This window comes from Nocardioides sp. YIM B13467 (assembly GCF_042788075.1).
Lineage (GTDB): Bacteria > Actinomycetota > Actinomycetes > Propionibacteriales > Nocardioidaceae > Nocardioides.
Window position 1 is genome coordinate 1 of record NZ_JBHZPJ010000014.1, and the last position, 42,559, is coordinate 42,559.

40 protein-coding genes are annotated in these 42,559 nt (G+C 69.3%); 16 read left to right on the forward strand and 24 right to left on the reverse strand.

Translation table 11 applies throughout. From position 1 onward, the window contains the following. Positions 1–46 precede the first annotated feature (46 nt). Genes ACFX43_RS03805 through ACFX43_RS03815 form a run of 3 tightly spaced genes read right to left on the reverse strand, consistent with a single transcriptional unit; the run spans position 47 to position 1,845 of the window. Positions 47–688: a hypothetical protein gene (locus ACFX43_RS03805; RefSeq protein WP_378817218.1), complete on the reverse strand. Its 642-nt coding sequence runs from the start codon at positions 686–688 to the stop codon at positions 47–49. A gap of 39 nt (positions 689–727) precedes the next feature. After that, positions 728–1,348, reverse strand: a complete 621-nt coding sequence (locus ACFX43_RS03810; protein ID WP_378817221.1) for a hypothetical protein — start codon at positions 1,346–1,348, stop codon at positions 728–730. Beyond that, the gene (locus tag ACFX43_RS03815; RefSeq protein WP_355230913.1) at positions 1,345–1,845 is read right to left on the reverse strand and encodes a SigE family RNA polymerase sigma factor; all 501 of its coding nucleotides are present in this window, start codon (positions 1,843–1,845) and stop codon (positions 1,345–1,347) included. Before ACFX43_RS03815 ends, ACFX43_RS03810 begins: the two co-directional genes overlap by 4 nt. Positions 1,846–1,939: 94 nt before the next feature. Here ACFX43_RS03815 and ACFX43_RS03820 point away from each other — a divergent pair, with 94 nt between their 5' ends. The 4 genes from ACFX43_RS03820 to zwf all read left to right on the forward strand — a co-directional run bounded on the left by ACFX43_RS03820 (position 1,940) and on the right by zwf (position 7,260). Then, positions 1,940–3,880 carry an anthranilate synthase family protein gene (locus ACFX43_RS03820; RefSeq protein ID WP_378817224.1) on the forward strand — a complete coding sequence of 647 codons (1,941 nt, stop codon included), beginning with the start codon at positions 1,940–1,942 and terminating at the stop codon, positions 3,878–3,880. After that, positions 3,877–4,449, forward strand: coding sequence for an anthranilate synthase component II (locus ACFX43_RS03825; RefSeq protein WP_378817227.1), 573 nt, complete (start codon positions 3,877–3,879; stop codon positions 4,447–4,449). Before ACFX43_RS03820 ends, ACFX43_RS03825 begins: the two co-directional genes overlap by 4 nt. Then, positions 4,446–5,714 (forward strand): anthranilate synthase component I family protein, encoded by a 1,269-nt coding sequence (locus ACFX43_RS03830; protein ID WP_378817230.1) that lies wholly within the window; start codon positions 4,446–4,448, stop codon positions 5,712–5,714. Before ACFX43_RS03825 ends, ACFX43_RS03830 begins: the two co-directional genes overlap by 4 nt. An 88-nt stretch (positions 5,715–5,802) precedes the next feature. Next, the gene (gene zwf / locus ACFX43_RS03835; protein ID WP_160025843.1) at positions 5,803–7,260 is read left to right on the forward strand and encodes a glucose-6-phosphate dehydrogenase; all 1,458 of its coding nucleotides are present in this window, start codon (positions 5,803–5,805) and stop codon (positions 7,258–7,260) included. A gap of 91 nt (positions 7,261–7,351) precedes the next feature. On the opposite strand, the gene ACFX43_RS03840 is transcribed toward zwf, so the two are convergent. The 8 genes from ACFX43_RS03840 to ACFX43_RS03875 all read right to left on the reverse strand — a co-directional run bounded on the left by ACFX43_RS03840 (position 7,352) and on the right by ACFX43_RS03875 (position 13,983). After that, the gene (locus ACFX43_RS03840) at positions 7,352–7,846 is read right to left on the reverse strand and encodes a hypothetical protein (protein ID WP_378817233.1); all 495 of its coding nucleotides are present in this window, start codon (positions 7,844–7,846) and stop codon (positions 7,352–7,354) included. An 11-nt stretch (positions 7,847–7,857) separates the two neighbouring features. Beyond that, the gene (locus ACFX43_RS03845) at positions 7,858–9,279 is read right to left on the reverse strand and encodes an ATP-binding protein (protein ID WP_378817235.1); all 1,422 of its coding nucleotides are present in this window, start codon (positions 9,277–9,279) and stop codon (positions 7,858–7,860) included. Beyond that, positions 9,276–9,950, reverse strand: coding sequence for a response regulator transcription factor (locus ACFX43_RS03850; protein ID WP_378817308.1), 675 nt, complete (start codon positions 9,948–9,950; stop codon positions 9,276–9,278). Before ACFX43_RS03850 ends, ACFX43_RS03845 begins: the two co-directional genes overlap by 4 nt. Before the next feature lie 202 nt (positions 9,951–10,152). Further along, complete coding sequence (locus tag ACFX43_RS03855) at positions 10,153–10,935, reverse strand: ABC transporter permease (RefSeq protein WP_378817238.1); 783 nt, start codon at positions 10,933–10,935, stop codon at positions 10,153–10,155. After that, positions 10,935–11,945, reverse strand: a complete 1,011-nt coding sequence (locus ACFX43_RS03860; RefSeq protein ID WP_378817240.1) for an ATP-binding cassette domain-containing protein — start codon at positions 11,943–11,945, stop codon at positions 10,935–10,937. Before ACFX43_RS03860 ends, ACFX43_RS03855 begins: the two co-directional genes overlap by 1 nt. Positions 11,946–12,097: 152 nt before the next feature. Beyond that, on the reverse strand, positions 12,098–12,739 hold the full coding sequence (locus tag ACFX43_RS03865) for a PadR family transcriptional regulator (RefSeq protein WP_378817243.1): 642 nt from the start codon (positions 12,737–12,739) through the stop codon (positions 12,098–12,100). Between the two features lie 31 nt (positions 12,740–12,770). After that, entirely contained in the window at positions 12,771–13,181 is a 411-nt protein-coding gene (locus ACFX43_RS03870; protein ID WP_378817246.1) for a VOC family protein, read from the reverse strand. A gap of 10 nt (positions 13,182–13,191) precedes the next feature. Continuing rightward, complete coding sequence (locus ACFX43_RS03875) at positions 13,192–13,983, reverse strand: DUF899 family protein (protein WP_378817249.1); 792 nt, start codon at positions 13,981–13,983, stop codon at positions 13,192–13,194. Positions 13,984–14,036: 53 nt separating this feature from the next. On the opposite strand from ACFX43_RS03875, the gene ACFX43_RS03880 reads away from it, so the two are divergent. Both ACFX43_RS03880 and ACFX43_RS03885 read left to right on the forward strand, forming a co-directional pair. Then, complete coding sequence (locus ACFX43_RS03880) at positions 14,037–14,714, forward strand: winged helix-turn-helix transcriptional regulator (protein ID WP_378817252.1); 678 nt, start codon at positions 14,037–14,039, stop codon at positions 14,712–14,714. Positions 14,715–14,829: 115 nt separating this feature from the next. Next, complete coding sequence (locus ACFX43_RS03885; RefSeq protein WP_378817253.1) at positions 14,830–15,531, forward strand: winged helix-turn-helix transcriptional regulator; 702 nt, start codon at positions 14,830–14,832, stop codon at positions 15,529–15,531. A 25-nt stretch (positions 15,532–15,556) separates the two neighbouring features. Here the strand turns inward: ACFX43_RS03885 and ACFX43_RS03890 are convergent, their stop codons facing one another. Further along, positions 15,557–15,898 (reverse strand): hypothetical protein, encoded by a 342-nt coding sequence (locus ACFX43_RS03890; RefSeq protein ID WP_378817255.1) that lies wholly within the window; start codon positions 15,896–15,898, stop codon positions 15,557–15,559. 103 nt (positions 15,899–16,001) lie between these two features. On the opposite strand from ACFX43_RS03890, the gene ACFX43_RS03895 reads away from it, so the two are divergent. Together ACFX43_RS03895 and ACFX43_RS03900 are read left to right on the forward strand one after the other, a co-directional pair. Beyond that, complete coding sequence (locus ACFX43_RS03895; RefSeq protein ID WP_378817257.1) at positions 16,002–16,880, forward strand: AAA family ATPase; 879 nt, start codon at positions 16,002–16,004, stop codon at positions 16,878–16,880. Next, a complete protein-coding gene (locus ACFX43_RS03900) occupies positions 16,877–18,238 on the forward strand; it encodes a VWA domain-containing protein (RefSeq protein WP_378817261.1) in 1,362 nt (453 codons plus the stop codon). Before ACFX43_RS03895 ends, ACFX43_RS03900 begins: the two co-directional genes overlap by 4 nt. A 24-nt stretch (positions 18,239–18,262) precedes the next feature. On the opposite strand, the gene ACFX43_RS03905 is transcribed toward ACFX43_RS03900, so the two are convergent. From ACFX43_RS03905 to ACFX43_RS03915, 3 genes are all read right to left on the reverse strand, one after another. Then, positions 18,263–19,039 (reverse strand): GntR family transcriptional regulator, encoded by a 777-nt coding sequence (locus ACFX43_RS03905; protein WP_378817263.1) that lies wholly within the window; start codon positions 19,037–19,039, stop codon positions 18,263–18,265. 462 nt (positions 19,040–19,501) lie between these two features. After that, positions 19,502–21,010 (reverse strand): spermidine synthase, encoded by a 1,509-nt coding sequence (locus ACFX43_RS03910; protein ID WP_378817266.1) that lies wholly within the window; start codon positions 21,008–21,010, stop codon positions 19,502–19,504. Between the two features lie 10 nt (positions 21,011–21,020). Next, a complete protein-coding gene (locus tag ACFX43_RS03915; RefSeq protein ID WP_378817269.1) occupies positions 21,021–21,932 on the reverse strand; it encodes a DMT family transporter in 912 nt (303 codons plus the stop codon). A gap of 41 nt (positions 21,933–21,973) precedes the next feature. Between ACFX43_RS03915 and ACFX43_RS03920 the strand changes: the two genes are divergently transcribed. Together ACFX43_RS03920 and ACFX43_RS03925 are read left to right on the forward strand one after the other, a co-directional pair. Continuing rightward, positions 21,974–22,462: a MarR family winged helix-turn-helix transcriptional regulator gene (locus tag ACFX43_RS03920; protein ID WP_378817272.1), complete on the forward strand. Its 489-nt coding sequence runs from the start codon at positions 21,974–21,976 to the stop codon at positions 22,460–22,462. 65 nt (positions 22,463–22,527) lie between these two features. Then, the gene (locus tag ACFX43_RS03925) at positions 22,528–23,547 is read left to right on the forward strand and encodes a MerR family transcriptional regulator (RefSeq protein WP_378817275.1); all 1,020 of its coding nucleotides are present in this window, start codon (positions 22,528–22,530) and stop codon (positions 23,545–23,547) included. Positions 23,548–23,644: 97 nt separating this feature from the next. On the opposite strand, the gene ACFX43_RS03930 is transcribed toward ACFX43_RS03925, so the two are convergent. The 5 genes from ACFX43_RS03930 to ACFX43_RS03950 form a co-directional block, all read right to left on the reverse strand. Further along, positions 23,645–24,733 carry a hypothetical protein gene (locus ACFX43_RS03930; RefSeq protein ID WP_378817277.1) on the reverse strand — a complete coding sequence of 363 codons (1,089 nt, stop codon included), beginning with the start codon at positions 24,731–24,733 and terminating at the stop codon, positions 23,645–23,647. Between the two features lie 135 nt (positions 24,734–24,868). Further along, positions 24,869–26,197, reverse strand: a complete 1,329-nt coding sequence (locus tag ACFX43_RS03935; RefSeq protein ID WP_378817280.1) for a hypothetical protein — start codon at positions 26,195–26,197, stop codon at positions 24,869–24,871. After that, complete coding sequence (locus ACFX43_RS03940; protein WP_378817281.1) at positions 26,194–27,075, reverse strand: hypothetical protein; 882 nt, start codon at positions 27,073–27,075, stop codon at positions 26,194–26,196. The genes ACFX43_RS03935 and ACFX43_RS03940 overlap by 4 nt, the downstream gene beginning before the upstream one ends. Beyond that, positions 27,072–27,434 carry a hypothetical protein gene (locus tag ACFX43_RS03945; RefSeq protein WP_378817284.1) on the reverse strand — a complete coding sequence of 121 codons (363 nt, stop codon included), beginning with the start codon at positions 27,432–27,434 and terminating at the stop codon, positions 27,072–27,074. The genes ACFX43_RS03940 and ACFX43_RS03945 overlap by 4 nt, the downstream gene beginning before the upstream one ends. 95 nt (positions 27,435–27,529) lie before the next feature. Next, positions 27,530–28,705 (reverse strand): pyridoxal phosphate-dependent aminotransferase, encoded by a 1,176-nt coding sequence (locus ACFX43_RS03950; protein ID WP_378817286.1) that lies wholly within the window; start codon positions 28,703–28,705, stop codon positions 27,530–27,532. A gap of 52 nt (positions 28,706–28,757) precedes the next feature. Here ACFX43_RS03950 and ACFX43_RS03955 point away from each other — a divergent pair, with 52 nt between their 5' ends. Continuing rightward, positions 28,758–30,248, forward strand: a complete 1,491-nt coding sequence (locus ACFX43_RS03955; RefSeq protein WP_378817289.1) for a potassium/proton antiporter — start codon at positions 28,758–28,760, stop codon at positions 30,246–30,248. A 124-nt stretch (positions 30,249–30,372) separates the two neighbouring features. Here the strand turns inward: ACFX43_RS03955 and ACFX43_RS03960 are convergent, their stop codons facing one another. Both ACFX43_RS03960 and ACFX43_RS03965 read right to left on the reverse strand, forming a co-directional pair. Next, entirely contained in the window at positions 30,373–30,888 is a 516-nt protein-coding gene (locus ACFX43_RS03960) for a LytR C-terminal domain-containing protein (RefSeq protein ID WP_378817292.1), read from the reverse strand. 28 nt (positions 30,889–30,916) lie between these two features. Then, positions 30,917–31,210, reverse strand: a complete 294-nt coding sequence (locus tag ACFX43_RS03965) for a type II toxin-antitoxin system VapB family antitoxin (protein WP_045551249.1) — start codon at positions 31,208–31,210, stop codon at positions 30,917–30,919. A gap of 50 nt (positions 31,211–31,260) precedes the next feature. Here ACFX43_RS03965 and ACFX43_RS03970 point away from each other — a divergent pair, with 50 nt between their 5' ends. After that, positions 31,261–32,811, forward strand: coding sequence for a helicase HerA-like domain-containing protein (locus ACFX43_RS03970; RefSeq protein ID WP_378817295.1), 1,551 nt, complete (start codon positions 31,261–31,263; stop codon positions 32,809–32,811). Positions 32,812–32,865: 54 nt separating this feature from the next. Next, positions 32,866–34,371, forward strand: a complete 1,506-nt coding sequence (locus ACFX43_RS03975) for an amidohydrolase (RefSeq protein ID WP_378817298.1) — start codon at positions 32,866–32,868, stop codon at positions 34,369–34,371. A gap of 88 nt (positions 34,372–34,459) precedes the next feature. Here ACFX43_RS03975 and ACFX43_RS03980 read toward each other — a convergent pair whose 3' ends face one another. Beyond that, positions 34,460–34,630 carry a hypothetical protein gene (locus tag ACFX43_RS03980; RefSeq protein WP_168381080.1) on the reverse strand — a complete coding sequence of 57 codons (171 nt, stop codon included), beginning with the start codon at positions 34,628–34,630 and terminating at the stop codon, positions 34,460–34,462. A 193-nt stretch (positions 34,631–34,823) separates the two neighbouring features. Beyond that, positions 34,824–35,711 carry a spermidine synthase gene (locus ACFX43_RS03985; protein ID WP_378817301.1) on the reverse strand — a complete coding sequence of 296 codons (888 nt, stop codon included), beginning with the start codon at positions 35,709–35,711 and terminating at the stop codon, positions 34,824–34,826. Positions 35,712–35,825: 114 nt separating this feature from the next. Between ACFX43_RS03985 and ACFX43_RS03990 the strand changes: the two genes are divergently transcribed. The 3 genes from ACFX43_RS03990 to ACFX43_RS04000 all read left to right on the forward strand — a co-directional run bounded on the left by ACFX43_RS03990 (position 35,826) and on the right by ACFX43_RS04000 (position 42,155). After that, positions 35,826–37,169, forward strand: a complete 1,344-nt coding sequence (locus ACFX43_RS03990) for an RDD family protein (protein ID WP_378817303.1) — start codon at positions 35,826–35,828, stop codon at positions 37,167–37,169. Positions 37,170–37,236: 67 nt separating this feature from the next. Further along, complete coding sequence (locus ACFX43_RS03995) at positions 37,237–41,742, forward strand: FtsK/SpoIIIE domain-containing protein (RefSeq protein ID WP_378817305.1); 4,506 nt, start codon at positions 37,237–37,239, stop codon at positions 41,740–41,742. Positions 41,743–41,867: 125 nt separating this feature from the next. Beyond that, positions 41,868–42,155, forward strand: coding sequence for a WXG100 family type VII secretion target (locus ACFX43_RS04000; protein WP_008356184.1), 288 nt, complete (start codon positions 41,868–41,870; stop codon positions 42,153–42,155). The last annotated feature ends 404 nt before the right edge of the window (positions 42,156–42,559 follow it).

Below are 42,559 nucleotides of genomic sequence, written 5' to 3' on the forward strand. Positions count from 1 at the left end.
GAGTCGGCGCGTCAGAACGCGCCGACTCGGCGATGGCGGGGGATGGCTAGAGGACTGTGATCCAGGGGTGGTCGGGCAAGGTCTGCTCGAGCGCGCGCCGCAGCCAGTGACGCCGACGGTCGTCGAGCAGCGGCACGGTGTTGTCGAAGTCGAGCTGGTCCTTCGAGCGGAGCCCTGGGGACTTGTAGAGGAGCTGGATCTCGGGCTGGAGATAGCGGATCCCATCGCGCTCCCAGACCGCCTCGGACATCGGCATCCGGATCGACTCCTCACGCCGATAGACCCACTCACCGGCGGTGCCGGGGTTGAGCAGCAGGTCGTACTCCCACGGGTCCTGAGCGCTCCGCCGCGTCCAGACCTGACCCTCGGTCTCCCAGAGGACATCGTCGGCGCCGTCGGGATCGTCGTCCGGGAGTAGCGGACGCAGCGCCGTGGTGCCTGCGGCCCATACGTCGAAGCGCCCTGCCAGATGCTTGCGCAGCACGGCGAGATCGCTGCGGAGCACACAGGTGTCGGTGTCCTCGTGCTCCCGACGTACGCCGGTGAACGCTTCGATCGCCCAACCGCCCGCGACCCACCAGGTGCCGGGATAGCCCTCGAAGAGGGCGGCCACGTCGGCCGGTGTGCGCGTCGCCCAAGGCCCGTAGAGCCGCTCGAACTCGTCGTTGCTCAGATCGTTGACGCCCACCCGCGAAGCCTAGCTGCGCGGATGGGCGTCGGGAGTGGGTCAGCCGACGGACGGCTTGGCGTCGGCGGTGACCTCGACGCCCTCGGCGAACTCGACGAGCTGCTCGTCGGTGAGGTGGATGGTGTTCCACATCTGGATGACGACGGTGAAGTCGCCGTGGGTGTACTTGAGCACCGTCGCGCCGTCGGGGGTGGTGACGAGCGACGCGGGCCGGCCGGAGACGGAGGTGTTGGTCGAGTCCGTGGGCGCGGCCGAGCTCGACTCGAGCATCACCACGATCTTGTCCTGGAAGTCGCTGACCGAGGACTTGTCCTCGGGCCGGGCGACGGCGAGGACGTACGGATCGGATCCCTGCAACACGAACCCTTCGGGCACCTTCGCGACCGTGAAACCGGGCACCTGGGTGCCGTCGTAGTCGACCAGCCGTACGTTGTCGGCGGCCTGGACGGTAGGCGCTCCCTCGTTGCCGGAGGTCAGCGCGATGCCGCCGAAGGCACCGCCGACCGCGAGGGTCAGCGCGGCGCCGCCGAGCGCGGCGCGCTTGATCCGGCGCCGGGAGAGCGCCCGGTGGCCGCGGCGAAGGTCGGCGGCGGCGTCCTCGGTCATCGAGGCGGACGGGGACGGGGTCAGGCGGGCGAGGCGGTCGATCACGTCGTTCATCGGGAGTCTCCTGTCAGTTGGGTGGGGGTGAGCAGCGCCCGGAGCTTGTCCAGGCCGCGTGCGGTCTGGGACTTCACGGTTCCGGTCGAGCAGCTGAGCGCGTCGGCGACCTCCTCGACCGAGAGGTCGTGGACATGGCGGAGCACGACGGCCGCGCGTTGCCGGGGCGGGAGCTCGGCCAGGGCGGCGACCAGCTCCGGATCGACCATCGCCGGGTCCTCGACCGGTGCCTCGGGCAGCGTGACCGCGCCCTGCTCGCGCCGGAAGAAGGGGCGCCTGCGGTGGTCGGTCAGGCAGTTGACCAGGGTGCGGCGAGCGTACGCAGCGGGGTGCTGGGACGCTCGCCCCCAGGCCAGATAGACCTTGACCAGGGTCGACTGGACCAGATCCTCGGCCAGGTGGGCGTCGCCGGCGGTCAGCAGCCGGGCAGTGCCGACGAGCGGCGCTCGGTGGCGGCGTACGAAGGCCTCGAATTCGGCGTCTTGGGAACGTCTCACGCACTGTCAACGGATGCGGGGCACCGCGGGGTTGCACCGGCCCACCATCCGAATCGAATGGGTCACGCGTCAGCGCGCGGATTAGGCTCATCCCATGACGACCAACAGCCCTGCCAAGACCGCGATCGAGGAGATCACGGGGCACGAGGCGTGGGCGATCATCCGGCGCTCCTCGCGGGCGGGTGACCGGGACACGGTCGGCATGCTGGCGGGCACCCGGTCCGTGGTCGAGTCGCTGCTCGACGTACCTCTCGAGGAGGGCACCCCGGAGCCGGGGAAGGTCGCCGACCGACTGCTCGCGGTGCCGTTCCGGCAGGTGAGCGAGCGTGGCTTCGAGGCCCACGACGACGGCACTCCGCTGGTGGTCGTCGACGTGGAGCGCGAGTGGGAGTTCTCGGTCGCCGAGGTGATCGAGGCGCTTCCCGACGTCCCCGTGGAGTTCGTGGATCGTGGCGGGTTCGACGTGGACGACGACACCTACGCCGACCTGGTCAAGACCGTCATCGAGGACGAGATCGGCCAGGGCGAGGGCGCCAACTTCGTGATCGGCCGTCACTACCGGGCCCAGCTCGACGACTGGAACCACGACCGCGCGCTCACCGTGCTGCGTCGCCTTCTGGAGCGCGAGCGCGGGGCCTACTGGACCTACTGCTTCTTCACCGGCGACCGCTACCTCATCGGCGCCTCGCCGGAGCGGCACGTGAGCGTCCACGGCGGCGACGTCCGGATGAACCCGATCTCCGGCACGTTCCGGCTGCCGCGCGACCTCGAGGGCAGCCCGGAGAAGATCGCCCACGATCTCAAGGGGCAGCTGACCGACTTCCTTACGGATCAGAAGGAGGTCTACGAGCTCTTCATGGTGGTCGACGAGGAGCTCAAGATGATGTGCGACATCTGCGACCAGGGCGGCCAGGTGCTCGGGCCGTTCCTGAAGCCGATGTCGCGGCTGATCCACACCGAGTATCTGCTGGCCGGTCGCTCGGCGCGCGACCCGCGCGAGATCCTGCGCGACACGATGTACGCCGCCACCGTCACCGGCTCGCCGGTGGAGAACGCGTGCCGGCTGATCAAGAAGTACGAGCCGGAGGGCCGTGGCTACTACGGCGCCGCCCTCGCGCTGCTCGGCCGTGACGAGTCCGGTGCTCCGACGGTCGATTCGCCGATCGTGATCCGGACGGCGGACGTGTCTGTCGACGGCCGGCTGAAGGTGAGCGCCGGCGCGACGTTGGTGCGCGACTCCGACCCGACGTACGAGGTCGCCGAGACGCACGCCAAGGCCGGCGGGATCCTGTCGGCCTTCGGACTCGTGCCGGCCGCGCCCGCGCTCGCCCAGGACGTCTCCGAGCTGGTCAACGACGAGGACCTGCTGCTGACCCTGGCCGCGCGCAACCGCCGGCTGTCGTCGTTCTGGCTCACCGACCAGGGCGACGAGGAGCCCTCGGCCCACCTCGCCGGGAAGCACGCGGTGATCCTCGATGGCGAGGACGATTTCGTACGCATGCTGCGCCACGTCCTCCGGGTGCTCGGCATGACCTCCTCGGTCGTCCGGCACGAGGACTACGAGGACGGTGCCTTCGCGGGTGCTGATCTCGTCATCGTCGGGCCCGGCCCGGGTGACCCGCGCGACGGAACCGATCCGAAGATGGCCAAGCTGCGTGCCGCCGTGGCGTCGCTGCTCGAGACCGAGCAGCCGTTCCTGGCGGTCTGCCTCGGCCACCAGGCGCTGTGCCACCAGCTCGGGATCGGGCTGCACTACAAGGACATCGTCTTCCAGGGCACCCAGACCCGTGTGGGTCTCGGGTTCGGCGGGCGGCCGCGTCGTGAGCGGGTCGGCTTCTACAACACCTTCGTCGGACGGGTGGGGTCCACGGAGCTGCCCGCGGGGGTGTCGGTCGATGCCGACCCCGAGACGGGCGACATCCACGCCATCTCCGGGCCTCACTACGCCGGCATCCAGTTCCACGCGGAGTCGGTCCTCACCGAGCGCGGCTACGACCTCATCCACGACGTCGTCAGCGATCTGCTCGCCCAATGAGCGACGTCGTCGTGGTCGACCACCACGACTCCTACGTGTGGAGCCTCGTCCACATGATCGCGCAGGTCACCGGGGCCCTTCCGGATGTCGTGGAGCACGACGAGGTGAAGCTCGGGGACCTCTCCGGCTACAGCCATGTGGTCCTCTCGCCCGGGCCCGGCCATCCGGCCGATCCGGCGGATTTCGCGGTCGGGCGGGACGTACTCCTGGACGCGGGGCGGCCCGTCCTCGGGGTCTGTCTGGGGATGCAGGGGCTGGTGACCGCCTACGGCGGTGTCGTCGACCGGATCGAGCCCGCCCACGGTGAGGTGGCCCGGGTGACGCATGACGGGCGCGGGGTCTTCGCAGGCATCCCGTCGCCGCTCGAGGCGGTCCGCTACCACTCCCTGGCGGCCGTCTCGATCCCCGATGTCCTGGAGGTGACGGCCCGCTCCGAGGACGGGGTCGTGATGGGCGTACGTCATCGGCTGCTGCCGCTGGAGGGCGTCCAGTTCCACCCCGAGTCGGTGCTCTCCCAGCACGGTGCGGCGATGGTCGCGAACTTCTTGGACCGACCGGGGACGCGATGAGCGTCGAGGACCTATTCGCCGAGGTCGCCGCCGCCCACCCGCGCTGCGTGTGGCTCGACGGCGGCGGCGCGCGCGAGTGGTCGGGCACGCGGTCCCTGATCGGCTGGCTCGAGGACGACGACGTCTCGCTGACCTACTCCGCCGCTCCCCGTGAGGTGCTGCGCCACGCCGGCGGCCGGTCCGAGGTCGTCGGCGACGACATCTGGCAGGTCCTGGAGCGTGAGGTGCGCCCGGGGGAGCAGTGGTTCGGCTACCTCGGCTACGCCTGCCGACCCGATCTCCCCGCCGCCCCGTCGGACGACGTTCCGGATGCCGTCTGGATGAGACCGTCGCATCTTCGGCTCTTCGAGCACGAACTTCTCCGGCAATCCCTGCACTTCTCGGGTGTTGCAACGCCAGAGAAGTGCAGGAATACCCGGTTAACCGGGTATTCCTCCCCGCCGTCCCCCGCCTACCGCGCCGCCTTCGACCAGGTCCAGGAGGCCCTCCGAGCCGGCGACACCTACGAGGCGAACCTGACCTACCGGACCACGGTCCAAGCCGAGGCCGACCCGGTGGAGACCTACCTGCGGCTGAGGAGCATCAACCCGGCCCCGTACGCAGGGTTCCTACAGCACGACGTCGCCGGCCACGCGGCGTGGTTGCTGAGCTCGAGCCCCGAGCGGTACGCCCTGATCGACGCGGACCGCGTGATCGAGACGAGGCCGATCAAGGGCACGACCCCGAGGGGCGCGAGCGACGCGGAGGATGCGGCCAACGCGGACCTGCTGCGTACCGATCCCAAGCTCCGCAGCGAGAACCTGATGATCACGGACCTGCTCCGCAACGACCTGGCGATGGTCTGCGAGCCGGGGACCGTGGAGGTGCCCGGCCTGATGCGGGTCGAGTCCTACCCGAGCGTGCACCAGCTGGTCAGCACCGTCAGAGGCCACCTGCGGGACGAGATCACCACGATCGAAGCACTGCGCAGGCTCTTCCCGGCCGGGTCGATGACCGGTGCGCCCAAGCTGCGCACGATGGAGGTCATCGAGCGTGCCGAGCGGGAGCTGGGTGGGCCGAGGGCGGCGTACGCCGGTGCTTTCGGCTGGATCTCCGGCGACGGGCCGGCCGATCTGGGCGTCATCATCCGCACGCTGACGACCCACGACACCCACACCTGGAAGATCGGCACGGGCGGCGGGATCACGGTCAGATCCGACGTCGCAGAGGAGGCCGCCGAGGCGCGGTTGAAGGCCGATCGGGTGCGCGCCTCCCTCGGCAGATGATCAAACAGGTGAAAAGACGGCGACACGTTGAGACGGCGGCCGTTGTCTATTGGATCGTTCATAAAACGGGGACTACCGTGGACTCATCATGGCGACCATCGACGACAAAGCCCTGCCACATGTGATCGTGCTCTTCGGTGCGACCGGTGATTTGGCGCGCCGCAAACTCCTGCCTGGCCTGCTCAGACTCAACGAGGCCGGGCTGATGACGGATGCTCAGATCGTCGGCACGTCATTGGAGGATCTGTCCGACGAGCAGTTCATCGAGTTCGCTCGCGAGGCGTGCGAGGAGTTCGGCAAGGGCGACATCACCGACGAGCGCTGGGCGGCGTTCGGGGGGATGCTCTCCTACGTCTCGACCAAGGAAGGCCCGCACGCACTCGCCGACGCGGTGAAGCTCGCCGAGAAGAAGCTCCAGGGGCTCGGCAGCGACGTGCGCCGCCTCCACTACCTCAGCGTCCCGCCCAAGGCCGCTCAGGACGTGATCCGTCAGCTCGAGGAGGCCGACCTCGTCGAGCGGGCCCGGATCATCATGGAGAAGCCTTTCGGCACCGACCTCGAGTCGGCCAAGGAGCTCAACGCGAAGATCCACGAGGTCTTCAGCGAGGAGCAGATCTTCCGGATCGACCACTTCCTCGGCAAGGAGGCCGCGCAGAACATCCTGGCCTTCCGTTTCGCCAACGGTCTCTTCGAGCCGATCTGGAACCGCAACTTCATCGACCACGTCCAGATCGACATCCCCGAGACCCTGGGCCTGGAGGGACGCACCGCGTTCTACGAGAGCACCGGCGCCTACCGCGACATGGTCGTGACCCACCTGATGCAGGTGCTGGCATTCATGGCGATGGAGCCGCCGACCTCGCTTGCTCCCGACCCGATCGGCGAGGAGAAGAACAAGGTCTTCCGCTCGATCCGGCCGTTGGACCCGCGCAACGTGGTGCGTGGTCAATACTCCGGATACCGCGGCAAGAACGAGGTCGCCGACGACTCCGACACCGAGACCTTCATCGCGATGAAGGTGATCATCGACAACTGGCGCTGGGCGGGCGTTCCGTTCTTCCTGCGCACCGGCAAGAAGCTGGCCGAGGGCGCGCGGATCATCTCGATCGCGTTCAAGGAGCCGCCGCTGACGATGTTCCCGGCCAACTCCGGCGCCGGCACCCAAGGTCCCGACCACCTCACCTTCGACCTCGCCGACCAGTCGAAGATGTCGCTGTCGTTCTACGGCAAGCGCCCCGGGCCCGGCATGAAGCTGGAGAAGCTCTCCATGCAGTTCGCCACCCAGGAGACGAGCTCCTCGACCGGCGTCCTCGAGGCGTACGAACGCCTCATCCACGACGCCATGCGTGGCGACCACACCCTCTTCACCACCGCCGAGGGCATCGAGACGCTCTGGGAGATCTCCCAGCCGCTCCTCGACAACCCTCCGCCCGTGCGCCTCTACGCTCCCGGCTCCTGGGGACCCAACTCGATCCACCAGCTGATCGCCCCCCACGCCTGGCGCCTCCCCTTCGAGCGCTCCTGGCGCGAGACGAAGAAGCACTAGCCGAAACGGCGCGTACGTCGGCCGAGAAGTCACTCCGGTCGGCCGAGTCGGCACGAGCGTGACGTGTCGGTCGACGCGGGTGACGTCTCGGCTATGGGGCGTTCGCGCTCAGCTGCTCGAGGAGGGCTTGGGCGGCACGGTCCATGGCATCGCCGTCGTAGGGCTCCAGGTCGACGGAGTTGAAGCTCTGGATGAGGGTGCCGTTCTGGACGAAGCCGGTGACGGCGTACGAGTTGACGCCCTGCTGCTTGACCAGCCGGGCGTCCTCAGCCCCCTCGATGTCGGGCTCGCTGACGTCCCCGGACTTCACGTCCATGGTCTTCCACGCCTCCGCGAGGGTGCCCTTGAAGGGCAGGTAGTTCAGTTCGTACGCAGTCCCGCCCGACTCCTCGGGAAGCAACGCGCAGCGGGGTGCCGCCGAGGTGCCCTTCTCGACGCGGAGCTGGGCGCCGAGGGCCTTCTCCACGGGGGAGATGTCGAGCCCGTCGCACGGGTTGAACGTCTCCTTGGAGGCATGCTCCTCGGCTCCGCAGGCAGCGAGGGAGAGCAGCGCCACCAGGCTGGGCGCCAGAACGGCGTATCTCAATGCTTCAACCCTCAATTGTTCAACACCGCCGTGGGCGGTTCGGTCGGCCGGGGTGACGTCGAGCCGGGCAGGCGCATGGTCATCCGCGCGCCACCGTGCGGGGAGCGAGCCGCGGAGACCGATCCGCCGGTGCGCTCGGCGACCTGCCGGACGATAGCGAGGCCGAGCCCCGACCCGGGCATCGAGCGAGCCTCCGTGGAGCGGTAGAACCGGTCGAAGACGTAGGGGATGTCGTCCTCGGAGATGCCCGGCCCCTCGTCGTCGACGTTGAGCACGCCATCGCGGAGCGCGACGTGCACCGTGCCCGACTCCGGAGACCACTTGGCGGCGTTGTCGAGCAGGTTGGTGACCGCCCGCTCCAACGAGCTGGCGTCGCCCATGACCCACCACGGCGTCATCTCCTCGGTGAAGGTCACCGACGGTGCGCGCAGACGCACCCGGGAGAGCGCCCGATCGACCACCTCGGAGAGGTCCACCGTCTCCAGCGTCGGCTCGGCCGGCGCGTCGCGGGCCAGCTCGACGAGATCGCCGATCAGGTTGGTGAGCTCCTCGATCTGGGCGCGGATGTCGCCGAGCAGCTCGGCCCGCTGCGCGCCCGAGATCGAGGCATCGGCCTGGGTGAGGAGCTCGACGTTGGTGCGGAGCGAGGTCAGCGGCGTACGCAGCTCGTGCGAGGCGTCCGCCACCAACTGTCGCTGCCGGTCTCGGGAGGCGGAGACGGCGGACAGCATCCGGTTGAACGACGTGGCCAGCCGGGCGATCTCGTCGTCCCCCTCGACCGGGAGCGGGGTGAGATCCTCGGTCGTCGCGATCCGGTCGACCGACGCGGTCAGCCGCCTCACCGGCCGCAGCCCGCCTGCTGCCACCACCCAACCGGCGAACGCCGCGGCGACGACGCCGGCCGCGCCGAAGAGGAGCACGACGAGCCCGAGCCGCTTGTACATCTCCTGCTGTGGCCCCAGCGACTGCGCCAGCATCAGCGCGGAGTTGCTGTCGGGGATCGGGACGGTGACGACGCGGAAGACGCCTACCTTGGTGGAGACCGTACGGACCGACTGCTTGGCCTCGCGCTTGGCCACCGCCTCCTCCGGTACGCCGGGACGCGGGAACGTGCCGAGCGTCGGCGACCAGTAGTTGTGCGAGTCGTCGACTTCGGCGACCTGGATGTCGCCGGCGTTGAGCACCCAGGTCGGGAAGGCCGCGCCTGTTCGTGCGTCCTGGATCGACGCGGTGTTGGCCGCGGCCGAGGTCGCCCGCTTGAGCAGCGACTCATCCATGTTGGCCTGCAGCTGGATGCGCACGACGAAGTAGAGCCCGATCGCGATCAGCGCGATCGAGCCGGCGACCGCAAGGGTCGTCAGCAGGGTGACCCGGCCCGCCAGAGAGCCGCGATAGCGCGAGCTGGTTGCCGGCGTGGTCACGGCGCTGCTCACGGCTCCTTCAGGACGTAGCCGATGCCGCGTACGGTGTGGATCAGCCGGGTCTCACCCTCGGCCTCGGTCTTGCGGCGCAGATAGCCGACGTAGACCTCAAGCGAGTTGGCGGTCGTCGGGAAGTCGTAGCCCCACACCTCTTCGAGGATGAAGGACCGATCGAGTACGCGGCGGGGCCGGCGCAGGAACATCTCCAGGAGCGTGAACTCGGTGCGGGTGAGCTCGATGGATCGCTCGCCGCGGGTCACCTCGCGGGTGGTGGTGTTCATGGACAGGTCGGCGAAGTGCAACGTCTCCTCGTCGTCCTCGCCGACGGGGGCCGCGCGGCGCAGCAGCGCACGCAGCCGGGCCAGCAGCTCCTCGAGCGCGAACGGCTTGGTGAGGTAGTCGTCGGCCCCGGCGTCCAGGCCGTCGACCCGGTCGCCGACGGCGTCGCGGGCGGTCAGCACCAGGATCGGTACGTCGTTGCCGGCGGCGCGCAGCGCCTTGGTGGCTTCGATGCCGTCGAGGCGGGGCATCATCACGTCCATCACGACCACGTCGGGGTCGTGGTTGGCGATGCCGGCAAGCGCCTCGGCGCCGTCGCCGGCCAGGGCGACCACGTAGCCGTTGAACTCCAACGACCGGCGCAGCGACTCACGCACGGCCTTGTCGTCGTCGACGACCAGCACGTGCGGCTTGTCGCCGGTGCTGTCGCTCGGGGTGGCAGGGCTGTTCACACTCCTACCTTGCCACCCCTCGCTGAGTCACCGCTGAGAGGACGCCGGTGTTTCCGCTGAGATCTGCCGGGGTGCAGGAATACCCGGTTAACCGGGTATTCCTGCACTTCTCTGGCAATGCAACACCCGAGAAGTGCAGGAAACACCGGAGAAGTCAGGCGTTCTCCTTGCGGAACGTGGAGATGCCCCACCAGACCGCGAAACCGAACAGGGCGACGGTCCAGCCGACGCCCCAGCCGATGTCGGCCACCCCGAGGTCACCGAAGAACGAGGCTCGGACCGCGTCGACGATGTGCTTGGTCGGGATGACGTCGGCGAGCGTCTCGAGCCACTGGGCGCCGAAGCTCATCGGCAGGAAGATGCCCGACAGCAGCAGGATCGGCATCAGCAGCATGTTGGTCACCGGCGCCATCACGTCCTCGCTCTTCACGAGCAGCGCGAACGCGTTGGAGGCGGCGGCTCCGGCGCCACCGATCATCACGGTGATCGCGATCCCGACGAGGATCCCCACCGGCTTGAAGTCCATCCCCATCAGCAGGCCGAGGGCGACCAGGATGATCGCCTGCACCAGGATCTGCAGCAGGTCGCGGTAGAGACGGCCGAACAGCAGCGCGCCGCGCGAGGCCGGGGTGACCCGCTCCGCCTCGATGACGCCCTCGCGCCACTCGCCGATCAGCGAGAAGCCGGCGAACATGGCACCGAAGATGCCGAGCTGGACGAGCATGCCGGGGACGAACCAGTTGTACGCGTTGCCACCGAGCTCCTCGATGAGCGGCTCGAGCAGTGGGCCGAAGAGCACGAGGTAGAGGATCGGCTGCATCACGCCGATCAGCACCCAGGCCGGGTTGCGGAGGTTCATCCGCAGCTGGCGGTTGAAGACGACCATCGACTCCCGGAAGAAGCCGGACTTGAGGACGGGCTGCTGGAACTCGGTCATCAGCGGGCCTCCTGATTCTGCTTGGTGGCCTCTTCGGCCTCGGGCGCGCCTGCGTCGGCATCGCGCAGGGATCGTCCGGTCAGCGTCAGGAAGACGTCGTCCAGGGTGGGGCGGGCGACCTCGATCGACTCCAGCGAGACGCCGTTCGACTCCAGATCGCGCAGCAGGCCGGGGACGGCCTTCCCGGCCCGCGGCACCCGGCCGCTGACCAGTCGCTCGTCCACCTCGATGGTCTCCGAGATCGAGCTGAGCTTGTCGCGCGCGATCGCCACCTGCTCGTCGGTGGCGACCTCCAGGGAGACCAGGTCGCCGGAGACGGCTGCCTTGAGGTTCTCCGGGGTGTCGTTGGCGACGATGCGGCCCTGGTCGATGACCATGACCCGGTCGGCGAGGGTGTCGGCCTCGTCGAGGTAGTGGGTGGTCAGGAAGACCGTGGCCCCGTGATCCGTACGCAGCGAGGCGATGTGGTCCCACAGGTTGGCCCGCGCCTGCGGGTCGAGGCCGGTGGTCGGCTCGTCGAGGAAGACCAGCTTGGGGGCGTGGATCAGCGCCATCGCGATGTCGAGGCGGCGCTTCTGCCCGCCGGACATGTTGCGAGGCTTGCGGCGCCACAGCCCCTCGAGCTGAAGCCGCTCGAAGAGCGCCTGGCCGTGGGCGACCGCATCCTTCTTGGACATCCCGTAGAGCATTCCGTGGTCGACGACCTCGTCGCCGGCGTAGGCGCCCGAGAAGGTCGATCCGACCTGGGAGCAGTAGCCGATGCTCCGCCTGACGTCGACGGACTGCTTGGCCACGTCGAAGCCCGCCACCGTGGCGGTGCCAGCCGTGGGCTTGAGGAGGGTGGTGAGGATGCGCAGGGTGGTGGTCTTGCCGGCGCCGTTCGGGCCCAGGAAGCCGACCACCTCGCCCTCTTCGACGTCGAGGTCGACTCCGTCGACCGCGACGACTTCTCTCTTCTGCTTGCCATGGCCGGAGGCGAATGTGTGCCTCAAGCCGCGTGCGTGAATCATGTGTCACTCCCTTGTGCGTGCAAGTCCCAGACAAGCACGGACCACTGACGACAATCACCCGGTTTTTACTCGGATGTTCAAACTTGAATACCACGAGTGTTCAATTTTGATCCCCCGGATGTCAAACCAATTCGAGCGAGACCCGCGTCGGCTCAGCCGCGCAGCATCTCCCGGTAGCGCTTCCGGTCGGCGTCCATCTGCCACCCCGGGTCGTCCTCGGCCGGTGTCCAGCCGGGAGCGTCGCCGGCGAAGGCGAATTTGCCGCTGCGTACGTCGTCCAGGAGCTCCACCAGCCACGCCCGCTCGGAGCGGAGCTTGTCGAGCTGGAGGCGCAGCGCGGCACCGGTGTGGGGCGGTGCGACGTGGGCGTTGGCCCGGATCGCGGCGTCGAGCTCCTTGTCGGTGCGCTCCAGGGCCTGCAGGCGGACGCTCAGCTGCTGGATGACGGCGGGACGCTCCAGCAGAGGCGCCAGCGAGAACGCGGCGTAGAAGGAGACGCCGTTGTAGACGTCCACAGCCTGCAGCGAGCGGGTGACCAGGCGCTCCAGCTCTGCCCGGCCGCTGGCGCTGATCTCGTAGACCGCGACCGTGCGCCCGTTGTCGACCAGATCGTGCCTGGTCAGGTGGCCCTTCTCGGTCAGCGAGGTCAGCGCGTGGTAGATCGAGCCCGGGTTGATGTTGGCCCACTGGTCGACCTGCCACGACATCAGCTCGCGCCGGATCTGGTAGCCGTTGACGGGCTCGAACAGCGCCACTGCCCCCAGCAGCAGCATCCGTGTGTCGTCTCCGGCCATAGGGAGATTCTAGGGGCGACACGACCGGGCCTCATTGGGACGTCAGCTGCCAGAGATGGCCGTCGGGGTCCGCGACCATCGCGCGGTAGTCACCCCAGGGTGCCGCCTCCGGCTCGATCACCCCGCGCCCGAGCGCCGTGGCGGCCGCATAGCGAGCCTCGACCTCGCCGCGCGAGCCGAGCTCGATCGTGACCAGGCACTGCCTCGGGCCCTGCTGCAGGGTCGCCGCGTCCATCGGCTCGTCCGCGAGCTGGCCGGTGACCCATTTGAACCCGCCGGTGGGGATCATCATCACCTCGCAGGAGTCCGACAGGGTCGCGCGAAGCGGTTCGGGGACCCCGTCGTGGACGAGCTCGCCGGGAGTCTCGAGGCCGAGGCCGTCGCGGAGGAAGGCGTGGGACCGGGTGCGGTCCCGGGTGGGCAGCGCGATCGTCGTACGCATCCGGAGCTCCTCAGTGACAGCAGTGGTCGGTGGTGGGGGCGGTGTCGGATCCGAGATCGTCGTCGCGTCCGGCGGCGAGCCTCGACCACTGCGCCGTCGGGCGACCGCTCACGCCGGCGCGGTGGTTGGTCGTCGGCGACTCCTCGCTGCGGAACTGGCTGCCGTCGATGCCCGTGCGCCGCGGCCAGCCCTCAGGTGAGTCCTCCCAGGTCTCCTGCCGTCCGTAGACGGTCATGTCCAGGATCCCGTACGACGCCGACATCGGCTCCACGCCACGTCCGGTGGTGCGGTAGGTCTCGAAGACCCGGTCGCCGTCGCGCAGGTAGCAGACCTTGCCGCCGAAGAACCCGCGGGCGTCGAGGATGTCCCACGACTCCTCGGGCACGGAGTACCACGGCATCTCCCACCCCATGAAGTCCCGGTAGCGGGAGCTCTCCGGGTAGGGCCCCTGGCAGAAGACCGCGTACGTCACCCCGCGCGAGTGCAGGTAGCCGAGGTCGCTCACACCGCCGCTGAAGAACGTGCACCCCTCGCACTGGTCGGCGGCGGCATGGCCGGTGTGCCACATGTGGTAGCTCGCGAAGAGCTGGGTTCGCCCCTCGAAGGCATCCAGCAGGCTGGCCCGCCCGGCGCCGCCGACGAGCGGTGCGGCCGCGTCGACCTCGGTCATCGGGAGCCTTCGGCGGGCCGCGGCGAGAGCGTCGCCCGCGCGAGTGTGCTCCTTCTCGCGGTCGAGGAGCGCATCGCGCTCGTGCAGATAGGTCGTCCGGTCGACGACGGGTGGCAGTGGGGTCGTGGTCATGATGACTACGTTAAACATAGTTGATACTCTTGTGAAGAGAGTTTGGAGGATCGATGCCGAAGAAGCAGACGTACGCCGACCTGGGTGATGCCTGCGCGACCGCGCACGCCATGGACGTCATCGGCGACCGGTGGAGCATGGTGATCGCGCGCGAGCTGGTGCTCGGTCCGCGCCGGTTCGCCGACCTGGCCTCGGCCGTCGTCGGGATCACGCCCGCCGTGCTCACCTCCAGGCTGAAGGCGCTACGGGACAGCGGCGTCGTCGAGCAGGCCCAGCTCGACGACCTCGGACGGACCCGCGTCTACCGGCTCACCGAGTGGGGGCAGGGGCTGGAGGACGTGATGCGGTCGCTCGGTCACTGGGCGCAGCGCTCGCCCGGCTTCCCGGTGGCGGAGGGGAGCATGACCCCCGACGGAGTGATCGTGGCGATGCGGACCATGGCCCCCTACGCGACGATGGCCGACTGGGGCGTCGGCCCCGTCCGGATCGCGATCGAGCTGCACGACGAGCGGCGTCCCGCCGCGGGCGTACGCCGCTACCGGCTGCACTGGGACGAGGACCGTTTCGAGCTGACCGAGGGTGCGGACGAAGCGCCCGCGGCGACCGTCTCCGGCGACTCGTCCGCCTGGGCGGACGTCGTCTTCGCCGGAAGTCCGGTCGGGTCGATGGCCGTCGAGGGCGACCGGCGAGCCGTGGAGCGGGTGGCTGCTGCGTACGCCGCGATCGCGTGACGCCACCTTCGAGAAGACACCGCATTTCGCCGGCGCGCCGGGACCTCTGGCACTGACGACCCGTAGTTCGGGCTCACTACGCTCGATGGGATCGAATGACTCGGAGAGGATCGACGTGACCCTGAACCTGACATACGGGGACCTGGGAGACGCGTGCGCGGCCGCGCACGCACTGGACCTGATCGGCGACCGGTGGAGCCTGATCGTGGTGCGCGAGCTGATGTTCGGGCCGCGTACGGCACGCGACCTGGAGTCCTCCGTGATCGGGGTCAGCACCGACGAGCTCAAGGACCGCCTGCAGTTCCTCGAGCACGCCGGCGTCGTGGTCGAGACCGAGCTTGGCTACATCACCAAGACGACGGCCTACGCCCTCACCCCGTGGGGCCGCGAGCTCGAGACGATCCTCGGAGCGCTCGGCCGCTGGGCCCACGGCTCGACCCGCTTCCCGATCATGTCCGCCGGGATGACGCCCAGCGGCGTGATGGTGGCGATGCGCACGATGGTGCCCGCCGGCAGCGCGACGACCCCCGAGCCGATCAGCGTCGCCTGGGAGCTGACCGACGCCCGCCGTCCAGACGCCGACCCGCAGCAGTTCCGGCTCGTGTGGAAGGGCAACCAGTTCGACCTCGCCGAGGGCACGCTCGAGGACGCCGACGTGACCATCGCGGGCGACTCGACGGCCTGGACCGGGGTCGTGTTCATGGGCTTCCCCGTGGACGCCGCGATCGCCGAGGCCGGGCTCAAGGTCGAAGGTGACCGCGCCGCGCTCGACCGCGTGCTCAGCCTGTTCGCGGACACGCTCGCCCAGGCCAGCTGAGGTTCTTCGGTCGGCTCCGCCCCTGCTAGGGGGCGGGGTCGGCGCAGAAGGCGATCAGCTCGCCGCGGGCCTTGCCCTGCTCGATCAGCTGGCCGACGTCGAGCGGGACGTGCTTCAGCTCGCCGAGCGGGGAGCGGATGATGGCGCTCTGCCGGCGCCAGGGCGCGATCGTCGGCGGAGCCACGCAGTGGTGCTGCTCGAGCATCGCGGCGAGCTCGGGCTGCTCCCTCTTCGCCAGCGACCGGGGCTCGGACGGCGTGGTGACGGCAACCAGACAGAAGGCCGCCAGCGCGGTCAGCGCGCATACCTTCATGGCGACGACGACCAGCGTCAGATGTCGCGGAGTGTCCGAGTGCACGTCCTTCACAACGACGAATGGGCCCGACGGTGACGGCTGCGTCGGGCACTATGACGAATGTCCCACCCGGACACCGGGAGCAGACCAGGAGCAGAGTCGCTAGTGTCGCGTCATGCCTTCGCGTACGTCTTCCTGGTTCTCCTCGCCCGCCGAGGCCGTCACCCGTATGGGAGACGTCGGCTACCTCGCGGACGACTCGACCGCGCTGACGACCTACCTCGCGGGGGCGCTGGAGAAGCCGGTGCTCGTCGAAGGACCGGCCGGTGTGGGCAAGACCGAGCTGGCCAAGGCGATCACCCGCGCGACCGGGGCCGAGCTGGTCAGGCTGCAGTGCTACGAGGGCCTGGACGAGGCCCGGGCGCTGTACGAGTGGAACTACAAGAAGCAGCTGCTCCGCATCCAGGCGGCCAACGACGGCCAGGCGTGGGAGGAGACCCACGACGACATCTTCTCCGAAGAGTTCCTGCTGACCAGGCCGCTGCTTACCGCGATCCGCCGTGAGGAGCCGACGGTGCTGCTCATCGACGAGGTCGACAAGACCGACGTGGAGGTCGAGGGGCTGCTGCTCGAGGTGCTCTCCGACTTCCAGGTGACCATCCCCGAGCTCGGCACGATGACCTCGACCCGCCGTCCGCTGGTCGTGCTCACCTCCAACGCCACCCGTGAGCTCTCCGAGGCGCTCAAGCGACGCTGCCTCTACCTCCACCTCGATTACCCCGACGCCGACCGGGAGCGCGAGATCGTGCTCTCCCAGGTGCCCGGTCTCGACGACAAGGTGGCGCGTCAGCTCGTCTCCGTGGTCGGCCGGCTGCGCGAGCTGGAGCTCAAGAAGTCGCCCTCGATCGCCGAGTCGGTCGACTGGGCGCGCACCCTGATCGCGCTGGAGATCACCGACCTCTCCGACAAGGCCGTCGCCGACACCCTCGGTGTCGTCCTCAAGCACTCCTCCGACGTCGACCGTGCGGTCCGAGAGCTGCGGTTGAAGAGGTGACTCTCCTCGACCGGCACATCGAGTTCCTCGAAGCGCTTCGGGGAGCCGGGCTGCCGGTGTCGCTCTCCGAAGGCCTCGACGCGGTCACCGCCCTCGGCCTGATCGGCTGGAACGACCGCACCCAGGTCAAGGAGGCGTACGCCGCGACGCTGGTCAAGCGCGCCAACCAGCGAGCTACCTTCGACGGGCTCTTCGAGCTCTACTTCCCGCGGATGGTCGGCTCGGGGATGGACGCTGATGCCGAGGCCGCCGGGGTGGCGAAGGACGGGCCCGAGGCGCTCTCCGAGTTCACGTCGCGACTGAGCGAGGCGCTGGAGGCCGACGACGTCGAGATGCTCCGCCAGCTGGCCGCCGAGGCGGTGGCGCGCTTCGGCGCGATGCCCGGCCGTGGTCCCGGGCTGAGCTCGTGGTCGTCCTACACCGCGCTGCGCCGGCTCTCGACCGACGAGCTCACCTCGCGGCTCATCGAGGGGCTCCAGCAAGGTGGTTGGACCGAGGAGGAGGCGGCGCGGGTCGGATCCCGCCGCGTGGATCGGTTCAGCGGTCTCGTCGAGGCCGACGCCCGCCGCCGGATCGCGGAGGAGAAGGGCCCCGAGCAGATCGCCAAGATCGCCGTACGCCCCACCATCGAGAAGCTCGACTTCCTGCACGCGCGGCGGGCCGACCTGGAGGCACTGCGGCGCGAGATCTACCCGTTGGCGCGCCGGCTGGCGACCCGGCTCACCCAGGAGCATCACGCGCGCCGGCGAGGAGCGGTGGACCTGCGGCGTACGCTCCGGTCCTCGATGTCCACCGGCGGCGTCCCCGTCGACCTGCGCTTCAGGCCGAAGCGGCCGCACCGCACCGAGCTGGTGATCCTGTGCGACGTGTCGGGCTCGGTGTCCAACTTCGCGACGTTCACGCTGATGCTCGTCTTCGCGCTGCGCGAGCAGTTCGGCAAGGTGCGCGCGTTCACCTTCGTCGACGAGATCCACGAGGTCACGTCCTACTTCAAGCCCGGCGCCGACCTGGTCGACACGATGACCGAGCTGACGAAGGCGACCGAGCACGCGGCCCGGATGGGCCGCACCAACTACGGCCGGGCCTTCTCCCTCTTCCAGGAACGTCACGCCGACGCGCTCGGCCCGAAGTCGTCGCTGCTGATCCTCGGCGACGCCCGCTCCAACTACTCCGACCTCGCCGTCGACTCGCTGCGCGCGATGGCCGAGGCGAGCAGGCACGCCCACTGGCTCAACCCCGAGGTCCGTACGCAGTGGGACACCGGTGACTCCGAGGCGACGCGCTACGGCTCGATCATCGAGATGCGGGAGTGCCGCAACCTCACCCAGCTCTCCGAGTTCGTCCACGACCTGGCCTGAGGCCGGGCCATTTCGGGGCCGGGCTCACTGCAGCTTCAGGTCGAGCCCGTAGACGATCCGGTCGGCGACCCCGACGGAGTCGGTGACGCACACGACCCGGTCGTCGGCGAGGAACCGGCGCCGGTCGGAGAGGACCGGGGTGCCGTCGGGGATCTGCAGGTCGAAGGTCTCCTGCGGCGTCGGCATCCGCGACTCGATGTCCATCGCGACCGTGGTGACCTTCACGCCGACCGTGGCCAGCAGGTCCTTGATCGGCGGCTGCGGCCACTCGTCGGACGGGGTGGCCAGCGGGGTGTCGATGACCAGCGGGTAGGGGATGTAGGCCGTGGTGCGGTATTCGGCCGTGTCTCCGCTGATGAAGAACGTGAAGGTGGTGCTGAGCAGCTCGCTGCGTGGGTCGAGGTCGAAGGCCTCCCCGAGCTTCTCGCCGGCGGCGATGACCTCGTAGGAGTGCTCGACCGAGATGCCGTCGTCCGGGCCGCGCGGCGGCTGGTGGTACGCCGCGTCCGGCTTCGCCGGGTGGCTCGGGTCGGTGATCAGCATGCTCATCAGGTCGTAGCGGGTCTTGGTGGCGTCGCGTACGAAGACACCACGACCCTGCTCGCTGGTGATCAGGCCTTCGTTGCGCAGCACCGCCAGACCCCGCCGGATCGTGGCGCGGTCGTAGGGGAATGTGTCCATCAGCTCGGGCTCGGTCGGTAGACGCTCGCCGGGCTGGTAGGTGCCGTCGTCGATCTGGGCCCGCAGATAGTCGGCCACGTGGAGGTATTTCGGCAGGCCGCGCGGACGGGGGTTACTCATGGGAGAACACGTTACTGAGGCGTACAGATCCCGAATAGCCGCATAGCCCCACCCTTTCCGCCTTGACCCGTTGCAATGAGTGGACTTATGGTCGAACGTGTCTCGGGGCGTTGGGCGACATGGCCCAGCTGTGACACCGGCGTCTCGAGGCACTCAACGACGAGAGCCATCGACATTCCTTGGGGGGAATTCGTGTTCGTAGACGACAGACTCAGCATGGGGTCCAGTGAGAGGCCGCCGGTCCTGGCCAAAGACCCGCTGGTCTACCGCACCGACCGAGGGAGCTTCTGGCACCTTCGCTCGGGCAAGAGGAGCAACGGGTACGTCATGACCGTGTGCGGCCGGCGGCTGGGGACGTGGCACGTGCTGCCGCCACGCAGGCTCAGCAAGGTCGCGCCCGACCAGGTCTGCGTCGGGTGCCTGCGCAAGACGCCGATCGGTGAGGTGAAGCGCCCGAGCGGGTCAGGCGACCTCGAGAAGGCTGAGGTCGGTGAGCCACTCGACCGGCGCGACATCATCGGTGTAGACCGTCCCGCCCCGGATGCCCGGCTCGAGCCGGGCGGCGGAGTCGGTGAGGGTGCCGGCGAGGTCGGCGGGCTGCGACTGCGCGGTGGCGATGAGGTTGGCGGCCGGATCCGCATCCGGGTCGACGGTCGCGATCAGGTGGGTGTTGGTCGGGCCGGAGTCCGACCGCCACACGGCCTCTCCGAACGAGGTCCGCAGCGTTGCGGTGAGGACCTTCTCCAGCGCTGTCGAGCCCTCCGGGTGGGCTGAGTTCACGACGAGCACCCCGCCCGGGTTCAGGTGGGACTTCGCGAGCGCGAAGAACTCCTTCGTGGTCAGGTAGAACGGGATGTAGGGCTGGTGGTAGGCGTCGACCATGATCGCGTCGTACTTCCGGGTCTGCTTCTGCAGCCACGGGCGGGCGTCGGCGGTGTGGAGGTGGAGGTTCGGCTGGTCCTTGAGGTCGAAGAGCTTCTGGCCGACCTCGGTGACGTCCTCGTCGATCTCGACGGCGTCCACCCGGGTCTCGGGGGCGAAGTGGCCGAACTGGCGCGCGGTCGTCCCGGCGGCCGAGCCCAGGATCGCCACCGACTTCGGGGCCTCCGCGCCGGCGTACGACAGCGAGAGCATCTCGTCCCAATAGGCGCCGGTGAGCCATTCGCCCTTGTTGTAGACAGAGTGCACGGCGTGACCCTCGTTGAGCTCGAGGTAACGGCTGCCGTCGTCGTACTCGACCACGCGGGCGTACTGGTATTCCGTCTCCTTCTCCCAGATCACCTCGCCGCCGTTGCTGGTCAGGGTCTTGATCGAACCGGTCGGCAGAGCGATCAGGGCGAGGATCACCGCCGGTACGACCGCGGCCGGGAGCCGGCGCTTGACCAGGTGCGGGATCGCGCAGATCGCCATCAGGAGGGCGAAGATCAGGAACGTACGCCGCGTCCCGACGACCGGGATGAGCAGCAGCGAGGCGGCGAAGGTGCCGACCAGGGAGCCGACCGTCGAGATCGCGTAGAGGCGCCCGGCCGCGTGGCCGGCGTCCTCGACGGCTTCGACGCTCAGTCGGACGGCGTAGGGGCTGACTATGCCGAGCAGGAAGAGCGGGATCGCGAGGAGCACGCCGACCCCGACCAGCGAGCCGGCGAAGGTGGCGATGCTGAGCTGGTCGACCGCCTTGACCGCGAGCGGGAGGAACGGGTCGGCGACGAACGGCACCGCGGCCAGGAGGGCCGCGGCGGCGAGCACGATCTTGGCCAGGCCGGAGGGGTGCGGGTTCCGGTCGGCGATCCGGCCGCCGACGGAGTAGCCGATCGCGAGCGCCACCAGCACCGTGGCGATCGTGTTGGCCCACACGATGGTCGAGTCGCCGAACCACGGAGCGAGCAGCCGAGCCGCGGCCATCTCTGACCCCAAGGTGCCGGCACCGACGGTGAAGACGAGAAGCTCAAGCGCACGCGCACGCAGTTTCATGGAGGTGAACCTATCCGGCTGCTCCAACGTCTGCACAGGAGGTTGGTTCCGGCCCACGTCTGGCCTTGATCCGGTCGAGCACCGCGGGCTGTCCGAGGAGTACGCCACCGAGCACCAGCACCATCCCGAGCCCGCTGATCGGGGTGAGGTGTTCGCCCGCGAAGGCGAGGCCGATGAGGATCCCGGCGACCGGGTTGAGCAGGCCGACCAGCGACACCGCGGCGGCGGGAAGGCGCCGCGCGCCACGGAACCAGACCGCGTAGGCGACCACGGTGCCGGCCATGCCGATGTAGGCGTAGCCCCCGATCGCAGGCAGGTCGAGCGCGGGCGGCGGACCCTCGACGAGGAGGGCCACCGGGGCGAGCGCGAGGCCTCCCAGGACGAGCTGCCAGGCGGTGAAGGTGAGCAGTCCGACCGGCGGCTGCCAGACCTTCACGAGGATGAAGCCGGTGGAGAAGACGGCGACCGAGGCGAAGGCGGCCAGGACCCCGATCAGGTCGAGGCTCGCGCCGCCACGGAGCACCAGCAGGGCAACGCCGATGGCGCCGATGACGCCGGCCGCGAGCGATCCGGCCCGCGGCCGCTCGCCGGCGAAGGCCCAGGCCAGCAGCATCACCACGATCGGAGAGACCGCGGTCAGGGTGGCGGCGAGGCCGCCGGGGAGCCGGTAGGCGGCGACGAAGACGAGGGCGAAGAACGCCCCGAAGTTGAGCAGTCCGAGCGCTGCTGTCCGCCACCACCAGGAGCCGTGGAGCAGGCCCGGCCGGAGCGCCAGGAGCAGCAGGCCGAAGGGCAGCGCCCGGACCACCGCGCCGAACAGTGGTCGGTCCGGAGGCAGGAACGTCGCTGTCACGAAGTAGCCCGACCCCCATGCCACCGGGGCGATCGCGGTCAGCGCGAGGGTCACGAATCTACCTTCCATGGAAGCTATAATACCTTCCGCGTGAGATATATTCCATTGTCATGGCAGACCACGTCTCGACCGTGATGGCGCAGTGGGAGCGGGAGCGCCCCGACCTCGACATCACCCCCCAAGCCGTCATCGCCCGGCTGCACCGCCTCGCGCTGCGTCTCACCGACGAGCTCGTCAGCGTCTATGCCGAGCACGGACTGGGCGAGGGCGAGTTCGACGTCCTGGCGACGCTCCGACGGCAAGGCGCTCCGTACGCCCTGACTCCGAAGGAGCTCGGCGAGCAGACGATGGTCTCCTCGGGGGCGGTCACCAAGCGGGTCGACCGCTGCCTGGCCCAGGGCTGGGTCAGCCGGGACCGCCGGGACGAGGACGGCCGCGGGCGCCGGGTCGCGCTGACCGAGCGTGGGCGCGAGCTGATCGACGCGGCATTCACCGACCACATCGCCAACGAGCACCGCCTGCTCGCCGTCTTCACCGCGGCCGAGCGGCGGTCGCTCGCCCGGCTGCTCGAGAAGTGGGCCGAGCAGACCGGGGCTTGAGGTTGCCCCAAGGGGAAGCACCAATCTGCTTCCACCGGTGACCTTCACCGGGGAGGATGGTGATCATGAGCGAGCGTCAGCGAGCGCGCACGAGCGGCCTGGAGGGGCTCGTGAACATCGGCGACTTCGCCCGGGCGACCGGGCTGACGCCGAAGGCGCTGAGGTTGTACGACGACCTCGGTCTGCTGCTGCCCGCCGAGGTCGACGCGGTCTCCGGCTATCGCCGCTATGGGCCTGACCAGGTCGAACGCGCACGCCTGGTGGCCGAGCTGCGCCTGATCGGGATGCCGCTGGCCCGGATCCGGGAGGTCGTCGACATGCCCGCCGCACTCGCGGCGGTCGAGGTCGAGACGTACTGGCGCCAGGTCGAGGCCGACACGTCGACGCGTCGCAGAATGGTCTCCGTCCTCGTCCACCGATTGAGGAGCGAGGCACGTCAGATGACTACTTCAACCGAGACCCTGAACGTCGAGTTCGGCGTCAGCCACGAGACCGGAAGCCGGTCCAGCCAGCAGGACGCCGTCCTGGTCACCCCGGAGCTGATCGCTGTCGCGGACGGTTTTGGTGAGCGCGACGATCTTGCCGGGGCGGCCCTGACTGCGTACGCCGCCGGCGGGCTGCGGTCGGCCATCCAGGAGGTGTTCGCGGAGGTGCCGAAGTCGGGCACCACCCTGACCGCCGTCGATCTGCACGGCTCGACCGCGCGGATCACCCACATCGGTGACGCCAGGGTCTTCCTGGTGCGGGACGGAGACGTACGCCAGGTCACCCACGACCACACGGTCGTCGCCGCCATGGTCGAGGCCGGCCAGCTGACCGCCGACGAGGCTCGTTCCCACGAACACCGGGCGCTGCTCAACCGCGCCCTGGTCCCCGGGGTGGTCGCCGACGAGATGTCGCTCGAGCTGCTGCCCGGTGACCGGCTGGTGCTGACCACCGACGGCGTCCACTCCTACGTGGACGACCTGAACCCGCTGATCACCGCCGAGGCCGGCCCGCAGGCGGTCGCAGACGCTGTGGCCGCCGCTGTCGTCGCCGCCGGAGAACCGGACAACCACACCATCGTGGTTGCCGACCTGGCCTGACTTCTCAGGCTTTTCCTGCACTTCTCTGGCAATGCAACGCCTGAGAAGTGCAGGGATACCCGGTTAACCGGGTATCCCGACCCCCGCGCCCGCCCGCTCAGAACCAGCGGGACCACCAGCGCTGCCGCGCTGCCGGTGCCTCGTCAAGCTCGGCGGCAGCGGCGGCGAACGAGTCGCGCAGGGAGGGGTAGACGAGCTCGATCTCGGGGTGCTCGACGAGCGTCTGGGCGATCCGGTGGGTGAGCCGCTTGCCGACGGTGGCGATGTGGCGTACGACGGCGTCGACCTCGTCGTCGGTGAGCTGTTGCGGGTGGAAGGGCTTCGGCGGCTTCTCTCGCAGCAGCTCCCGCATGGGCTCGAGGGAGTCGATGTCGTACCTCAGCGAGAGCGCGCGCAGCTCGTCGTCGGCGATCTTCCGGAGCCGCTCGTGGTCGGCGGGAGGCACCAGGGTGTAGGTCGTCGGCCCGAGGGGGCAGGACTGCAGGTGGACGTCGAGGCGCTCCTGGAGCTGCGGCCCGAGCGGGAGGACGTTGAGCGCGCGCTTGATCTCGAGCGCGTGCAGCGAATAGGAGAGGTTGATCTGCCTCAAGGACAGGTCGCCGAGCCCGGCGGTGTCGATGGCGGCGGTGTCGAGCAGGTCGGTGAGAAGGCTGCCGCCGACGAAGAGCTCGGGAAGGTATGGCCGGAGGACGAGCCGGGAGCGCACCACCTCGGAGTCGAGCGCGTTGTAGAGGTGCTGGTGACCCAGCCAACCGCCGTACGCATCAGGCGACGCCACGAACGGCTCGAGATGCCCGAGCCGTTTGACCCGCTGGTTGTAGTCGGACTCCAGGAAGGCGAGGGGATCGCGGACGTACAGGACGAACCGGGTCTGCGGCGGCAGCAGCTCGGCGATCCCGGGCAGCTCGGGGAGGAACGCCTCGGAGGAGAGCAGCAGCGTGTGGCATCCGCTGGCCTCGAACTCCTCGAGCGTCCTGGCGACCTCGTGGGACGAGGCCACGAAGAGGTGGCCCGAGCGCTCCAAGAGCGAGCCGGCGTTGCCGGCGCTGATGCCGTTCTTGTCGACGCTGTGCTGAGGGTAGAAGATGCCGGCCTTCGCGAGCTTCTCCGTGTTGGCGTGGAAGAACGCCTGGACCGCGGAGGTGCCCGTCTTGGGGAGGCCGGCATGGACGACGATGGACTTCACAAGGACCGATCAGGTAGGCGTCAGAGTGCCCTCCGCGATCGACTGGCCGGTGTCCGAGCACAGGTGAGGTCGGGGATGGTGCCGAGGGCGCGACCTACACCGTATCGACTCACGTCATCGAGGCAAGCCCGCAACTCAGCCGAGGTATCCCAGACTGCGGATCCGCCCGATCTCGTCACGGAGCTCGTCGTGGGCGGCGTTGTCCGCAGCCCGCCCGCCGGCGACGTAGTGGCTCTCCTCCGCGGTGGTGCCGTCGTAGACGACCGTGAACCGGTGTCCGACACCCGCGTTGATGAGCCCGCCGAGGAGCGCCACCGGGTCGGAGCGGTCCTCCAGCGACAGCACCCGCGTGGTCTCCGGAACCCGCGGCGCTGCCGCGCCAGGAGCACCCACGGTGACCACCTGGTCCACGACGTACGCACCCCCGGCTGCCGCCGCGATCGCTGCCGCCGCGGTGCCCCCGGCTGCGGCGCCGACGAGCATCACGTGGGAGCCGGCCTCGACCGCCTCCTCGATGGTCCTCGACGCGGTGGCGATGTAGTCGGAGAGGTCACCCGAGACGAGCCGCAGGCGCCGGCTGCCGGCGTACGGGCCCGGCAGATAGGCGATGTAGCGGCCGGGCGCCGTCTTCTGGACGGCGACACCGGTCTCGGTGGCCTCGAGGGTGCGGATCAACTCCTCGATGGTGGCCGGGGTGGCGGCGGTGACGTCGCCGGCCGCGGTGTCCTCCTCGGTGGAGGCCAAGGCCCCGCCGATGTCGCGCAGCGCGTGTCCGGCGTCGGTCGCGAACGCGTCGATCCCGGCGGCCCGCAGCGCGCCCGCGGTGGCTGCCCCGGCGTCGTCCCCGCGCGGGAAGCCGGCAGTGAGCAGCGAGCGCAGCTCGAGCGACTCGAGCAGCCCGCCGCCGGTGGCGATGTGGTCCATCAGCTCGGGATGACCCTGGGCGAGCTCGCCGAGATAGGCGGTGACGCCCTCACGGTCGAGCGCGTCGGTCTCGATCAGGCCGGCGGACAGCAGAGACCCGCCGAGCTCGACCTCGGGGGCGAGGTAGTCGAGCGCGTTGGCCGCGATGGCACCCAGCGTGCTGCGGGCAGCGGCCTGGAGCTCGTCGATCCAGCGGTAGGTCTGCACGGTAGCCCGCACCGAGAGCGCATCGGCCTCGAGCGCCTGGCTGAGACCGAGGACGCCGCCCTTCTCGGAGGTCGCGGCCCGGATCTCCTCCTCGGCCGGCTCCCAGGTCTTCGCGGAGAGCTCGGCGGAGGAGGTGATGTCCTCGTCAGCCAGGATCTCGGCACCGAGCTCGGCCCACTCGCGCAGCTGCGCGCCGGCGTCACCGATGGAGCCGGCCAGACCGAGGATCTGCTCGTACTTGTCCTCCGGACCCGCGGGCGGCGGCACCGAGTCGGGGGCGCCATCCGGGAGCGGTCCCAGACGGTTGATCGGATCGTTGGACGAAGAGCTCATCGAGCCACCTCCGCGAGAACAGGGGCAAGGTCTGCGGCGAGCTCGGACGGCTCCACAGTGGTGATCAGCAGTGTCAGCTCACCATCGAGCGACACCGTACGCATCGAACGCCAGCCGTCGTTGACCAACGTCCAGGAGACCGTGCCGATCAGCGGGTTCTCCGGACCGGCGGTGGTCGCGACGATGGCACGCAGCCGGCCGTGGGCCTCGGTGGACAGCGCCTCGAGGGCTCGCGAGACGACCACGTCGCCCTCGGTCAGCACCGGCACCAGATCACCGCGCCCGGTGCGCAGCGCCTCGAAGACGGCGTCAGCGGTCGCGAACGGGACCTCCAGCTGCTCGGGCACCGCCGAGGCCAGCCGGGCGGTGTCACCCGGCAGCGTCGCGGTGCGGCCGAGCTCGGTCGACCAGGCCGCCGAGGGATACCAGGAGAGCTCGAAGACGAGCCCGTCCACGGTGGCCAGTGAGGCGGCTGCCTCACCCTTCTGCCGGTGCCAGGCGCGGCCACGGAGGCCGTCGACGACGACATCGAGGTCGACGACCACCTCCGGGGTCGCCAGCAGCCCCAGCGCGCCGGCGATCCCGGCGTCGAGGGTCCCGTCGGCGTCGAGGAGGTCGCGGCGCTGCAGCGAGGTGCTGCCCTCGCCGAAGCCGGCGACGGCGCGGGCCAGGGCCTCGGCCTCGGCGGCCGAGCGGGTCTGCCCCAAGCGGGCGTCGAGCCCGTCATCACGGTGCGTCGCGACCTCGAACGGGAGCGGCGCCCCGATGGTCTCGCAGGCATGGGTCAGCTCGGGCAGGGTCAGGCCGACGCGGCGGGGCACGCCCGCCCACGGCTCTGTCGGCGCCGCCGGAGCGGGGCCCAGGTCGATCGTGGTCATCGGAAGGTGACCTCCAGCCAGTCCTTGTGGCCCGGCTCAGGGGCCTCGAATCCGTCGAGCTTGTCCTCGGCGATCAGCGCCTCGGCGCGGGCCTCGGCCTCGGCGATCTGCTCCTTGAACAGGTCGACCTGATTGAGGTGCTTGGCCAGGGCGTCGGCCGCCCGGTCATGCTTCTCGGCCGAGCTCCGCAGCGCGGTGGCACGCTCTTTCATCCGCCCACGGAGGGACTCGGCAGCCCGACCGTGCCATGGCACGGCCTCGGCCTGCACCACCAGCTTGTCGGCACTCGCGCGGATGTCGCCCGCCTGCTCTCGCAGATGGCTCACCCGACGACGGATCACGTCGCTGTCGCCGTACATATCCCTCCTCGGACAGGTCTCTGTGATGGTCCTACCCCGCAGGAACGGTTTCTAAACGTAAAATCGTGAACTTTCTCAAATTCGCTCGAGACGCCCTATCGCAGCACGGTGGAGAGGCGGTCGAGGCCCTGCTCGATCTCGGCGGCGGAGCCGGCGAAGGAGAGACGTACGAAGCGGTGTCCGTCGACCGGGTCGAAGTCGACGCCGGGAGCCATCGCGACGCCCGTGCGGTCGAGGATCTGGTGGCACCAGGCCATGGTGTCGTCGGTCCAGCGGCTGACGTCGGCATAGACGTAGAAGGCGCCATCGGCCGGAGCCATCTCGGTGACCCCGAGGGAGCGGAGGCCGTCGAGGAGCACCCCGCGGTTGGTCGCGTAGCGGGTCACGTGACCGTCGAGCTCGGCGTACGCATCCGGGGTGAACGCCGCCACCGCGGCATGCTGGGCGAGGGTCGGCGGGCAGATGGTGAAGTTGCCGACCAGGACGTCGATCGCGCGTCGCAGGTGGGCGGGCGCCAGCAGCCAGCCGATGCGCCAGCCGGTCATCGAGAAGTACTTCGAGAACGAGCCGAACACGACGGCGTCGCGCGAGGTCTCCCAGGCGCTGCGGCCGCGGCTGCCGTCCCCGCCGTAGGTCAGCCCGTGGTAGATCTCGTCCGAGATCAACTGGATCCCGGCCTCCTCGCAGTAGCGAGCCAACGCGGCCAGCTCCTCGGGCAGCAGCATCGTGCCGGTCGGGTTGGCCGGACTGGCCACCACGAGCCCCTTCAGGCCGACGCGCTCGTGCAGCTCCCGCACCTGCTCCACGGTCGGCTGGTAGCGCTCGGCCGCACCGGTCGGGATCTCCACGACCTCGCACCCCAGGGCCGCGAGCACGTTGCGGTAACAGGGATAGGACGGCCGGGCCATCGCCACCCGGTCCCCGGTGTCGAACGCAGCCAGGAACGTCGCCAGGAAGCCACCGCTCGCGCCCGTGGTCACGACGACGTCCTCGGGGGAGACGTCGATCCCGTGCCACGCCCGATGGTGCCCCGCGATCGCCTGGCGCAGCTCCAGGATCCCGGTCGCCGGCGTATAGCCCAGCGGGTCACCGCTCTGCAGCAGCCGCACCGCCTCGGCGCTGACCGCCTGCGGCGCCCCCGTGGACGGCTGCCCCGAGGTGAGCGAGATGAGATCGGCGTACGTCCGCTGCCGCTGCGCCGCCCGCTCGAGCATGTCCATCACGTGAAAAGGAGGCACGTTCGCGCGTTGGGCGACAGTCAGACGGTCCATGGGAGCAAACATTAGGATGCAGATCCATAGGTCGGAGGGGGGCCCGGCGCACATGAGCTTCGATGTCCATCAGTTCGACCTGTTCGTGCTGATCGGCTCCCTGGTCACGCTCCTGGCGATCCTCGCGGTGCGGATGTCGACGAAGGCCGGGCTCCCGTCGCTGCTGATCTACCTGCTGATGGGCGTCTTGCTCGGTGAGTCGGTGCTCGGGATCCGGTTCGACGACGCGGCGCTCGCGCACGCTGTCGGCTTCGGGGCGCTGGCGCTGATCCTCGCCGAAGGCGGTCTGACGACGTCGTGGAAGGACGTACGTCCCGCCTTCGGTCTCGGGCTGATGCTGGCCACGGTCGGGGTCGTGGTCTCGATCGGGGTCGTCGCGGTGGGTGCGCACTACCTGCTCGGGCTCTCCTGGCAGCTGGCGTTCCTGCTCGGGGCGGTGACCTCGCCGACCGATGCGGCCGCGGTGTTCTCGGTGCTGCGGGTGGTGCCGTTGCCCAAGAGGCTGACCGGTGTCCTCGAGGCCGAGTCCGGGCTCAACGACGCCCCGACAGTGGTGATCGTGACGCTGATCGCCAGCGGTGCGATCGCTGAGCACCATCCGGTCGTCGTGGCCGGGATCGTGGTCGGCGAGCTGCTGCTGGGCATCGTCGTCGGCCTGCTCGTCGGGTTCGGCGGAGCCTGGCTGATGCGGAGAGCCGCTCTGCCCGCCGCCGGTCTCTATCCGCTGGCGGTGATGACGCTGGCCCTCCTGGCCTACGGCGGAGCGGCGTGGCTGCACGGGTCCGGGTTCGCGGCGATCTACGTCGCCGCACTCGTGCTCGGCAACTCCGAGCTGCCCCACCGCGGCGCCACCAGGTCCTTCGCCGAGGGTGTCGCCTGGCTGGCCCAGATCGGGCTCTTCGTGATGCTCGGGCTGCTGCTCTCCCCGGGGCGTATCGACCTCCAGACGATCGGCCTCGCGCTCGCCGCCGGCCTGATCCTGACCTTCATCGCCCGGCCCGCATCCGTGCTGGTCAGCACGGTGGTCTCCCGGATGACGTGGCGCGAGACCGTGTTCGTCTCCTGGGCCGGGTTGCGTGGCGCGGTGCCGGTCGTGCTCACCACCATCCCTCTGGCCGCGGGTGTCGACGGCGCCGAGGACCTCTTCGATCTGGTCTTCGTGATGGTCGTCGTCTATACGCTGCTGACCGGCCCGACGCTGCCGTGGGTCGCCCGGGTGCTCGAGGTGGCCCGCCCCAACGACCCACGCTCGCTCGACCTCGACGTCGCGCCGCTTGAGCAGATCGCGGCCGATCTGATCCAGCTCCGGATCCCGCGCGAGTCACGCCTGCACGGCGTCGAGGTCAGCGAGCTCCGACTGCCCATGGGGTCGTCGGTGTCGCTGCTGATCCGCGACGGACGGACCCTGGTTCCGGACGACACCACGGTCCTCCGCGCCCGCGACGTCGTCCTGGTCGTCGTGCCCCGCCATCAGCGTGAGCAGGCCGAACGGCGCCTCGAGATGGTCAGCCGGAAGGGACGCCTGGCCGGCTGGCTGCGCTGAGGGGTGGGTTGGAATACCCGGTTAACCGGTGAAACCTGCACTTCTCAGGTGTTGCAATGCCAGAGAAGTGCAGGAATACCCGGTTAACCGGGTATTCCGACCTCGCAGATCCGTGCGGGCGCGCCTATTCGACCGGAGGGCTGCAGATCGTGGCGTCCGCCTTGGCGGTGACGGTCTTGTCGCCGCCGGTGACCTCGGGGAAGTTCTCGCCGGTGACGACCACGATGCCCGGGATGTCGGACTTGGTCTCCACGATCTTCGCGTCACCGAGCCAGCTCGCGACGAGCGCGGCTGAGGGAGCGTTCTTGTCGGGCGTCCACACCTCGACGGTCTTCAGCTTGGTGCCGCTGGGCGCGTTGCCGGTGGACCCCTTGACGAAGCCCGCGTCGACGAGGTCCGTCATCGCCCGGGTGGCGAGCCCGGCGCGCGTGCTCGCGTTGAGCACGGTCACGACCACCTGCGACGGGTAGACCTCGGAGCCCTTCTTGACCGGTGCGTCCACGCACGGTCCGACATCGACCTTCTGCGGGAAGGGTGCGGTCATCGCGTTCCATCCCCAGGCACCGGCCAGAGCGACCGCGGCCGCGAGCACGGCGAGGATGATGAACGTACGAAGTCCCGTGAGGGCCGAATCGAGCATGACGCCGAGCCTAACCGCTCGGTCTGCCCTAACCGAGGCTGTGCACGCGGGCGTGCAGCACGTTGCGCTGCTGGAGCGCCGCGCGGAGCGCCCGGTGGAGCCCGTCCTCGAGGTAGAGCTCGCCGTTCCACTCCACGACATGGGCGAAGAGGTCGCCGAAGAACGTCGAGTCCTCGTTGAGCAGAGCCACCAGCTGGAGGGTGTCCTTCGTGGTCACCAGCTCGTCGAGGCGGACCGTCCGAGGAGGCAGCGCGGCCCACCCCTTGGTCGTCAGACCATGGTCAGGGTAGGGGCGAGAATCGCCGACACGCTTGAAGATCACCCTCGTGACTGTATCGCCCCCTGACCAAATCCCAACATAGAGTCCTGGTCATGACGGATGCTGCTGCTCTCTCAGAAGCGGTCGGGCCCGGCTACCAATTCGAGGGTTCCGCCCTCGAGCTCGGGGGCCTGATGGCGGACGCTGAGACGTTGTTGGAGACGCCGATTCGCATTCCCTTAGGGATGTTGAACCGGCATGGGCTGGTCGCCGGCGCGACCGGCACGGGAAAGACGAAGACCCTGCAGCTGCTCGCCGAGCAGCTCTCCGCAGCCGGGGTCCCGGTGTTCGCCGCCGACATCAAGGGCGACCTCTCCGGTCTGTCCGCGCCCGGCGAGTCCAGCGAGAAGCTGACCGCACGGGCGGCCTCTGTCGGGCAGGCCTGGCAGGCGCGCGGGTTCCCGGTCGAGTTCTTCGCGCTCGGCGGCGAGGGCACCGGCATCCCGGTCCGGGTCACGGTCGACGCCTTCGGGCCGACGCTCCTCTCCAAGGTCCTGGATCTCAACGAGACCCAGGAGTCCTCGCTCGGTCTCGTCTTCCACTACGCCGAGAAGGCCGGCCTGAAGCTGGTCGGGCTCGACGACCTGCGGGCGGTGCTGCAGTGGCTGGTCTCCGACGAGGGCAAGGCCGATCTCAAGGGCCTGGGCGGCCTCTCGTCCGCGACGACAGGGGTGATCCTGCGTACGCTCATCGCCTTCGCCGACCAGGGCGCGGACGAGTTCTTCGGTGAGCCGGCCTTCGCGGTCACGGATTTCGTACGCAACGACGGGGAAGCCGGGATCATCTCGTTGCTCGAGCTGCCCAACCTGCAGGACCGGCCGGCGATCTTCTCGACCTTCCTGATGTGGCTGCTCGCCGAGCTCTTCCGGGCGCTGCCCGAGGTCGGTGACGTCGACAAGCCCAAGCTGGTCTTCTTCTTCGACGAGGCGCACCTGCTCTTCAACGATGCCTCTGACGCGTTCCTCGACCAGATCACCAACACGGTCCGGCTGATCCGCTCCAAGGGTGTCGGCGTCTTCTTCGTCACCCAGAAGCCGACCGACGTCCCAGACGACGTGCTCGGCCAGCTCGGCTCGCGCATCCAGCACCAGCTGCGGGTCGCCACGCCCAACGACGCCAAGGCCCTCAAGGCCAGCGTCAACACCTACCCGACCTCCTCCTACGACGACCTCGGCGCGGTCATCCAGACGCTCGGGATCGGCGAGGCGATCGTGACCGTCATGAACGAGCGCGGCGCGCCGACGCCGGTCGCCTGGACCCGGCTGCGCGCCCCCGAGTCGCTGATGGGACCTGCGGACGCTGCCGCGATGGAAGCCGCCGTCGCTGCGTCGCCGCTGGCGGCGAAGTACACCGCGTCCGTCGAGGTCGAGTCCGCCGTCGACCAGCTCAAGGCGAAGACGGACGCGGCGGCGGCCGCACGCACGGCCGAGGCGGAGGAGAAGGCGGCCAAGAAGACCGCCCCGAAGAAGTCCTCGGGGTCGCGTTCGAGGTCGCGTGACGACGACGACTCGATGATCGAGACGGTGGTGAAGTCGACCGCCTTCAAGCAGGCCGCGCGCACCGCTGCGAGGGAGCTCGTCAGGGGAATCTTCAAGCGCCGCTGAGGCTCCTCGGTATCTGATTGGCTCGAGCATGGGCAGACTCCTTATCGTCTGCTCATGCCCGACCTTCTCCTCCGGAACGTACGCATCGTTCCGCTCTCACCCCGGGCGACCGTGCCTGCCGGGGTGGTCGACGTTCACGTCGCCGACGGTGTCGTGTCGGCGGTCGGAGAAGGCCTGTCCCGACCGGATGGTGTCGAGGCGTACGACGCGGGTGGCCGCTGGCTCGTGCCGGGTCTGTGGGACGCCCACACCCACCTCGGCCAGTGGACGCTGCGGGCCAGCAGGCTGGACCTGCACGGCACCCGTTCGCCTGCCGAGGCGCTGGCGCGGGTCGCCGCGGCCGCTCGCGCCCTCGATCGGCAGAGTGAGCCGGGTGAGGCGATCGTCGGGATGGGCCACTCCGCCGGCACCTGGGACCGCTGGGGCACCGTCTCCGAGCTCGACTCGGTCACCGGCGGCATCCCCGCGATCCTGGTCAACCACGACTTCCATCACGCCTGGCTGAACACCGCCGCGCTCGACGCCGTGGACCTGCCGCGCCGGGAGGACATGGTGCAGGAGACCGAGTGGTACGAGACGTATCCGCGGGTCGCGGAGCTCTTCGAGTCCAACGGGAGCACGCCGGCGGCCTTCCGCCGGATGCTGACCCGGACCGCCGCGCTCGGGGTGGTCGGGGTGACCGACTTCGAGGTCGGCATCCGGCTCGACGACTGGCGGTCGCGGTGGGCGGCCGGCTGCGACCTGGTCCGTATCCGGGTCGCGACCTACGCCGACCAGCTCGACGAGGCGATCGCCGAGGGGCTGCGTACGGGGGACCGGCTGCTCCCGGACGAGGACCGGCTGACGATGGGACCGCTCAAGATCATCAGCGACGGCTCGCTGGGCACGCGGACGGCATGGTGCTGCGACCCGTACGCCGATGACCCGGACAGCTGCGGCGCGCCGAACCAGTCACCCGACGAGCTGCAGGGACTTCTGGGGAAGGCGCACTCGGCCGGCCTCGAGGTGGCCACGCACGCGATCGGTGACCGGGCGGTGTCGGAGGCACTGGCGGCGTACGCGATGACGGGGGCGCGCGGAAGCATCGAGCACGCCCAGCTCGTACGTCGCGAGGATCTGCCGCTGATGGCTCGGCTCGGGATCACCGCATCCGTGCAGCCGGCGCACATCCTCGACGACCGGGAGATGACCGAGGACGTCTGGCCGGGGCGGGAGGACCGCTGCTTCGCGACCCGCTGGATGCTCGAGGAGGGAGTGCGGGTTGCGCTCGGGTCGGATGCTCCGGTCGCGCCGCTCGACCCGTGGCTGGCCATCGCGGCCGCGGTAGGTCGCTCGCGGGACGGCAAGGAGCCGTGGCATCCGGAGCAGGCACTCACCGTCCAGGAGGCGTTGGCGGCGTCGGTCGACGGTCAGCCCACGGTCGCTCCGGGATCACGCGGCGACCTGGCCGTGCTCGACATCGACCCGCTCCGGGCCTCGGTCGGTGATCTCGCCGCGATCGCCCATGGCGGGGTCGTACTGACCGCCGTCGGCGGCCGGATCGTCCACCGCAGCTCCTAGCCACGGGTCCGGAAATTGAGCGAAGGCCCGGCCGTCGTCGGCCGGGCCTTGCGCAACGGGATCTTGGATCCCCCCATTTAGCTGCTGGTCACGCGGACCAGCGCACCGAGTCGTCGACGAAGTCGGCGAACACGTGAACACCGCGCAGGTCCTGGCGCTCGTCCATGAGCTTCGTCAGGGCACTGGCGTGACGGAACTTGAGGCTGTGCTGCTTCGCGGCACTGTTGGCCTCAGGCTGGGTGGCGGTGAGTGTTTCCATCGAGGTCCCCCCTACAACGGATAGATGGTGTGCATCGTGGTTTGTCCTGCGCATCAAGCATCCCGCCCGCAAGTCGCAAGCAGGTTGTTTGAACGTTACAAGCCGGTTTCGGTAAAAGAAATGGCTGTCGATGCCTGTCGCGGTATCTGCCGAGCGATAGGGCCGAATCTCGCTAGACAAAGGCGATGGAGCCTCAGTCCGCGGCGGATCTGAGCGTGTCGACGGCCTGGCGGGCCTGCTCGAGGAGCCGCAGCGCGGCGCTCGCGTCGGGAAGGTTCGGCTCCGGAGACCAGAGCTGGTCGGCATCGCTGATCGGATCGGCGCCGTCGATGATCGGGTCGAGGTCGGTCACCAGCGCGCCCTTCGACGGGTCGCCGGCGAGCGACGAGCGGATCACGTCGCCGTCGATCGGAGACGCCGAGGCGATCAGGGTGGCGTTGCCGAACCTCGCTCCCGCGAGCGCGGACCCCTGCACGATCATCGCGACATGCCCGAAGACAGTACGCAATGTCGCGAGCTCACGACGGGTGAAGAGCAGCTCGGGGCCGGCGACGGAGTTCAGCACGAGCCGGCCCTCCTCGCGAAGCGCGCTGCGTGCCGCGGTCATGCACTCCAGCGAGGTGAACGCCGGCGGGATCCGGTTGCCGACGAAGATGTCGATGACGATGGCGTCGTGCTCCGCGTCCGGGTGCGCCTCGAGCCACGAGCGTGCCTCGGCGGTCTCCATCGTGATGCCCGGGGGAAGCGGGAACCGTGACCTGGTCAGCTCGACCAACGCGGGCTCGATCTCCACGACCGTCTGCGTGGTCGCCGGCCACCGGTGGGCGACCGCACGGGGAAGGGCGAGCAGCGCCCCACCCAGGTGGGCGGCGCTGCGGGGCGCCTGGTCCCCGAGCGCAGCCAGCATCCACCGGATCGAGGCGAGCTTCGGCGGCTGCGCCGGGTCCTCCCCGAGGTGGGACTGGGCGACGCCGTCGATCTGGATCGCCCAGCCGTCCTCCTTGCGTACGAGATCGGCGGTGCTGCCGTCCGAGAAGACGATGCGCTCGAGGCTCGCTGATGGCCCGGAGGGTGTTGACATACGTCGATCCTGCCAGACACCATCGCGCCCGAGCCGGGACATTCCGGTAGCCTTCTGGCGTTGTTGGTCAGCGCCGAAAAATACTCGGACATCGGGCGTGAGGGAGTTCTTGCGGTGGAGATATGGGAGGTCGCCGAAAATGACGACCGGATCGAGGGTCTCACCGCCGACGGAAAGCCGGACCCGGCCTACGCCGCCTCGCTCGGTCTGAAGGACGCGCCGCTGGGCCGTCGTGCGGGCGCGGCCGCCGTCGACATCGTCTGCTACCTGCTCCTGCAGGTCCCCTACCTGGTCTTCACGCTCCCGCTGTTGCTGAAGCTCGCCCAGGGCAAGTTCGGCTTCGCCCGGTTCCTGAGCCACCCCGACTTCATGCTGGCTGCGATCGCGGGCGGCGCCACCGTGCTGCTGAGCCTGATCTACGTCATCGTCCAGATCGTCTTCCACGGCCGCCGCGGGGTCACGCTGGGCAAGTCCGTCGCCGGAGTCCGCTCGATCAACGTCAAGACGCTCGAGCGACCGGGCGTCGGCCGCGCCTTCCTCCGTGCCCTGGTGCTCTGGGGCTCCGGGATCATCCCGATCGCGCCTATCGTCTTCCTCGCCTCGCCGCTGTTCGACAAGGAGAAGCGGAACCGCGGCTGGCACGACAAGGTGGCAGAGTCCTGGATGGTCGACGTTCGCGAGGGCCTCGACCCCTACGACGAGAAGCGGATGCGCATCGCCCGCAAGACGGTCGCCGCCGCGCCCGTCGCGCAGCGGAAGTCGCTGCCCTCGCTCACCACCCCCAACGATCACGACGCCGGCAGCTACCGGCCCTCGGGGCGGGTCAGCGCCGGCGTGCTCGGTGTCTCCCGTCCGAAGGCGAGACACGACGAGCCGGGCGCCTCTCCTGGTGGCGCGCTCGCGACCCCGCCGTCGGGACCGGTGGCCCCGAAACCGGTGACCCCGGCGATTCCGCCCTCGCGCGCGGTGACGCCCAACCAGGGCCAGACGGTTCCCCCGCCGCCTCCGACCCCGACGCCCACGCCTTACCCGGCACCGACCCCACACCCGGCTCCCACGCCGACGCCTGCTCCCACGCCCGCTCCCACGCCGCTGCCCACGTCCGGCGGCCAGCAGCCTCCGGCGCAGCCGCGCGAGCGGGGCATCATGCTCAAGGTCGACTCCGGCGAGCGGATCCCGGTGACCGGCCTGGTGCTGGTCGGCCGTGACCCCGCCCTGACGGAGAACACGCTGGGGGCGCGTACGGTCTCGATCATCGACGTGTCGGTCTCGAAGACCCACCTCTCGCTGCGGCCCAGCGGCGACGGTGTCGAGGTCACCGACCGAGGTTCGACCAACGGCACCGTGGTTACCCACGAGGGTGCCACCCGACGACTGAACGCCTGGGAGCCGGTGCTGGCGCCGGTCGGGGCGATGATCCGGTTCGGCGACCGCTCGGCCCTGGTGCGTCGCGGGTGACCGCCGCTCCGACCGCCGCACGATCTCGCTGCATTGACTTTTGGCACGTTGACGAGGGGAACGAAGGATGAAGGTCAAGCTCACTCTGCACCGGCCCGGTGTCGCGCCGGCGGATGTGATCGTCACGGCTGACTCCACGGCAACGGCGGGAGACGTCGCTCGGCACATCGCCGACGCGGACCCGGCGCGCTCCGTGATCGCTAATGAGCACGACATCTTGACCCTGGCCGTCGCCCCGCCGACCGCCGACCGGATGGAGCCGCTCGAACCCGACGTCCCCATCGGTGACGCGCCGATCGGGTCCGGGTTCGCGGCCGCGGTCGTCAACATGGGCCCGGACAACGAGACGACCGGCTCGCGGCGCAAGAGCGTCGGTGTGCTGCGGGCGATCGACGGTCCGGTGCGGGGACAGGCGTTTCCGCTGACCACCGGCCACGCCTCGATCGGCCGCGGTCCCGAGAACGAGATCGTGCTCGCCGACCCGATGGTCTCCAAGCGTCACGCCCGTATCGAGGTCGACCGCTCGGTCGAGCTGGTCGACCTCAACTCGGCCAACGGCGTCGTCGTCGACGGCACCCAGGTCTCCCGCGTACGGCTGGCGCCGGACACGCCCGTCGTCATCGGCAGCACCACACTGGTCATGCAGCTCTCGGCCGACTTCCTCTCCGCCGTCGAGGACCCGGTGCTCGAGCGCGGTGGCGGCCTGCTCTTCAACCGAAGCCCGCGGGTCGACGTGCGCTACCCCGGCACCGAGCATCCGCCGCCGTGGATGCCGACGGAGATGCAGAAGAAGCTGTTCCCGTGGTTCGTGCTGATCGCGCCGATCATCATGGCGCTCTCGATCTACGCGATGACCGGCCGCGCCCGCGCGCTGCTGCTGGTCGTGATGACCCCGATGATGGCGGTCGGCAACTACATCAACCAGCACCGCCAGGCCGGCGCGAAGCAGGACCACGAGATCGAGCTCTTCGAGCGGCAGTTCGAGAAGCTGGAAGAGGTCTTCTACCGCAGCAAGCCCGAGGAAGAGCTGGCGCGCAACGAGGAGGTCCCGGCGGTCGCGGAGGTCTTCGAGCAGGCGATGCAGCTCGGCCCGCGGCTGTGGACCCGGCGTCCCGAGCACTGGAACTTCCTGGCCGTACGTCTCGGCACCACCCGCGCCCTGTCGCGCAACTCGATCGCGGAGCGTGACACCCAGAACGGCCTGCCCGAGTTCATCGAGCGGATCGACCGTCTGAAGGAGCGCTACAAGTACGTCGACGACGTACCCCTGCTGGAGTCGCTCCCCGCGGTGGGTTCCGTGGGTGTCGCCGGTCCGGCCGGCCCGGCCGCCGACGCGATGCGTGGGCTCGCGGTGCAGCTCTTCGGCCTGCACGCGCCCAACGAGGTCGTCACCGTCGCCTTCGCCGACCCGGACTGGGTCGAGGAGTTCGAGTGGCTCAAGTGGCTCCCGCACACCACCTCGGAGACCAACCGGTTCAAGGACATGCCGCTGGCCGACTCCGCGCCGACGGCCAACGCTCTGCTCAGCGCGCTGGAGGAATACATCATGCGCGCCGGCCGGACCGCGGAGCACCGCGGCCCGTTCGCCGAGAAGTGGAACCCCATGCAGTACGGCACCGACGTCGCCCGGGCCGGGGAGGAGACCAACGCCCGGGTGCAGGTCTCGATCGTCGTCTTCGTCACCAACGATGCTCCGGTCGACCGGGCCCGGCTGGTCCAGGTGCTCGAGCGCGGCGCCGATGTCGGCGTACACGCGGTCTTCATGTCCTCCACCGTCGAGGCGTTGCCAGCAGTCTGCCGCAGCTTCCTGGACGTGAGCGACGGCCTGGAGCGTGCCACCGTCGGGCTCGTCCGCAACGGCGACCTCTACGAGGGTGTCATTGTCGAGGGTGTCTCCAACGCCTACATGGACATGTTCGCCAAGCGGCTCGCGCCGGTGGTGGACGCCAGCACCGTCGTCCACGACTCCTCCGACCTGCCCAACTCGGTCGGGTTCCTGTCGCTGGTCGGCAACGAGGTCGCCGAGGACCCGCACTCCGTGGTGGAGCGCTGGCGTCAGAACAACTCGATCATCGACCGCTCCGACCGGCCGCGGCCGCGACTGAAGAAGGCGGGCAACCTGCGCGCCATCATCGGCCAGGGAGCCTCGGACGCGATGACGTTGGACCTGCGTACGCAGGGCCCGCACGCCCTCGTCGGCGGCACCACCGGTGCCGGTAAGTCCGAGTTCCTGCAGGCATGGGTGCTCGGCATCGCCTCGGCCCACTCGCCCGACCGGGTGACGTTCCTCTTCGTCGACTACAAGGGCGGCTCGGCCTTCGCCGACTGCATCGAGCTGCCGCACTGCGTCGGTCTGGTGACCGACCTGAGCCCGCACCTCGTACGCCGTGCGCTGACCAGCCTCAAGGCCGAGCTGCACTACCGCGAGCACCTGTTCAACCGGAAGAAGGCCAAGGACCTCCTCGAGCTGGAGAAGCGACAGGACCCGGAGTGCCCGCCCGCGCTGGTGCTCGTCATCGACGAGTTCGCGGCATTGGCCGGTGAGGTGCCCGAGTTCGTCGACGGCGTCGTCGACATCGCCCAGCGAGGTCGTTCGCTCGGCATCCATCTGATCATGGCGACCCAGCGCCCGGCCGGTGTCATCAAGGACAACCTGCGGGCCAACACCAACCTCCGCGTCGCGCTGCGTATGGCCGACGAGACCGACTCCAAGGACGTCGTCGACGACCCGATCGCCGGGACCTTCCCGCCGTCCCTGCCGGGCCGCGGAATCGCGAAGACCGGACCTGGTCGCCTGACCCCGTTCCAGTCCGCATACGCCGGTGGCTGGACGCGCAACGACGAGGTCGTCACCGCTGACGTGAAGGTGGCCGAGCTCAAGTTCGGTTCGATCACGGAGTGGGAGCCGGAGCGTCCACCGGAGAGCGACTCGCACGACGAGGACCTCGGCCCCAACGACCAGAAGCGGATCGTGGCCAACCTGATCAAGGCCTCCGCCACCGCTGGTCTGATGACTCCGCGGCGACCGTGGCTCGACGACTTGGCGTCCGTGGTCGACATGCGCGACCTGCCGCTGGAGGGCGACGGACAGATCCTGCTGGGCCTTGCCGACCTACCAGAGCGTCAGCAGCAGAACGCGATCTACTTCGCTCCCGACCGCGACGGGTCCCTGCTCATCTTCGGGTCCTCCGGTTCGGGCAAGTCGACCCTGCTGAAGACGATCGCGACCGCCGCCGGCGCCCGTCCGGAGCTCGGCCGGGTCCAGGTCTACGGCCTCGACTTCGCCTCCGGCGCGCTGGGTGCGATCGAGCGTCTTCCGCACGTCGGCTCGATCATCGACGGCGACGACGCCGAGCGTCTGCAGCGACTGATGCGCACGCTCGAGCGGGAGATGGACCGTCGCTCCGAGCTGTTCTCCAAGGCCGCGGCCGCGAACCTCACCGAATACCGTGAGATCGCCGACCAGTCGATGCCGCGCATCCTGCTCCTGATCGACAACTACCCCGAGTTCAAGAAGGAGTGGGAGATCGCCGCCGGTCGCGCGCCGTTCTACCAGTCCTTCATGCGGGTCCTCGGCGAGGGCCGTCCGCTCGGCATCCACGCGGTGATCACCGCCGACCGCAGCGGCTCGGTGCCGACCGCGGTCTTCGCGAACATCCCGCGCCGAGTCGTCATGCGGCTCTCCGACCCGAGCCAGTACGTCCTGGTCGGAGCACCCAAGGACGTACTCAACGAGCAGTCGGTGCCCGGCCGCGCCGTCGTCGACAAGGCCGAGGTGCAGCTGGCCGTTCTGGGCGGCACGACCAACGTGGCCGAGCAGACCAAGGCCCTCGACGAGCTGGTCTCGCAGCTGCGCGCCCTGGGTGTTCCCGAGGTCGGCGAGATCGGCGCCCTGCCGACGAAGATCTCCAGCAGGGCCATGCCGGCGCAGGCCAACGGGCAGCCCGTCTTCGGTATCGCCGACGACACCCTGTCCGCGCGTGGTTTCGACCCGATCGGCTCGTTCATCATCACCGGCCCGCCGCAGTCCGGTAAGACGAACGCCCTCAAGGCGCTCGTCGAGTCCGTCGAACGCTTCGACCCCGAGGTGAAGCTGTTCCACCTCGGCAGCCGTCGCGCCGTGCTCGGCGACTTCCGGCCCTGGGTACGCAGCGCCACCCGCCCCGACGACGAGAAGGCGCTCGTCACCGAGCTCGCCGAGATCGTCGCCGACGAGTCCTTCCCCGGCCGCATCATGATCGTCGCCGAGGACATGACCCACCTGGCCGACGGTCCTGCCGACCGCCCGATGCGCGCCCTGCTGCAGGCGATCAACAACTCCGACCACCTCTTCGTCGGCGACGCCGATGTCACTCGAGCCGGCGGCGGCTCGGGCGTCATGGGTGAATGGAAGGCCGCCCGCCAGGGACTCGTGCTCAAGCCCGACACCTACGACGGCGACACGCTGTTCAAGGTTCCGTTCGGCAAGCTGAAGCGCACCGATTTCCCTGCGGGCCGCGGAATCTTCGTCCAGGCCGGGCGCATGGTGACCATGCAGATGCCGCTCGCGAGCGACTCCGAGGGTTCTGCATGAACCTCTGCATAATTCCGACAACGAATCCGTTTTTACCCTTCACAACCTTGTGAGGAGTGGCCTACGGTGGCGAGCGCCGTTCATACGGCGCCATGTAATGAAATCGCGGGAGAGGGCTAGGATCGATGACTGATTTCGGGGCAACCTACGACGAGATGACCGGCACTGCCGACAAGCTCGACCAGGGCAAGGACACGATCGAGTCGGCGCTGGACGAGTGCCAGGGCTACGTGGACGAGCTCGTTCAGGACGGGTTCAAGACGGAGAAGGCTTCTGGCAAGTTCCAGGACGGCTACACCGAGATGACCACCGGCCTCAAGGACGCCATCGCTGGTGTCGAGGACATGGCTCAGGCTCTGCGTGACATGGCGACCGCCATCCAGGACCTGGACTCGCAGCTCGCCGGCGGCTGAGCCACAACGCTTGTCAGATGGTGGGCCAGCATCCATGGGCCCACCATTACCGGTCTCGGCCAGATGTTGCGGTCTCGACTACCCGCCGTTGCGCTGCTGCGACCCCCTAACCGGGACTACCAGAAACTTTACTTTCTGAGATGTTTAGAACCGGCCGTAGCGGGTAGGACTACCGCGACGACGTTGATTGCCCGGATCTCGGACCACAGCCGGGATAGCGGTGTCGGCTCGTCGGGCTCATGCTTCACGACCATGTGATGTGTGAGTGATGGTGACGGACGGCGCCGCAACGGGTGTCGTGTAATGAAAATTGCGGGAAAGGCAATGATCGATGAGTGACTTCGGGGCAACATACGACGAGATGACCGGCACCGCCGACAAGCTCGACCAGGGCAAGGACACGA

Excerpts from the sequence above, each read along its gene's own strand:
- ACFX43_RS03810 (WP_378817221.1), bottom strand. The coding sequence starts at position 1,348 with ATGAACGACGTGATCGACCGCCTCGCCCGCCTGACCCCGTCCCCGTCC.
- ACFX43_RS03820 (WP_378817224.1), top strand. The coding sequence starts at position 1,940 with ATGACGACCAACAGCCCTGCCAAGACCGCGATCGAGGAGATCACGGGG.
- ACFX43_RS03825 (WP_378817227.1), top strand. The coding sequence starts at position 3,877 with ATGAGCGACGTCGTCGTGGTCGACCACCACGACTCCTACGTGTGGAGC.
- ACFX43_RS03830 (WP_378817230.1), top strand. The coding sequence starts at position 4,446 with ATGAGCGTCGAGGACCTATTCGCCGAGGTCGCCGCCGCCCACCCGCGC.
- zwf (WP_160025843.1), top strand. The coding sequence starts at position 5,803 with ATGGCGACCATCGACGACAAAGCCCTGCCACATGTGATCGTGCTCTTC.
- ACFX43_RS03855 (WP_378817238.1), bottom strand. The coding sequence starts at position 10,935 with ATGACCGAGTTCCAGCAGCCCGTCCTCAAGTCCGGCTTCTTCCGGGAG.
- ACFX43_RS03860 (WP_378817240.1), bottom strand. The coding sequence starts at position 11,945 with ATGATTCACGCACGCGGCTTGAGGCACACATTCGCCTCCGGCCATGGC.
- ACFX43_RS03865 (WP_378817243.1), bottom strand. The coding sequence starts at position 12,739 with ATGGCCGGAGACGACACACGGATGCTGCTGCTGGGGGCAGTGGCGCTG.
- ACFX43_RS03870 (WP_378817246.1), bottom strand. The coding sequence starts at position 13,181 with ATGCGTACGACGATCGCGCTGCCCACCCGGGACCGCACCCGGTCCCAC.
- ACFX43_RS03875 (WP_378817249.1), bottom strand. The coding sequence starts at position 13,983 with ATGACCACGACCCCACTGCCACCCGTCGTCGACCGGACGACCTATCTG.
- ACFX43_RS03880 (WP_378817252.1), top strand. The coding sequence starts at position 14,037 with ATGCCGAAGAAGCAGACGTACGCCGACCTGGGTGATGCCTGCGCGACC.
- ACFX43_RS03895 (WP_378817257.1), top strand. The coding sequence starts at position 16,002 with ATGCCTTCGCGTACGTCTTCCTGGTTCTCCTCGCCCGCCGAGGCCGTC.
- ACFX43_RS03905 (WP_378817263.1), bottom strand. The coding sequence starts at position 19,039 with ATGAGTAACCCCCGTCCGCGCGGCCTGCCGAAATACCTCCACGTGGCC.
- ACFX43_RS03910 (WP_378817266.1), bottom strand. The coding sequence starts at position 21,010 with ATGAAACTGCGTGCGCGTGCGCTTGAGCTTCTCGTCTTCACCGTCGGT.
- ACFX43_RS03915 (WP_378817269.1), bottom strand. The coding sequence starts at position 21,932 with ATGGAAGGTAGATTCGTGACCCTCGCGCTGACCGCGATCGCCCCGGTG.
- ACFX43_RS03920 (WP_378817272.1), top strand. The coding sequence starts at position 21,974 with ATGGCAGACCACGTCTCGACCGTGATGGCGCAGTGGGAGCGGGAGCGC.
- ACFX43_RS03925 (WP_378817275.1), top strand. The coding sequence starts at position 22,528 with ATGAGCGAGCGTCAGCGAGCGCGCACGAGCGGCCTGGAGGGGCTCGTG.
- ACFX43_RS03935 (WP_378817280.1), bottom strand. The coding sequence starts at position 26,197 with ATGAGCTCTTCGTCCAACGATCCGATCAACCGTCTGGGACCGCTCCCG.
- ACFX43_RS03940 (WP_378817281.1), bottom strand. The coding sequence starts at position 27,075 with ATGACCACGATCGACCTGGGCCCCGCTCCGGCGGCGCCGACAGAGCCG.
- ACFX43_RS03945 (WP_378817284.1), bottom strand. The coding sequence starts at position 27,434 with ATGTACGGCGACAGCGACGTGATCCGTCGTCGGGTGAGCCATCTGCGA.
- ACFX43_RS03950 (WP_378817286.1), bottom strand. The coding sequence starts at position 28,705 with ATGGACCGTCTGACTGTCGCCCAACGCGCGAACGTGCCTCCTTTTCAC.
- ACFX43_RS03955 (WP_378817289.1), top strand. The coding sequence starts at position 28,758 with ATGAGCTTCGATGTCCATCAGTTCGACCTGTTCGTGCTGATCGGCTCC.
- ACFX43_RS03960 (WP_378817292.1), bottom strand. The coding sequence starts at position 30,888 with ATGCTCGATTCGGCCCTCACGGGACTTCGTACGTTCATCATCCTCGCC.
- ACFX43_RS03970 (WP_378817295.1), top strand. The coding sequence starts at position 31,261 with ATGACGGATGCTGCTGCTCTCTCAGAAGCGGTCGGGCCCGGCTACCAA.
- ACFX43_RS03975 (WP_378817298.1), top strand. The coding sequence starts at position 32,866 with ATGCCCGACCTTCTCCTCCGGAACGTACGCATCGTTCCGCTCTCACCC.
- ACFX43_RS03980 (WP_168381080.1), bottom strand. The coding sequence starts at position 34,630 with ATGGAAACACTCACCGCCACCCAGCCTGAGGCCAACAGTGCCGCGAAG.
- ACFX43_RS03985 (WP_378817301.1), bottom strand. The coding sequence starts at position 35,711 with ATGTCAACACCCTCCGGGCCATCAGCGAGCCTCGAGCGCATCGTCTTC.
- ACFX43_RS03995 (WP_378817305.1), top strand. The coding sequence starts at position 37,237 with ATGAAGGTCAAGCTCACTCTGCACCGGCCCGGTGTCGCGCCGGCGGAT.
- ACFX43_RS04000 (WP_008356184.1), top strand. The coding sequence starts at position 41,868 with ATGACTGATTTCGGGGCAACCTACGACGAGATGACCGGCACTGCCGAC.